A 55,746-nucleotide genomic window follows, 5' to 3' on the forward strand; every position below is an offset into this window, starting at 1 on the left:
CAGAAGTGTGACATCTGGTGGTAGTAAGAAAAGAAATTCGGTGGAGCGGTAGTTCAGTCGGTTAGAATACCTGCCTGTCACGCAGGGGGTCGCGGGTTCGAGTCCCGTCCGTTCCGCCACTTATTAAAAATATTATGCCTGCTAAATTAGCAGGCTTAATAATAAGCGTTATTTAGGGGCGTAGCTCAGTTGGTAGAGCACCGGTCTCCAAAACCGGGTGTCGCGAGTTCGAGTCTCTCCGCCCCTGCCATATATAATCCTTTGCTTCGGCAAAGGATTTTTTTTGTCTAAATTTCTCAAAACCCTTCCAAACCCTTCACTCCCTCCCAAAAAAAGACAAAAGCGCATTACTGCGCCATGAGTGGTGTCTTTAATAACTCTTTGATAATGCTTTGTTTATCGCTATTTTGTAACCAGATGGCATACAGTGGCCGCGAAAGCGTCGCCGTATCTGGTACCTGATAAATTCCTGGGCGATCTTTAGCCCATTCCACAGGTAAAAATGAACATCCATTGAGCTGTGGTAAAAGCTTATAAGCGATTTGAGCTGAGCTGGTCGTCAAAACGGGAATATCATCGTTATTAATGAGCCCCATTTCGTGCTGTTGGAAATCAGGCCCCCATTCCAGACGTAAATAAGTTAGCCCTTCTTTAGAGTTTTGCGCAGAGGCAGAAAATAGCGCCAGGTTGAAATGTCCCAATAACTGGCTAGAAAATTCGTCCATTTTGGGTGATTCAGTGGTGATCAACAGATCAAGTTGCCGCTCATGTAGCTGTTTCACTAACGACTGCCGCTGGGAAATACGCGCTTCAAATTGCATGTCTTTATGCTGTTGATAGAGCGTCACCAGCCACTCTGAGAGCATGCATTCCCAAAGAGAGGCGCTGGCACCGATTGTGAGTTCATTGTGCTGAGACGTGTGGGAAACCTCTTTCTTGGCAGCAAGCCAAATATTCATGAGGTTTTCTGCATAGGGCAGTAAACGTTCACCCGCCGTAGTCAGACGAATATTATTACGATGGCGAGTAAAAAGATTTACCCCAAGCTGATTCTCTAATTGGCGAATTCTGAAGCTAACAGCTGATTGTGTTAGATAAAGAGCCTCTGCAGCTCGTCCAAAATGCCGAGTTCTGCTCACTTCGAGGAATGTTTTTAGTAATTCAGTATCCACAACCCACTCCCAAAAAAAATTTGTCGTTATGATTTAAATGTTTTGTTTGACGCTCTGTCAAGCGTAACTAATACTCCGCGCCATAAATAGCTAGACCAAGAGAATTAGGAGCGTGCAGGATGGCGGAAAGCTTTACGACGACTAATCGGTTTTTCGACAATAAACATTATCCGCGCGGGTTCGCTCGCCATGGTGATTTCACCATCAAAGAAGCCCAGCTGTTAGAGCGTCATGGTTATGCGTTCAATGAGTTGGATCTTGGCAAGCGTGAACCTGGTACCGAAGAAGAAGTTCTGTTTGTAGCTGTGTGCCGTGGCGAACGTGAACCAGTGACAGAAGCTGAACGTGTGTGGAGTAAGTATATGACGCGTATCAAGCGTCCTAAGCGTTTCCATACCCTCTCCGGTGGCAAACCACAGGCGGACACGGTAGAAGACTACACCGAAAGTGATGACTAAAGAATAATGGGGCTTAGGCCCCATTTTTTTATCCCATAAGCTGCTGTAAGTGAATCAGCAATCGGTCGATTGCACGATAGCTTAGCGCTTCTAAAAGATGTTCCCGCTTTATCTTCTCGCACTCCTGAATATCCGCAATCGTTCGTGCAACTTTTAATAATCGATGCCACGCGCGAACTGATAATCCCAGCTTCAGCAGCGTCTCTTCCAGCCAGATAGCATCAGTGTGCTCAATGGAACAATGTTTGCGAATCTCATGATTATCCAATCTCGCGTTGAGCTTTTGCTGGCGAATATATTGCCGCTGCTGCGTGGCGATCACTCGCGCTCTTACAACAGCACTACATTCACTGCTCAGAACGGGATTACTTAGCATGCCGGATGGCGGCAAAGGTATCTCGACCGACAGATCAAAGCGGTCGAGAAAAGGTCCTGACAGCCGGCTGAGATAGCGTAACGTCTGCTCCGGGGTGCAACGATTATGCTTTCCCTGGTAATGTCCTGTCGGGCTGGGATTCATCGCAGCAAGCAACTGGAAATTGGCGGGATAACTGATTTTGGCCCGAGTTCGAGAGATGTGAATCTCCCCAGATTCTATTGGTTCACGTAATGCATCAAGCACTCTGCGCTCAAATTCCGGCAGTTCATCAAGAAATAGAACTCCGTTATGTGCCAACGATATTTCACCGGGCCGGGGAATCGCACCTCCACCAACCATTGCAGTCAATGAGGCGCTGTGATGAGGAGCCCTGAAAGGACGCTGACGCCATTGTTGCTGCAGCATGTGTGGATTGACCAGACTGATAATCGCCGCACTCTCCAATGCTTCACTGTCGCTTAACGGCGGTAGCAGCGTTGTCAGGCGACTAACTAACATCGTTTTACCGGTACCGGGCGGACCAATGAGCAATAGGTTATGTCCGCCAGCGGCGGTGATTTCCAGCGCTCGCTTCCCCTGGGATTGGCCAAAGATTTCATTAAGATCTTGTCGATGCTCCATCTGCTGCGGTTCAAGTTTTTGTGGGGCCGACAATTCACCTTTCCCTTCCAGAAATGCGCACACCTCGGTGAGATGATTTGCAGTAAGGCAACCTGTTTGTTCAATTAAGCCAAGTTCTGCAGCGTTTTCATTTGCAACAACAATCTTTTTTCCTGACTTTAAAGCCTCCATAGCAGATGAAATGGCGCCTGGAACGCCACGTAACGCACCGGTAAGCGCCAGTTCACCCACGAACTCATATTGACTCAACTTATCGGCGGAGAGTTGCTCAGAAGCTGCCAGTAACGCTAGCGCGATGGGTAAGTCATATCTCCCTCCATCTTTGGGAAGATCCGCTGGCGCGAGATTGATGGTTATCTTGCGGGCCGGAAAATCGTAGCCACTATTGATGATGGCACTCCGTACCCGGTCCCGAGCTTCACGAACGGTCGTTTCCGGTAAGCCCACCAGAGTTAAGCCTGGCAATCCCTGGCTTATATGAACTTCGACGGTGACCAGTGGCGCGGCGATACCTAAAGCTGCCCTTGTATTAACAACTGCCAGTGACATAGTTGATTCCTCTGGGATGAATTTTCATCCTGACAGCTGGCAGAAGTTGTCAAAAGCGGTGAAATGCGAATCCTCGAAAAGCCTTCCAGACTTTTGGTCGAGACTTCTTTATTTGAAAATTATTCTGCGAACTGTCTCGCAAAAGATTTATTTTGTGTGAGTTTTTCGGGAAAAGTAATAAGAGTTCGCTCTGCGTGAATTATTTTCACTTTCTTCTTATCTGCTGAAAACAAATAAGTTTTCCGTAAGTGGGTTTTTAAAGGCTTTCACTTACCATAAAAAAATCTTGTGCATCAACCGGACCCTGTGATAACTCTGTAGGCATTACTTCGAACAAGTTGTCAGAACATACAAATATGAAAGCCCTTCTACAAGTGATTAGCCTAGTTGTGATTAGCGTGGTGGTGATTATTATCCCACCGTGCGGGGCTGCACTTGGAGAAAGAAAGGCTTAAAAATCAAGCCTGAATCGAAAAGAACCCCCGCACCGAAAGGTCCGGGGGTTTTTTGTTGGGCAAAGAAATTCGGAGAGCAACAGATGATGCGTTACAGAATAAAATTCTGTTTCTCCGATAATGAGACGGGGAACGAACTATGAATGGTGCACAGTGGGTTGTACATGCGTTGCGAGCGCAAGGTGTAGAGACTGTTTTCGGCTATCCGGGTGGCGCAATCATGCCCGTCTACGATGCGTTATATGACGGGGGTGTAGAACATTTACTTTGCCGCCACGAACAAGGCGCAGCCATCGCAGCCATTGGCTATGCTCGTTCTACTGGAAAAACAGGCGTTTGCATCGCCACTTCCGGCCCGGGGGCGACCAACTTAATCACCGGCCTTGCTGATGCACTGTTAGATTCCGTTCCCATCGTTGCTATCACCGGCCAGGTTGCTGCCCCGTTCATCGGCACTGACGCTTTCCAGGAAGTCGACGTTTTAGGATTGTCCCTCGCCTGCACTAAACATAGTTTCCTCGTTGAATCATTTGATGATTTGCCCCGCGTTCTCGCTGAAGCATTTGAAATAGCCAACTCCGGTCGTCCAGGTCCCGTTCTGGTTGATATTCCAAAAGACATTCAACTCGCACAAGGCGACCTGGAACCCTGGTTATCAACGGTTGAAGATGATTTTGAAATACCACGCGCTGAGCTCAGCCAGGCCTTCGAATTGATTGCCCATGCTCGCAAACCGATGCTGTATGTTGGAGGGGGCGTGGGTATGGCTCAGGCTGTGCCTGCATTGCGTGAATTTATTGCCGTCACCAATATGCCTTCCACCGTCACGCTGAAAGGTCTGGGTGCGGTTCCAGCAGAGCATCCATTTTATACCGGCATGTTAGGTATGCACGGCACCATAGCGGCGAACCTTGCAGTACAAGCGTGTGACTTGCTGATTGCAGTTGGCGCGCGTTTTGACGACCGCGTAACCGGCAAGCTGAATACCTTTGCCCCGCACGCTAAAGTTATTCATATGGATATCGACCCGGCAGAGTTGAGCAAACTGCGCCAGGCGCATGTCGGATTGCAGGGCGATCTGACTCAGTTATTGCAGGCTCTGCAACAGCCTTTAGACATCGCAGAGTGGCAGCAGGAAGTTGCCACTTTACGCGCTGAAAATCTGTGGCGTTACGACCATCCTGGCGAAGCTATTTTTGCTCCGTTGCTGCTTAAGCAAATCTCCGATCGTAAGTCGCAAGAATGCGTGGTAACCACTGATGTGGGCCAGCATCAAATGTGGACGGCTCAACACATGTCCTTCTCGCGACCGGAAAATTTCATCACGTCGAGCGGCTTAGGAACGATGGGCTTTGGGTTGCCCGCCGCAGTAGGCGCGCAAGTGGCCAGGCCGAACGATACCGTTATCTGTATCTCGGGTGACGGCTCTTTCATGATGAACGTGCAGGAGTTGGGCACCGTAAAACGAAAACAATTACCGTTGAAAATCGTTTTACTGGATAACCAGCGTTTAGGAATGGTTCGACAGTGGCAGCAAATGTTTTTCTCCGAACGCTACAGTGAAACCAATCTCTCCGATAACCCCGATTTCCTCACACTGGCCAGTGCCTTCGGTATCCCAGGCCAACACATAACTCGCAAAGACCAGGTTGAAGCCGCTATCGACACCATGCTGAATAGCGAGGGTCCGTACATGCTTCACGTCTCAATTGATGAGTACGAAAACGTCTGGCCGTTGGTACCACCCGGTGCCAGTAACTCACAAATGCTGGAGAAATTATCATGATGCAACATCAGCTGGCAGTAACGGCCCGTTTTCGCCCAGAGACTCTGGAGCGTGTGCTACGCGTGGTTCGCCATCGCGGTTTTCAGGTTTGTTCTATGAACATGGTCACGCTGGGGACTTCCGAGGATATTAATATTGAATTGACCGTTGCCAGCCTGCGCCCAGTCGAATTACTGTTTAGTCAATTAAGCAAACTGGTGGACGTTGGTCGCGTCGAAATCCAGCAACAAACAACACAACAAATCCGCGCCTGAGCGCAGAAGGAAGAGAATAATGACAACGAAGAAAGCTGATTACATTTGGTTCAATGGTGAGATGACGCCATGGGGCGAGGCAAAGGTCCATGTCATGTCCCATGCGCTGCATTACGGCACATCGGTCTTCGAAGGCGTCCGTTGCTACGAGTCTCACATTGGTCCAGTGGTGTTCCGTCATCGTGAACACATGCAGCGTTTGCGTGATTCAGCAAAAATCTATCGTTTCCCTGTATCGCAAAGTGTTGATGAGCTGATGGAAGCTTGCCGCGCGGTTATTCGCAAAAACAATCTGACCAGCGCGTACATTCGCCCATTAGTGTTTGTTGGTGATGTAGGGATGGGCGTAAACCCACCAGACGGATACACCACTGATGTGATCATCGCAGCCTTCCCATGGGGTGCATATCTCGGCGCAGAAGCGCTGGATCAAGGGATCGACGCGATGGTTTCCTCATGGAACCGTGTGGCGCCAAACACCATTCCTACTGCGGCAAAAGCAGGCGGTAACTATCTTTCTTCGTTGCTGGTTGGCAGTGAAGCACGCCGCCATGGTTATCAGGAAGGGATCGCGCTTGACGTGAATGGCTATCTTTCTGAAGGTGCGGGTGAAAACCTCTTTGAAGTCAAAGACGGCATCCTGTTTACCCCTCCGTTCACCTCTTCTGCTCTACCAGGCATTACCCGCGACGCCATCATCACGCTGGCAAAAGATATGGGTATCGAAGTGCGCGAGCAGGTACTTTCTCGTGAATCACTCTACCTGGCAGACGAAGTGTTTATGTCAGGAACCGCAGCAGAAATCACACCAGTTCGTAGCGTTGACCGTATTCAGGTGGGCGAAGGCCGTTGTGGCCCGGTCACCAAACGCATTCAGCATGCATTCTTTGGCCTGTTTACCGGTGAAACTGAAGACAAATGGGGCTGGTTAGATCCAGTAAACCCGCAGTAAAAAAAAATGATAATCAAGCGGATGGCGATAGACCGTCCGCTCTCAGACAGACGGGAGTAAATAGCATGCCTAAGTACCGTTCAGCCACCACGACCCACGGCCGTAATATGGCGGGTGCCCGCGCTCTGTGGCGCGCAACTGGGATGACCGATGACGATTTCGGCAAGCCAATTATTGCGGTAGTGAACTCCTTTACCCAATTCGTACCAGGCCACGTTCACCTGCGCGATTTGGGCAAACTGGTTGCCGAACAAATTGAAGCCTCCGGCGGCGTGGCTAAAGAATTCAACACCATTGCCGTGGATGACGGTATCGCCATGGGCCACGGTGGCATGCTTTATTCTCTGCCATCGCGCGAACTGATTGCCGATTCCGTGGAGTACATGGTGAATGCGCACTGTGCCGATGCCATGGTGTGTATCTCCAACTGCGACAAAATCACCCCAGGGATGTTAATGGCTTCTTTGCGCCTGAACATTCCGGTCATTTTTGTTTCTGGCGGCCCGATGGAAGCCGGGAAAACCAAACTGTCCGACCAAATCATTAAACTGGATTTGGTTGATGCGATGATTCAGGGAGCCGATCCGAAGGTTAGCGACGAGCAAAGCGAGCAGGTTGAACGTTCCGCCTGTCCAACTTGCGGCTCTTGTTCCGGCATGTTCACTGCCAACTCAATGAACTGCCTGACCGAAGCACTGGGCCTATCTCAGCCGGGCAACGGCTCTCTGCTGGCAACCCACTCTGACCGTAAAGAGCTGTTCCTCAATGCCGGTAAGCGCATTGTTGCTCTGACCAAACGTTATTACGAGCAGGATGACGAAAGTGCATTGCCACGTAGCATCGCCAGCAAAGAAGCCTTTGAGAACGCTATGACGCTGGATGTCGCGATGGGCGGCTCAACCAATACCGTTCTGCACTTACTGGCAGCAGCTCAGGAAGCAGAACTCGATTTCACCATGACCGATATCGACCAGCTTTCACGCAAAGTACCGCAGTTGTGTAAAGTCGCGCCAAGCACCCAGAAATACCATATGGAAGACGTGCACCGTGCGGGTGGCGTTATCGGTATCCTCGGTGAACTTGATCGCGGTGGCTTGTTGCATCGCAATGTGAAAAACGTGCTGGGTCTGAACCTGACCCAAACTCTGGAACAGTACGACGTCATGCTGACCAAAGACGAAAGCGTGAAAAGCATGTTCTCCGCAGGCCCGGCGGGTATCCGCACCACGAAAGCATTCTCGCAATCCTGCCGCTGGGATTCTCTGGACGTTGACCGCCAAAACGGTTGTATCCGTTCGAAAGAAAATGCTTACAGCCAGGAAGGTGGTTTGGCTGTTCTGTACGGTAACTTCGCAGAAAACGGCTGTATCGTAAAAACGGCGGGTGTCGATGACGAAAGCCTGGTGTTCCGTGGTCCTGCGAAAGTCTACGAAAGCCAGGATGACGCGGTTGAAGCTATTCTGGGTGGAAAAGTTGTCGCAGGCGACGTGGTCGTTATTCGTTACGAAGGGCCAAAAGGCGGGCCGGGCATGCAAGAAATGCTCTATCCAACCACCTTCCTGAAATCGATGGGACTGGGCAAAGCATGTGCTTTGGTGACGGACGGACGTTTCTCCGGCGGTACTTCCGGTCTCTCAATCGGCCACGTTTCTCCAGAAGCGGCAAGCGGTGGCAACATCGCGTTGATTGAAGACGGCGACATGATTGCCATCGATATCCCGAACCGCGGAATCCAGTTGCAATTGAGCGATCAGGAAATGGCGGCGCGTCGTGAAGCGCAGGAAGCTCGCGGTGATAAAGCCTGGACTCCTCGTAACCGTGAACGCCAGGTTTCCTTCGCTCTGCGCGCTTACGCAATGCTTGCCACCAGTGCCGATAAAGGTGCAGTGCGCGATAAAAGTAAGCTTGGAGGCTAATGATGGCCGAGTCACAACCGCTACCTGACGCCCCTTGCGGGGCGGAATATCTCCGCGCCGTGCTACGTGCGCCGGTGTACGAAGTCGCGCAAGTTACTCCATTGCAAAAGATGGAGAAGCTGTCATCACGTCTGGATAACGTCATTCTGGTGAAGCGTGAAGACCGTCAGCCAGTACACAGCTTTAAGCTGCGTGGCGCGTACTCCATGATTGCCGGGCTGAACAGCGAGCAGAAAGCCAGTGGCGTGATTACGGCTTCGGCTGGCAATCACGCTCAGGGCGTGGCGCTTTCCTCAACGCGTTTGGGCATCAAGTCTTTGATCGTCATGCCGGTTTCTACCGCTGACATCAAAGTGGATGCAGTCAGAGCGTTTGGTGGCGAAGTGCTGCTGCACGGCGCGAACTTCGATGAAGCGAAAGCGCGGGCAATCGAACTTTCGCAGCAACAGGGTTTCACTTACGTTCCTCCGTTCGACCATCCGGCAGTGATCGCCGGGCAAGGCACACTGGCGCTGGAACTGCTGCAACAAGATGCGCATATTGACCGCGTGTTCGTACCGGTTGGCGGTGGTGGCCTGGCAGCAGGCGTTGCGGTGTTGATCAAGCAATTGATGCCACAAATCAAAGTGATTGCCGTTGAAGCGGAAGACTCTGCGTGTCTGAAAGCGGCGTTGGATGCTGGTAAGCCGGTTGACCTGGCGCGCGTCGGTTTGTTTGCTGAAGGCGTGGCGGTGAAGCGCATTGGCGATGAAACCTTCCGTCTGTGCCAGGAATATCTCGATGACATCATTACCGTCGATAGCGATGCGATTTGCGCGGCGATGAAAGATTTGTTCGAAGATGTTCGTGCCGTTGCTGAACCGTCCGGTGCTCTGGCGCTGGCGGGGATGAAGAAATACATCCAGCAACATCAGATTCGTGGCGAACGCCTGGCGCATGTACTTTCAGGTGCGAACGTCAATTTCCACGGCCTGCGTTACGTTTCTGAACGTTGCGAGCTGGGCGAACAGCGTGAAGCACTGCTGGCGGTCACGATTCCTGAGCAGAAAGGCAGCTTTCTGAAATTCTGTCAGGTGCTGGGTGGTCGCTCGGTTACCGAATTTAACTATCGCTTTTCCAGTTCATCGGAAGCGTGCATTTTCGTGGGTGTCCGGCTGACGCGTGGCGTGGAAGAGCGGCGCGAAATTATCGAACTGCTTAATGAAGGCGGTTACGGCGTTGTCGATTTATCTGATGACGAAATGGCGAAACTGCACGTGCGTTACATGGTGGGCGGGCGTCCGTCTAAGCCATTGCGCGAGCGGTTGTACAGTTTCGAATTCCCGGAGTCACCAGGTGCTTTGCTTAAATTTCTGCAAACACTGGGCACGCACTGGAATATCTCGCTGTTCCACTACCGTAGCCACGGTACGGATTATGGCCGGGTACTTGCCGCATTCGAACTGGGCGATAACGAACCGGACTTTGAAACCCGACTCAATGAACTCGGTTACGACTGCCACGACGAGACAAACAATCCGGCATTCCGTTTCTTCCTGGCGGGTTAATGGCTACCGGGCAGTAACTTCCAGAACGCATTCACAAGCGGCTCATTGAGCCGCTTTTTTTGTACGCAAACGCCAAGTTCGAACGGGGTGGTTTCATCGTTGCGTTCCAGTATCTGCACGCGGTTACGCACAGGCTCTGGGCTATTATCCAGCACAATTTCAGGGATCAGTGCCACCCCACAGCCCAGAGCAACCATCGAGACCATCGCTTCATGCCCCGCAACCGTTGCATAAATAAAGGGATTGCTGATTTTTTGCCGACGGAACCATAACTCAATGCGCCGGCGAACGGGGCCCTGGTCAGGCAGTATAAACGGCACTTTTGCCCAATCCGGATCAGGCTGATTGACCTGTGCGCGAACCGGGCAAGGCAGCGCTGGTGCGATAAGGGCGACGGATAAATTATCCAGAATCGAAAAGGCCACACCTGGCGGTAATGACTCTGGTTTACCTGCAATGGCGATATCAGCCTCGTCAGAATCTACTTTCTCTACGGCATCGGCGGCATCACCCGTGGTCAGCTTTATCTCCACATTTGGATGCTCAGCACGGAATCTATCGAGAATGGGTGGTAAGTGACTGTACGCGGCGGTGACGGAGCAAAAAAGATGTAACTCGCCGGTGAGCGACGGCCCTTCCTGCCCGATGGTGTGGCGCATTTGCTGATACTGCAAAAGCGTATGTTGGGCGAACTGTTTGAGCTGCTCTCCGGCTTCGGTCAACGTAACGTTGCGGTTATCACGTAAAAACAGTGGCTGGCCAAGATCGTCTTCAAGACGCTGGATCTGGCGCGAAAGCGTCGAGGGGCTAACGTGCATTGCACGTGCACTCCTGCCGAAATGGCGGCTTTCAGCAAGGTGGAGAAACGTTTTTAGATCGCGTAAATCCATGGTCATCAGCTCTCGTTTTCACGTTGCAAAAATTGCAACGTCACGTTGTTAATATATCAATTTCAGCAACGCATTTCCTGTCATATAGTGAGTTCATTATCGCAAGCACGACACGGCTGGCGAACCTTACAAAAGCACAACACGACAATTACGGAGTACCACCACGATGGCTAATTATTTCAACACTTTGAACCTGCGTCAGCAGTTGGCGCAACTGGGTAAATGTCGTTTCATGGCGCGTGCAGAATTCGCCGATGAAGCAAGCTACCTCAAAGGCAAAAAAGTCGTCATCGTCGGCTGTGGCGCGCAGGGCCTGAACCAGGGTCTGAACATGCGTGACTCCGGTCTGGACGTGGCTTATGCGCTGCGTGCAGAAGCTATCGCTGAGAAACGCGCATCCTGGCGTAAAGCGACAGAAAACGGTTTTAAAGTTGGCACTTACGAAGAACTGATCCCGCAGGCAGACCTGGTTGTTAACCTGACGCCAGACAAGCAGCACTCCGCAGTGGTTCAGGCTGTTCAGCCAATGATGAAAGATGGCGCAGCACTGGGTTACTCCCACGGTTTCAACGTGGTTGAAGTCGGCGAGCAAATCCGTAAAGACATCACTGTAGTGATGGTTGCTCCAAAATGCCCGGGTACTGAAGTTCGCGAAGAATACAAACGTGGTTTCGGTGTACCAACGCTGATTGCGGTTCACCCGGAAAACGATCCGAAAGGCGAAGGCATGGCCATTGCTAAAGCATGGGCTGCGGCAACGGGTGGTCACCGTGCAGGTGTTCTGGAATCTTCCTTCGTTGCTGAAGTGAAATCAGACCTGATGGGCGAGCAAACGATCCTGTGCGGTATGCTGCAAGCGGGGTCTCTGCTGTGCTTCGATAAGCTGGTGGAAGAAGGTACTGACCCTGCATACGCAGAAAAACTGATTCAGTTCGGCTGGGAAACCATCACCGAAGCCCTGAAGCAAGGTGGTATTACGCTGATGATGGACCGCCTGTCCAATCCAGCGAAAGTCCGTGCTTATGCGCTGTCCGAGCAACTGAAAACCATCATGGCTCCACTGTTCCAGAAACACATGGACGACATCATCTCCGGTGAATTCTCTTCCGGCATGATGGCTGACTGGGCTAATGACGATAAGAACCTGCTGACCTGGCGTGAAGAGACCGGCAAAACCGCGTTCGAAACGGCTGCACAGTTTGATGGCAAAATCTCTGAGCAGGAATACTTCGATAAAGGCGTGCTGATGATTGCGATGGTGAAAGCGGGCGTTGAGCTGGCATTCGAAACCATGGTGGATGCAGGCATCATCGAAGAGTCTGCTTACTACGAATCTTTGCACGAGCTGCCGCTGATTGCGAACACCATCGCCCGTAAGCGTCTGTATGAAATGAACGTCGTTATTTCCGATACTGCTGAGTACGGTAACTACCTGTTCTCTTATGCTGCTGTTCCATTGCTGAAAGAGTTCATGACGACGCTGCAGGCAGGTGATTTGGGCAAAGAAATCTCAGCGGGTGCGGTTGATAACGCGCAACTGCGTGATGTAAACGAAGCGATTCGCAATCATGAAATCGAAACGGTTGGCAAGAAACTGCGTGGTTACATGAAAGATATGAAGCGTATCGCAGTAGCAGGGTAACAAAGTCGTCTGATACCCTCACCCCGACCCTCTCCCTCGGGGAGAGGGTGCAAACACCAATCCCCTTCTCGTTCTGAGAAGGGGATGCTTTTATTTCCGGTATAACACTTTGATGATGTGGTAACCAAACTGCGTGTGCAGCGGGCCGGTTGGCTCGAGCAGCGGGCAGGAGAACACCACTTTATCGAACGCCGGAACCATCTGGCCCTGACGGAATTCACCTAAGTGACCACCTTTTTTGCCTGACGGGCAGGTGGAATGTTTTTTAGCCAGTTTTTCAAAGTCGCCGCCATTTTGAAGCTGCGCCAGAATTTCCTGGGCGAGTTTTTCTTCCTTAACAAGGATATGCAATGCTGCCGCGGTTTTTGCCATGATAGTGCCTTGAGTCAAATGGATTACGCTCGCTATACTACCACGCTGTTTTTCCCCTTCGTACCTATCTGAGCGACCATATGCGTTTAAACCCTGGCCAACAACAAGCCGTCGAATTTGTAACCGGACCCTGCCTGGTCCTGGCGGGCGCGGGCTCGGGTAAAACGCGTGTTATCACCAATAAAATGGCGTACTTGATCCGTGAATGTGGCTATCAGGCGAGGCATATCGCCGCTGTAACCTTTACCAATAAAGCCGCGCGTGAAATGAAAGAGCGTGTGGCTCAAACCCTGGGGCGTAAAGAAGCGCGCGGTTTACTGATCTCAACCTTCCATACTCTGGGGCTAGAAATCATTAAGCGCGAATACGCGGCGCTCGGGATGAAGTCCAACTTCTCGTTGTTTGATGACACCGACCAGACTGCATTACTAAAAGAGCTGACCGAAGGTTTGCTCGAGGAAGATAAGACCTTATTGCAGCAACTGATCTCAACGATCTCAAACTGGAAAAACGATCTGATGTCGCCTTCGCAGGCTGCGGCGCAGGCAAAAGGAGAGCGAGACCGAATTTTCGCTCATTGCTACGGCCTGTATGATGCGCATCTGAAATCCTGCAACGTGCTGGATTTTGACGATCTGATTCTGCTGCCGACGCTGCTTTTGCAGCGTAACGAAGAAGTGCGCGAACGCTGGCAAAACCGCATCCGCTATTTGCTGGTGGATGAATATCAGGATACCAACACTAGCCAGTATGAATTAGTGAAGTTGCTGGTTGGGGCGCGTGCGCGATTCACCGTGGTAGGGGATGATGATCAGTCGATCTATTCCTGGCGCGGCGCAAGGCCACAAAACCTCGTCCTGCTCAGCCAGGATTTCCCTGCACTTCAGGTCATTAAGCTTGAACAGAACTACCGTTCTTCAGGGCGTATCCTGAAAGCGGCAAACATTCTGATTGCTAATAATCCCCATGTTTTTGAAAAGCGGCTGTTTTCTGAGTTGGGTTACGGTACAGAACTGAAAGTCGTGACGGCAAACAGCGAAGATCATGAAGCTGAGCGCGTGACTGGCGAGCTGATTGCTCATCATTTTATCAATAAAACCAATTACAAAGATTATGCCATTCTCTATCGCGGGAACTTCCAGTCGCGCGTGTTTGAGAAGATGCTGATGCAAAACCGAATTCCTTATCGCATCTCAGGCGGAACATCATTTTTCTCACGCCCAGAAATCAAAGACCTTCTGGCCTATTTGCGCGTCCTGACCAACCCCGATGATGACAGTGCATTCATGCGTATTGTGAATACACCGAAGCGAGAAATCGGGCCAGCTACACTGCAAAAACTGGGTGCATGGGCGATGCAGCGTAACAAAGGCTTGTTTGGTGCGAGCTTCGACATGGGACTTAGCCAGACGCTTAGCGGGCGTGGTCTGGAGTCGCTACAGCGCTTTACCCATTGGCTGCGCGACGTGGCAACACTTGCCGAGCGAGAGCCAATTGCAGCGGTACGCGATTTGATTCACGGCATCGATTATGAAAGCTGGTTGTATGAAACCTCACCCAGCCAGAAAGCGGCTGAAATGCGCATGAAGAACGTCAACACGCTGTTTAGCTGGATGACGGAAATGCTGGAAGGATCGGACATTGATGATCCGATGACATTAACTCAGGTCGTCACGCGGTTTACGCTGCGCGACATGATGGAACGCGGAGAAAACGACGAAGAAACCGACCAGGTTCAGTTGATGACCCTTCATGCCTCAAAAGGGCTGGAGTTCCCATATGTATTTTTAGTGGGCATGGAAGAAGGGCTGTTACCGCATCAAAGTAGTATTGATGAAGATAATATCGAAGAAGAGCGTCGCCTGGCTTACGTCGGGATCACTCGTGCACAGAAAGAACTGACCTTTACGCTATGCAAAGAACGCCGTCAGTATGGCGAACTGGTGCGCCCGGAGCCGAGTCGTTTCTTACTGGAATTGCCACAAGATGACTTGCAGTGGGAAACCGAACGCAAGGTGGTATCGGCAGAAGAGCGGATGCATAAAGGCCAGAATAATGTTGCCAACATCCGTGAGATGCTGGCAAAAGCACGTAAAAACTGAGTTATTTGATGGCCAGAGGCCAGTGGACATAGCTTTGCCACAAGCTTTCCTGAGCCAGAAGTTCTGCACCGAGTGGATGACATTCCAGCCACTTTTCTGGCAGTTCAAGGATTAAGGTTTCACTTTCTACTTTCAGCGTGATTTCCGGCAGAATGTCATCCCGGCGGCGGCTGGCAAAAATAATCGCCAGACGTAACAGGCGACAAAGGTGTTCTGCAATTCGCGGCGGAACAGCATTTTGCTGGTGGAGAGAAGAGAGATCGACGGGGTTTGTCTGGTTTAACATTAGCGTCGAAAGCAGTTTTTTCTGCGCAGGGGTATAACCCGGAAGATCGAGATTCTTCACCAGATAGGCGGCATGTTGTGGCGCTTGTTTGAAATCGACACTCAGGCCAATTTCATGCAGTAATGCCGCGCTGTCGAGCATCTCGATACTCAGCGGTGTTAAATTCCAGGAGTCTGTTACCTGGGTTGCCAGCGAATGCGCAAGCTGCTGCACGCGCTCTGCTTGCCCGGTATCAACCATAAAACGACGCTGAACATTGCGTATGGTTCGGCTTCGAATTTCCTGGTTAACGGACAGATGAAGCATTCCGTAAACCAAACCTTCACGCAGTGCACCGCCCGCCAGAGTCATGCAATTAATTGAAAGCTCTTCAAAAATTGCAATCAAGATGGCAAGGCCGCTTGGAAACACCAGTGCTCTTTCGAGCGTCAGACCTTCAATTTCCAGCTCTTCGAGCCGCCCACATTGAATCGCTCTTTGCTTCAATTGCTGAAGTTTTACAAGCGTAATGCGTTCGTCCATGCCCTGCGCCATCATGATTTCTTGCAATGCTTGCACGGTGCCAGAAGCCCCGACACAGACCTTCCAGCCATGATGCTTTAAGCGATCGCAAATCGGCCTGAGAACTTCTTTTGCAGCAGATTCTGCGGCATCAAAGTTTTCTTTTGCCAGATTTCGGTCACTGAAAAAGCGCTCGAGCCAGGTCACACAACCCATGGACAAGCTAAACAGAGCCGTGGTTTGTGCACCGCTGCCGGTCACGAGTTCTGTACTGGCACCGCCGATATCAACCACTAAGCGTTGATCTGCGCCACCGGTCGTGTGAGCCACACCTTGATAAATAAGGCGAGCTTCTTCTTCACCATGAATAATTTGCACCGGACAGCCGAGGATTTTTTCAGCCTGCTCGATGAATTCATTGGCATTGGTTGCCAGGCGTAGTGTCGCGGTGGCGACAACACGAATTTGCGTCTGAGGAATATCTTGTAGACGTTCAGCAAATAAGCGCAGGCATTGCCACCCGCGCTCCATCGCTTCGCGTGAAAGCATATTATCGCTGCTTAAACCCGCAGCCAGGCGTACTTTCCGTTTAATCCGTGCAAGGGTTTGTATGCTCCCTGCCACCTCACGTACAACCAACATATGAAAGCTATTTGAGCCTAAATCAATTGCAGCATACAGCGAGGTGGAGCTGAGCATAAAATTTTAACCTGTGCGACGACGATTACCACGGGAGGCGCCACCATTACGGCGAGGACCGTTACCCGGACGGGCACGAGTCAGACGCTTCGGTGGAGGAAGTTCGCTTAACAGTGCTTCAGTTTTGTACTTACTGACTGGGATTGAGTGGCCGATATAGGTCTCAATGGCAGACAGGTTTAATGCGTAATCTTCACAGGCAAGGCTGATGGAATGCCCGCTTTCACCTGCACGACCGGTACGGCCAATGCGGTGAACGTAGTCTTCGCAATCATCCGGTAAATCGTAGTTGAAAACGTGAGTCACTAACGGGATGTGTAAACCGCGAGCGGCAACATCGGTTGCAACCAGAATATCAAGATCGCCACGGGTGAACTCTTCAAGAATGCGCAGACGTTTTTTCTGTGCAACATCACCGGTCAACAGGCCAACACGATGTCCATCTGCGGCAAGGTGACCCCAGATATCTTCACAACGGTGTTTGGTGTTAGCAAAGATGATTGCGCGATCTGGCCACTCTTCTTCGATAAGCGTCTGCAGCAGGCGCATTTTTTCTTCGTTAGAAGGGTAGAACAGCTCTTCTTTGATGCGATGACCAGTTTTTTGTTCCGGTTCAACTTCCACATATTCCGCGTTGTTCATCTGCTCGAACGCCAGTTCACGCACACGGTAAGATAATGTGGCGGAAAACAGCATATTCAGACGTTGGGTAACAGGCGGCATGCGACGGAACAACCAGCGGATATCTTTAATAAAGCCCAGATCGTACATACGATCGGCTTCATCCAACACCACAACCTGAATTGCACCTAAGTTAATGTGGTTTTGTTTGGCGTAATCAATCAAACGGCCAGTTGTGCCGATAAGAATATCAACACCGCTTTCCAGTACTTTAAGCTGTTTGTCGTAGCCATCGCCACCGTATGCCAGGCCGAGTTTCAGGCCGGTCGATTGGGCAAGTGGCTCTGCGTCAGAGTGAATTTGCACTGCCAGTTCACGAGTCGGCGCCATGATTAAGGCACGCGGCTGGTTCACCTGGCGATTCTCTGGAACCGGGTGAGAGAGTAAATAATGGAACGTTGACGTTAAAAACGCCATCGTTTTGCCAGTACCGGTTTGCGCCTGCCCTGCAACGTCACGATTCGCTAGTGTCAGCGGTAGTGCCAGTGCCTGAATTGGGGTGCAGTTATGAAAGCCTTTGTTTTCAAGGGCTTCAATCACCTTAGGGTGTAGGGCGAAGTCGGAAAACTTCTGTTCGGTCAAATGTGTTTTGCTCATAGTGTGGTAGAATATCAGTTTACTATTGCTTTACGAAAGCACATCCGTTGAAATAAACGGGGTGAAATAAAGTCACCCTGAGTTGGTTAATGCTACACCAACAAGGTAGACATAATCCTGCGGAGTAGAACATGAGCGATAAAATTATTCACCTGACTGACGACAGTTTCGACACGGACGTGCTAAAAGCTGATGGGTTGATTCTGGTTGATTTCTGGGCGGAGTGGTGTGGTCCATGCAAGATGATCGCCCCGATTCTTGATGAAATCGCTGATGAATATCAGGGCAATCTGACCGTTGCTAAACTGAACATCGATCAGAACCCGGGCACGGCGCCGAAATACGGTATCCGTGGTATCCCAACTCTGTTGCTGTTCAAGAACGGTGAAGTGGCTGCGACCAAAGTTGGTGCGCTGTCTAAAGGCCAGTTAAAAGAGTTCCTCGACGCTAATCTGGCATAATGGAATCTCAGCCGGTGCGTGCGGGTTCGCAATTTTTTGTGAGCTGCTGGACGCCCGGCGTCAGTCATGCTAAGTTACTTTTACTGCATTTTGAACTTGTCTTGTAGTTTGAATCTTTGTAATACCCAATGCTTCCAGTTAACTTTCACTAAGACGCTGTTTTACAGTGAACATACGGTCGCAAAATCGATTTCGGGCGTATCACCCATTCCGTCGTGTCGTTTCAGTTCTGCGTTTTTCCTATGACCAGACAGCGATAAGACATGTGGTGGTGGCCATTAAACAGGCATGGATGATCCTGCCATACCATTCACGATACATGTTCGAGATTTACCCCGAGTTTAAGAACCCACCATTATGAATCTTACCGAATTAAAGAATACGCCGGTTTCTGAGCTGATTACTCTCGGCGAAAATATGGGGCTGGAAAACCAAGCCCGTATGCGCAAGCAGGACATTATTTTCTCCATCCTGAAGCAACATGCGAAGAGTGGCGAAGATATCTTTGGTGACGGTGTACTGGAGATATTGCAGGACGGATTTGGTTTCCTCCGCTCTGCAGACAGCTCCTACCTCGCCGGTCCCGATGACATCTACGTTTCTCCCAGCCAAATCCGCCGTTTCAACCTCCGCACAGGGGATACCATCTCCGGTAAGATTCGTCCGCCGAAAGAAGGTGAGCGTTACTTTGCACTGTTGAAAGTTAACGAAGTTAACTACGACAAGCCGGAAAACGCGCGTAGCAAAATCCTGTTCGAAAACTTAACCCCGCTGCATGCGAACTCTCGTTTACGCATGGAACGTGGTAACGGTTCTACCGAAGACTTAACCGCTCGTGTACTGGATCTGGCATCGCCAATCGGTCGCGGCCAGCGTGGCCTGATTGTGGCACCGCCGAAAGCCGGTAAAACCATGCTGCTGCAAAACATCGCGCAAAGCATCGCCTACAATCACCCTGATTGTGTGTTGATGGTTCTGCTGATTGACGAACGTCCTGAAGAAGTGACCGAGATGCAGCGTCTGGTTAAAGGTGAAGTTGTTGCTTCTACCTTTGATGAGCCAGCTTCTCGCCACGTTCAGGTCGCTGAAATGGTTATCGAGAAAGCGAAGCGTTTGGTTGAGCATAAGAAAGACGTCATCATTCTGCTCGATTCCATTACCCGTTTGGCTCGTGCTTACAACACCGTCGTACCGGCTTCCGGTAAAGTGTTGACCGGTGGTGTGGACGCTAACGCCCTGCATCGTCCAAAACGCTTCTTCGGTGCAGCACGTAACGTGGAAGAGGGTGGTAGCTTGACTATCATCGCTACGGCTCTGGTTGATACCGGTTCTAAAATGGATGAAGTTATCTATGAAGAATTTAAAGGTACCGGCAACATGGAACTGCATCTGGCGCGTAAAATCGCTGAGAAACGTGTGTTCCCTGCTATCGACTATAATCGTTCTGGTACGCGTAAAGAAGAATTGCTGACGACTCAGGAAGAACTGCAGAAAATGTGGATCCTGCGTAAAATCATCCACCCAATGGGTGAGATTGATGCGATGGAATTCCTCATCAATAAGCTTGCGATGACGAAAACCAACGAAGACTTCTTCGATATGATGAAGCGCTCGTAAGCAACAAAAAACTCGGGGAACGCCACGCTTAGTCGTGGCGTTTTTCTTTAGTGGTATATACGATATAGAATCGACTATCACGGTTAAGCATCAACCGTGGCAAAGGATGCCATGAAGTTATTAGCAACAACGTGTGGACAGCGTTGTTTAAATAATAAACGGGTTGTTCAAGGATTCGATGTATATAACCATTGGACTGGGTAAACTTTGATTGAGTACACCTTGACCTTTTATTTTGCAGAGAGCTTGCACTGTGAATTTAATCACCGCTGGAACTGACCTGGTAAGTATTTTTTTATTCACCACCGTGTTTCTTTTCTTCGCTCGTAAAGCGGCGAAAAGAATCGGCCTGGTCGATAAACCTAACTTCCGCAAACGCCACCAGGGACTCATTCCTTTGGTTGGAGGCATTTCTGTTTATGCCGGGATCTGCTTTACCTTCCTGATTGCCAATTATTATATTCCGCATGCATGGCTCTATTTGACCTGTGCCGGGGTACTGGTGTTAATCGGTGCTCTGGATGACCGTTTTGATATCAGTGTAAAAATTAGAGCCTCGATTCAGGCATTAATTGGTATTGTTATGATGGTTGTCGGAAAATTATATCTGGTCAGCCTTGGGTATATTTTTGGTTCCTGGGAAATGGTACTTGGCCCATTCGGTTATTTTTTAACCTTGTTCGCGGTTTGGGCTGCAATAAACGCTTTCAACATGGTTGATGGTATTGATGGTCTGCTAGGTGGGCTGTCTTGCGTATCCTTTGCCGCAATGGGAATCATCCTTTATTTCGACGGACAATTGAGTCTGGCAATGTGGTGCTTTGCAATGATTGCCGCCATTCTGCCGTATATTCTTTTAAACCTCGGGATACTGGGTCGCCGCTATAAAGTCTTTATGGGTGATGCGGGCAGCACGCTCATTGGCTTTACCGTGATCTGGATCTTGCTGGAAACCACGCAGGGTCAAACCCACCCAATTAGCCCAGTCACTGCCTTGTGGATTATTGCCATTCCTTTAATGGACATGATTGCCATCATGTACCGCCGGTTACGCAAAGGTATGAGCCCGTTCTCCCCAGACCGTCAGCACATTCATCATTTGATCATGCGCGCAGGGTTTACTTCTCGTCAGGCTTTTGTGCTTATCACAGCAGCTGCAGCGTTACTTGCGAGTATTGGTGTCGCGGCAGAATATATTCATTCTATTCCTGAGTGGGTAATGTTGGCATTATTCTTGCTTGCATTTGTTCTATATGATTATTGCATCAAACGTGCCTGGAAAGTGGCTCGTTTTATAAGACGTCATAAGCGTCGGCAACGTAGAAACAGCGGTAGCATTTCTTAATTCTGAATGTAATTGGGGAAGTGATGAAACAAAACGTGCCAGGAAGTAACCCGGGAATGGTAGACAACGAGTTGGACATTCGTGGTTTATTCCGGACACTTTGGCAAGGCAAGTTGTGGATTGTAGGTGTGGCAGCGTTGTTTGCGGCTGTCGCGCTAATCTATACCTTCTTTGCTAAGCAGGAGTGGAGTGCTAACGCGATAACTGATCGCCCGACAGTGAATATGCTGGGCGGTTATTATTCTCAGCAGCAATTCCTGCGCAATCTTGACCTCAGAGCCAATATGCTGCCGGTCGATCAACCGTCGGTGATGGATGAAGCTTACAAAGAATTCATCATGCAGCTGTCTGCCTACGATACCCGTCGTGATTTTTGGCTGCAAACTGACTATTACAAACAACGTCAGGTCGGCAACAGTAAAGTTGATGCCGCGCTGTTAGATGAAATGGTTGATAATATTCAATTTACAGCTGGCGACATCACCCGTAATACCAGTGATAGCGTGAAGTTAATTGCTGAAACTGCTGCGGATGCTAACAACCTGCTGCGTCAATATGTCGCTTTTGCCAGCCAGCGTGCGGCAAGTCATCTTAATGAAGAACTGACGGGGGCCTGGGCTGCTCGTACTGTTCAGATGAAAGCGCAAGTTAAGCGCCAGGAAGCTGTCGCGAAGGCAATTTTTGACCGCAAAGTTCACAGTATTGAGCAAGCGCTGAAAATCGCTCAACAGCAAAATATCTCTAAAAGTGAAACAGAAGTTCCTGCCGACGAGTTACCCGATTCCGAAATGTTCATGTTAGGACGTCCTATGTTGCAAGCACGCCTTGAAAGCCTGCAAGCAGTAGGTCCAAACTATGACATCGACTACGACCAGAATCGAGCCATGCTGTCGACGCTGAATGTTGGGCCGACGCTTGACGCTCGCTTCCAAACCTACCGCTATTTACGTACCCCTGAAGAGCCTGTGAAACGTGATAGTCCGCGCCGGGTATTCTTGCTTGTCATGTGGGGTATGGTTGGGGCCCTGATTGGTGCTGGTGTGGCATTAGCCCGCCGTCCAAAATTGTTATAACGCCCTTACCCGGTGAAAGCTCGATGGACGGCTTTCACCTTTTTTAATTAAAGAGAATTGCTGTGAAAGTGTTAACTGTTTTTGGCACGCGCCCGGAAGCTATTAAAATGGCTCCTCTGGTAGATGCGCTGGCAAAAGATCCGTTTTTTGACGCAAAAGTCTGCGTGACAGCCCAACATCGCGAGATGCTGGATCAAGTGCTGAATCTATTTTCCATCGAGCCGGATTATGATTTAAACATCATGAAGCCAGGACAAGGTTTATCGGAAATTACCTGCCGAATTCTCGAAGGATTGAAGCCGATTCTTGAGTCATTTAAGCCTGATGTTGTGCTGGTGCATGGCGATACGACGACTACGCTTGCCACGAGCCTGGCTGCATTTTATCAGCGTATTCCAGTTGGACATGTTGAAGCGGGTCTGCGTACTGGCGACCTGTATTCTCCGTGGCCAGAAGAAGCGAACAGAACAATTACCGGGCATCTTGCGATGTATCATTTTGCCCCGACAGAAAATTCCCGACAAAACCTATTACGTGAAAACATCAGCGACAATAAAATTTTCGTCACCGGTAACACGGTGATTGATGCGCTGATTTCGGTCCGTGATCGCGTCTTTGCCGATGATAATTTGCGTAGCTCTTTGGCGCAGTGTCACCCGTTCCTCGATAGCAGCAAAAAACTGATTCTGGTTACCGGCCACCGTCGCGAGAGCTTTGGCGATGGCTTTGAGCGTATTTGCCGCGCACTGGCTGAAATTGCTAAAGAAAACAGCGATGTTCAGATTGTTTATCCTGTGCACCTGAATCCGAATGTGAGCGAGCCTGTGACGCGTATTCTTGGGGACGTCAAAAACGTCGTGTTGATTGACCCGCAGGAATATTTGCCATTTGTCTATTTAATGAACCATGCCTATCTGATTCTGACGGACTCAGGTGGCATCCAGGAAGAAGCGCCGTCGCTGGGTAAACCGGTGTTGGTGATGCGTGATACCACGGAGCGCCCGGAAGCCGTTGATGCGGGTACTGTTCGTTTGGTGGGGACTGATACTCAAGAGATTGTCCGCCAGGTCACGCGTTTGTTGAAAGACGAAAACGAATATGAAGTGATGAGTCGGGCACATAATCCTTACGGTAACGGTAAGGCCTGTGAACATATTTTGGCTGCATTGAAGAAAAATCAGGTGACACAACAATGAGTTTTGCAACCATCTCTGTGATTGGTCTTGGCTATATCGGATTACCTACTGCGGCAGCATTTGCTTCTAAACAGCAACACGTCGTCGGTATTGATATCAACCAACATGCGGTAGACACCATAAATCGTGGCGCTATTCATATTGTTGAGCCTGACCTGGATAAGGTGGTTAAAACTGCTGTTGAAGGCGGTTTCTTACGCGCCAGTACGCAGCCAGTTGAAGCTGATGCTTTCTTGATTGCGGTGCCTACACCGTTCAAAGGCGATCACGAACCGGATATGGTTTTTGTCAAAGCCGCTGCAGATTCCATTGCACCCGTTCTGAAGAAAGGGGATTTGGTTATCCTGGAGTCAACGTCGCCGGTGGGTTCCACCGAGCAGATGGCACAATGGCTGGCCGAACTTCGCTCTGACCTGACTTTCCCTCATCAGACGGGTGAAGCAGCAGATGTTAATGTTGCTTACTGCCCGGAACGCGTCTTGCCAGGCCAGGTAATGGTTGAACTCATCAAAAATGATCGGGTTATTGGTGGTATGACGCCGGTTTGTTCCGCGCGAGCCAGCGAACTGTACAAGATTTTCCTCGAGGGTGAGTGCGTGGTGACCAACTCCCGCACCGCTGAAATGTGTAAGCTGACAGAAAACAGTTTTCGCGATGTGAATATCGCCTTTGCTAACGAACTTTCATTAATTTGTGCGGATCAGGGCATCAATGTCTGGGAGTTAATCCGCCTCGCTAATCGTCACCCGCGCGTCAATATTTTGCAGCCGGGTCCGGGCGTAGGCGGGCACTGTATCGCGGTTGACCCATGGTTTATCGTCGCGCAGAACCCTGAACAGGCGCAGCTCATCCGCACTGCGCGTGAAGTTAACGACAACAAGCCACATTGGGTAATCAATCAGGTGAAAGCGGCTGTTGCAGACTGTTTAGCTGAAACCGGCAAGCGCGCCAGCGAAATCACTATCGCCTGCTTTGGACTGGCCTTTAAGCCTAATATTGATGATCTGCGTGAAAGCCCGGCCATGGAAATCGCTGAGCTTCTCAGTTCCTGGCATAGCGGTAAAACAATGGCCGTTGAGCCAAATGTCCATCAACTGCCAAAAGCACTCGTAGGCCACTGCGAATTAGCCACGACTGATGAAGCTCTGGCTCAAGCCGATGTGCTGGTGATGTTGGTTGATCACCAGGTCTTCAAAGCAATCCCAGGTACGCAAGTCCAGCAGCGCTGGATTGTTGATACCAAAGGAGTCTGGCGCTAGTTCTCGCCAGGCGCAGATGAAGCCGATGACGCCTTGCTCTGTACCCGTTCAAGCAAGAATTGAATCTCTCGACTGGGAGAATCAATTCTTTGCGTTGAATAGCGGAATTCTTCGTTTTGAAGATGACGCGCCTTTGCTGACCCCACAGCACCTTGATGCCTATGCCCGCGTGCAGGCAAAAATCCCTACCCAGCAGACCCTCCTGCTTGATGGTTTGCAGCAACTGGGTTTTAAACTGGTTGAAGGGGAAGTCGATCTTGCGCTGAAAGTTGGCACGCAACATGCTCCATCTTCTGTAGAGCCTGCCACCCATGCTGATATTCCTGAGTTGCGCAGTTTAGCCGCCAACATCTTTACGCAAAGCCGTTTTCGTACACCATGGTATCAGCCAGGTGACAGTGGTCGTTTCTACGCGCAATGGGTTGAGAATGCCGTGCGAGGTACTTTTGACCATGAGTGCCTGTTACTGAAAAACGGCGATGCGATACAAGGCTTTGTGAGCATGCGTCAGCTAAATGATGATGAAGCTCGTATCGGCTTGCTGGCTGGTCGTGGTGTTGGTGCTCAGCTGATGAATGCCGCCTGTGTCTGGTCTCAGCAACGGGGTATCCAAACGCTTCGCGTGGCTACGCAAGTCAGTAATACCGCAGCTCTGCGACGCTATATTCAAAGCGGTGCCACAATTGAAAGCACCGCCTTCTGGTTATACAGGTGAAAAAATGATCCCATTTAATGCTCCTCCAGTAGTAGGTACGGAAATCGAATACATGCAGGCTGCGATGGGTAGCGGCAAGCTTTGCGGCGATGGTGGTTTCACGCGTCGTTGCCAGCAATGGATGGAGAACCGCTTTGGCTGCAAAAAAGTGCTGCTCACTCCTTCCTGTACGGCATCACTGGAAATGGCTGCGCTGTTGTTAAATATTCAGCCCGGTGATGAAGTGATTATGCCGAGCTATACCTTTGTCTCTACTGCTAACGCGTTCGTCCTGCGCGGTGCAAAAGTGGTGTTTGTTGATATTCGTCCGGACACCATGAACATTGACGAAAAGCTGATTGAAGCGGCAATCACTGAGAAAACTCGGGCAATTGTTCCGGTTCATTACGCCGGTGTGGCCTGTGAAATGGACACCATCATGGCGATTGCCAATAAACATAATCTGTTTGTGGTGGAAGATGCGGCGCAGGGCGTCATGTCGACCTACAAAGGCCGTGCGTTAGGGACAATTGGTCATATCGGTTGTTTCAGTTTCCATGAAACCAAAAACTATACGGCTGGTGGCGAAGGTGGTGCGACGTTGATTAATGACCCGTCGCTTATCGAGCGTGCGGAAATTATTCGCGAGAAAGGCACTAACCGCAGTCAGTTCTTCCGCGGACAGGTTGATAAATACACCTGGCGTGATATTGGTTCCAGCTATTTGATGGCTGACTTGCAGGCAGCCTACCTGTGGGCACAACTGGAAGCGGCTGAAAAGATTAACCAACAGCGACTGAAGCTGTGGCATACCTACTATGATGCGTTGACGCCACTGGCTAAAGCAGGGCGTATTGAACTGCCTTCAATTCCAAAAGACTGTGTACAGAATGCGCACATGTTTTACATCAAACTGCGTGATATTGACGATCGCAGTGCGCTGATTTCCTGGCTGAAAGAGGCAGAAATTCTGGCGGTGTTCCATTACATCCCATTACATGATTGCCCGGCGGGTGAGAAGTTTGGTTACTTCCACGGCGAAGACCGCTTTACGTCTCAAGAAAGCGAACGCCTGTTACGCCTGCCACTGTTCTATAACCTGTCTCCTGCGAATCAACGTACTGTTATCAATACGTTGTTAAGCTTCTTCTCCTGATATGTCACTTGCTAAAGCTTCAGTGTGGACCGCAGGGTCCACACTGGTAAAAATTGCTGCCGGTTTACTGGTAGTGAAGCTGCTTGCTGTGGCTTTTGGCCCGAGTGGGGTCGGCCAGGCGGGAAACTTCCGTCAAATGGTCACCGTATTGGGTGTGCTTGCAGGGGCGGGTATCTTCAATGGCGTGACAAAATACGTCGCGCAATATCATGATCAGCCCGAGCAATTACGTAAGGTCATTGGCACGTCGTCAGCGATGGTATTGGGCTTCTCGACGCTTTTAGCCATTATTTTTGTTGTGGCGGCAAAGCCGATCAGCTTTGGCTTATTTGGACATGAAGATTATCAGGGGCTGGTGCGCCTGGTGGCGTTAGTCCAGATGGGTATTGCCTGGGCTAACTTATCTTTAGCCATCATGAAAGGGTTTCGTGATGCTGCAGGTAACGCGCTGGCGCTGATTGGCGGCAGTATTATCGGTGTGGTGGCGTACTACTTTTGTTACCGTCTGGGCGGTTATCAGGGGGCGTTGCTAGGGCTTGCATTGGTGCCTGCACTGGTACTGATCCCTGCTGGCTTCATGTTGGTTCGCCGTGAGCACGTCCCGTTCAGTTACCTGAAACCGCAGTGGGACAAAGTATACGCCAGCAGTCTGGGCAAATTTACCCTTATGGCGCTGATAACGTCAGTCACGTTGCCGGTAGCTTACGTCATGATGCGTAACCTGCTTGCCGCTCACTACAGTTGGGATGACGTCGGTATTTGGCAGGGGGTGAGCAGTATTTCAGATGCCTATCTGCAATTTATCACCGCTTCGTTTAGCGTCTATTTGCTGCCAACACTTTCCCGCTTAACCAACAAAACCGATATCAGTCGAGAAATTGTTCGTACGCTGAAATTCGTACTCCCCGCAGTGGCTCTGGCAAGTTTCACCGTCTGGCTGTTGCGTGATTTTGCTATCTGGCTACTTTTTTCGCATAAATTCATTGCGATGCGCGATCTCTTTGCCTGGCAACTGGTGGGAGATGTGCTGAAAGTGGGCTCGTACGTATTTGGTTATCTGGTGATAGCGAAAGCCTCGCTTCGCTTCTACATTTTGACTGAAATCAGCCAGTTCGCATTATTGACCGGTTTTTCACATTGGCTTATACCTGCGCATGGTGCTCTGGGGGCCGCGCAGGCTTATATGGCAACGTACATCATTTACTTCACGCTCTGTTGCAGCGTTTTTCTCATTTATCGTAGACGAGCATGACGACACTGATTCACGTTTTGGGATCGGATATCCCGCATCATAATCAGACAGTACTGCGTTTCTTCAATGACGCTCTGGCTGTCTCACATCCGCATGCACGCCAGTTTATGGTGGTGTCGAAGGACGACGCTTTGCGTTCTGCTTTTCCTGCGCTCGCCGTAACGCTTTATCCCAACAAAAAAGCGCTGGCGCAGGCTGTAGTGGAAAAAGCGCGAGCTAATCGCCAACAACGCTTTTTCTTCCACGGCCAGTTTAACAGTGCACTGTGGATTGCTTTGTTGACCGGGGGTTTGAAAGCCGCGCAGACGTACTGGCATATTTGGGGCGCCGATCTTTACGAGGCCTCGAAGAGCCTCAAGTTCCGGGCCTTTTACCTGCTGCGTCGCATCGCGCAGGGCCGTGTCGGACGAGTGTTTGCTACGCGCGGCGATCTGAACTATTTCCATGAACGTCACCCTCAAGTACCGGGCGAGCTTATCTATTTCCCCACTCGAATGGACATCTTGCCTGAGAGTAACGCTTGCGAAGAGACTCAATCAGGGAAGATGACGTTGTTAGTCGGAAACTCCGGCGATCTCAGCAATGAACATATTGCCGCGCTGAAAGCGATTCACGCCCAGTTTGGCGACACGGTGCGCGTCGTGGTTCCGATGGGATATCCCGCTAACAACGACGCCTATATACATGAAGTCCAGCAAGCGGGACGCGCGCTTTTTAGCGAAGAGAACCTGCAAATCCTGACGCAAAAAATGGACTTCAAGGAGTATGTGGCTTTGTTGCGTCAGTGCTCTCTGGGGTATTTCATTTTTGAACGTCAGCAAGGAATCGGTACGCTTTGTTTGCTGATTCAGGCGGGGATCCCTTGCGTGCTGAGTCGCAAAAATCCTTTCTGGCAGGACATGGCAGAGCAGCATATTCCCGTGTTGTTTACCGGCGATCCGCTCGATGAGTCGATAGTGCGCGAAGCGCAGCGTCAACTACGCTTACTGGATAAGCAACAAATCGCCTTCTTTAATCCCAATTACATTGATGGCTGGAAACGGGCACTGGAAATGGCATCAGGAGAAACCGCATGAGTTTGCTGCAATTTGGCGGTTTGTTTGTGGTCTGGTTTATCTCGGTGATGTTCATTGGCATTTTAACGTACCAGGAATTCCGCCGGGTGCGTTTCAATTTTAATGTGTTCTTCTCACTGCTGTATTTGCTGACGTTTTTCTTTGGCTTCCCGTTTACCTGTACGCTGGTGTTTCGCTTTGGTGTGGCGGTGGTGCCGGCAGATGTGTTGCTTCAAGCACAGCTCGCCGCCGTGTGTTTCTACGGCATCTACTATGTTGCCTACAAAACGCGACTACGCGAGAAGCAAGCCTCAGCGGTGCGTCGCCCTGTCTTTACCATGAACCGTGTCGAGACTCATCTCACCTGGGTAATGCTGATGGTGGTGGCGCTGGTCAGCGTCGGCATCTTCTTTATGCATAACGGGTTCTTGCTATTTAAGTTGCACTCATATAGCCAGATATTCTCAAGTGAAGTGTCGGGTGTTGCGTTAAAGCGCTTCTTCTACTTTTTTATTCCCGCCATGCTGGTGGTCTATTTCCTTAAACAAGATGGACGAGCCTGGCTGTTTTTCCTCGTCAGTACCGTGGCGTTTGGTCTGCTGACCTACATGATTGTCGGAGGGACACGCGCCAACATCATCATCGCCTTCGCCATCTTCTTGTTTATCGGCATTATTCGCGGTTGGATATCGCTCTGGATGCTGGCAGCAGCAGGGGTCTTTGGCATTGTCGGTATGTTCTGGCTGGCGTTGAAGCGCTACGGCCTGAATGTCAGCGGCGATGAAGCGTTTTATACCTTCTTGTATCTGACCCGCGATACCTTCTCTCCATGGGAAAATCTCGGGTTACTGCTACAAAATTACGACAAAATAGAGTTCCAGGGGCTGGCACCGATCTTGCGTGATTTTTATGTCTTTATCCCAACCTGGTTATGGCCTGGCAGGCCGAGCATCGTTCTGAACAGTGCGAACTACTTTACCTGGGAAATTCTCAACAACCATTCAGGTCTGGCGATTTCACCAACCTTAATTGGCTCGCTGGTGGTGATGGGTGGTGTGTGGTTTATCCCGCTGGGCGCCGTAGTGGTGGGGCTCATCATTAAATGGTTCGACTGGTTATATGAATTGGGCAATCGGGAAACCAACAAATATAAAGCTGCCATTTTGCATAGTTTCTGTTTTGGGGCGATCTTTAACATGATTGTTCTGGCGCGAGAGGGGCTGGACTCCTTCGTTTCACGTGTGGTGTTTTTCCTGATGGTATTTGGCGTCTGTCTGATGCTGGCGAAACTGCTCTACTGGTTATTTGAAAGTGCAGGGCTGATACGTCAACGGTTTCGGCGTTCACCGCAACTTGTCTCCAGCACCCAAAATGCATCACAAGGAATATCATGAGTCCACTGACTTCAGCACCTTCATACGCTATTCGTGGCCTGAATCTTCTGGGCTGGCGTGATATGCAGCATGCTCTGGATTACCTCTACGCAGGAGGTTCGTTGCGTAGTGGAACGCTGGTGGCGATTAATGCCGAGAAAATTCTTGCCGCAGAACGTGAGCCAGAAGTGCGTGCGTTAATCGAAGAGGCGGAATACAAATATGCTGACGGTATTAGCGTGGTGCGTTCTATTCGTAAAAAATTCCCTGGTGCGGTTGTATCGCGAGTGCCTGGCGCTGATCTCTGGGAAGCGCTGATGGAGCGAGCGGGCAAAGAAGGCACGCCGGTTTTCCTCATCGGCGGCAAACCAGAAATCCTGGCGCAAACAGAAGCGAAACTGCGTAAGCAGTGGCAGGTGAATATTGTCGGCAGTCAGGATGGTTACTTCCAGGCGCAACAGCAGGCGGCGTTGTTTGAACGTATCCGTGACAGTGGGGCGGCGATTGTGACGGTCGCGATGGGATCGCCACGTCAGGAAATCTTTATGCGTGATTGCCGTGAGGTGCATCCTGATGCGTTGTATATGGGTGTCGGCGGTACCTATGACGTGTTTACGGGCCACGTGAAGCGTGCACCAAAGGTATGGCAGAACCTGGGTCTGGAATGGCTTTATCGCTTGTTGTCGCAACCGAGCCGTATCACGCGCCAAATAAAACTGCTGCGTTATCTGGCCTGGCATTACACCGGCCGCCTTTAATAACTCTCTTTACCGGCAGATAAAGTGAGTTTGATGGGTTAAATTGGCTGGATAATCATCAGAATGTGCAAAGCATGAGCAAATGCGCATTTTATTGAAATAAGCACTAGACAGGTGAGCATGAAGCCCGTAATATCCGACCCCGCAACGGCGCTACGCGCCCGTAGCTCAGCTGGATAGAGCGCTGCCCTCCGGAGGCAGAGGTCTCAGGTTCGAATCCTGTCGGGCGCGCCATCTTGAAGTTAAGAAGGGCGCTGGAGCTGCGGCGATACTTATTTTTAAGAAGTAGACCGCGCAAAAAGATTTTCAGTGGTGGCTATAGCTCAGTTGGTAGAGCCCTGGATTGTGATTCCAGTTGTCGTGGGTTCGAGTCCCATTAGCCACCCCATTAATTTAGTGATATTGCGAAGGTGGCGGAATTGGTAGACGCGCTAGCTTCAGGTGTTAGTGTTCTTACGGACGTGAGGGTTCAAGTCCCTCTCTTCGCACCATCTCTAAGTTAAGCAATACGAAGTAGTAGTAAAAGCAGTATTTCGGCGAGTAGCGCAGCTTGGTAGCGCAACTGGTTTGGGACCAGTGGGTCGGAGGTTCGAATCCTCTCTCGCCGACCAAATTCAAGAAAACCCAATCGAAAGATTGGGTTTTTTTACGTCTGTAGTTTGTAGAGGATGAGAATCTCCGAATGAGGTTTGAGCCGAGCGCAGCGAGACAACGTTGCTTTAGCAACGGCCCGAAGGGGAATAATCCTCTCTCGCCGACCAAATTCAAGAAAACCCAATCGAAAGATTGGGTTTTTTTACGTCTGTAATTTGTAGAGGATGAGAATCCGTAGGTCGGATAAGCGCAGCGTCATCCGACACCCTCGCGAAAACAGTCCATCTCAATCCCAGTCTCTTATTCGCGACATTCCTGCTTTTATTGTCGCCGTTTGGTGACTCATAACTCATTGATATAAATGATTAGTTTTTATTTGTCTGTTTATATGTCTCTAAATGGAGACACTCATGCTAACCATCCAGAGTCTATAAACAGTCAGCGCTACGGTAGTAATGATTCACATAACATTCTGATAAAAAAGAAATTATATCGTCATATTAATTATGAATACAAAGCTGGCACGCATCGTGCAATAATATATGTGTAGATGCTCATTCCACTTCTTATGTTTGCTTAGGCTTCATAAACCCAGGAATGACGCAGAGCCGATTTACGGTGCTTATCGTCCACCGACAGATGTCGTCTTTAAGACCTCATCCAACACCATGGACATAACGTTGAGTGAAGCACCACTTAGTTGTCATACAGACCTGTTTTAACACCTGCCCTATGGCAGGTGTTTTTTTTTGCACCAAGGAAGTGAAAGCGAGAAAGGGAAAGGGCGAAAGATTTCGCCCTTAGGGACTACGGATTAGGATTATTTTGCAGAGTTAATAGCAGGCCGTCACGACGCATGGTTGCGGCTTCTTCAGGTTGATGAAGACGATCCAGACAATCTGCCAGCCAGGCATAATCAAAGGCATCAGGACGCTGTTTAATGGCTTCGCGGAAAGCCTCGCATGCAGGTTGCCATTCACCGTGCTTCATCAGCAACTGACCCAACGTGCTGTACAACAACGGACGATCACCCTGAGTTTTGATTTGCTGGCGAAGGGCTTTCTCCAGTTGCTCCGGATTGCCAGATTTCAAACGTGGCATCAGCAACACCAGGCGCTCATCAAACTGACGTTTCAGGCCATCGAGGATGATTTCCTGCGCGGCATCATGATCGTCGCATTCAATCAAATGCTCCGCCATCGCCACCTGCAGCACCGTTTCGTGGCGCGTTTTACGGCTTTGGTTTTTCCACCATGCTTTCAGGCCATCATTACCTTGATCAGCCATCGCCTGATCCATCAAACCAATCCATGCCTGGCGTTGAAGCGCCGCCCGATGGGTTTCATCACCCACCTGAACTTTGTCCATTGCTGGCAAAATATCAAGCAGTGATCCCCACGCTCCGGTACGCACATAGGCCATTTCAGCCAGACGCAGAACTTCCGGATGACGTGGAGCCGTTTCGAGTAATTTATCCACCCCATGGCGAGCAGCGTGATTCTCATTACGAGCCAGTTGCAGGCGCACGCGAGTAATTTCAACTGGGAGCTGATTGTTGTCAGCCAGTTCTGCCGCACGTTCGAGATGTTGATTCGCCCGGATTTCATCTCCGCGTTGTTGTGCCGCTTCTGCTGCCAGCAAATAGTTCACCACAGGCTGTTCAGCGTGGTCGGCATTTTTCAGCATCAGTTTCTCAACTTGCTGATAATCACCTTCTGCCAGTTTCAGCAATGCCGCTTTGGTTTGCTTGCGTGCACGACTGCTTTTACGCCCGACAAACCAACCGCGAGTACGAGCACCGGTGCGGAAAACACGGCGCAGTATCCATTCGATGGCAAACAGCACCACCATGCTCAAGATCAGAATGATCACCAGACCTGTGACACTGGTTTCCACGTTGTAATTGTCAGTCTGGATCAGCACATAACCCTGATGACCCGCTAACATCGGCCCGAGGACGATCCCGGCGATCAACAACAGAAAGAGTAATAAGACTTTGATCATGCTTATTCCCCTTGTGTCGGTGCAGGAACCGGAGCGGGCGCAGGTTCAGTTGTTGCTGGAGCCGGTGCTGCTGAACCCGCAGCAGGCTGAGCCAGTAAGTTGCGCACCCGAGTCTGCATCAGTTTTTCCAGCAGCGGCTGGCTTTCCAGCGTTTGTGGCACGTCCATATTGATGCTTTGCTGGCTCAGCGAATCCAGTTCATCGAGGAACGCTTTGGTCACGCTGTCGTTGGTATCGTAATAAGCACGAACCCAGGTGGAGACGTTCTCCAGCGACTGTTTATACGTTTCATCCTGATGACGTGGTACGGCTTGCGCGGCTACCAGCAGACGCGAGCGGATATTCTCACGCAGATAAACATCCTGGTTTGGTGCCAAAAGCGGAACTGCCGTTTCATCACGGCGGCGGATAGTAATGAAACTATCCATAAAGTTGTGCCAGCTTTTGGTCAAGTTTTGACGCCATTCCGTGACGGTACTTGATAGTTCGTTACCATCAGAGTCCATCGGCGTGTCATCGGTATTATTATCCGCCAGACGCAGGTTATCGACTTGATTAGACAGCTGATTGAGCTTAAGGATAATCCCGTCGTAATCGACCTGAGTAATAGAGGAAAGTGCCGCAATGTCATCCGTCAGCGCACGGCGAGCTGCAAGCAGACTCGGGTCATTCATGTCAGCAAGGCTGGCATCCGCACTTTTCAACAGTGCGGCTGCGGTAGTGACATCCTGATCGCTCCACAGTTTCCGCCCGGCTAGTTTTACCAGGAAATCAGACTGCGCTAACAACCAGGTTTTCGCATCACTGCCGGAAATCGTCGCCACTTTTTGCTGAACTTCATCGAGCTCACGCGCCAGGTTAGCTTGTTGGCGATTCGACTCATCCAGAGCAGCCGCTTGCTGCTTGATTGTCGTTTCCAGCGATGATTGCTGCTGTTCTTGCTGCTTTTGTAGGGCAGTTAACTGTGTTGCGAGTGCATCGGTATTAGCATTTTGCGCTGCCGCCTGATGTTTACCATAACTGTAAAGACCGCCACCCAGCGCCAGGGCAATAGCGATGGCGATAGCACCCAGAGCAATTCCGGCCATACCAATACGATTTTTTTGTGGTGGCTGTTCTGGAAGTGGAGTGCTTTCCACCGCAGGTGTGGTCTCTTCAACCATGGCGGAGGTGTTTTGTTGTTCCGTCATTGTGGCGTCCCATATTATTTCCCCTTCATACTTCAAGTTGCATGTGCGTTGGCTTTACTCGTTCACCCCAGTCACTTATTTGAGTAAGCTCCTGGAGATTCGCTGCGCCGCCGCCTTACTGCAACTCGAATTATTTTGGGGAGTTGATTTATTGTAACGCGCGAAGTAGCGCGTCATTGTCTGCGTTATCGGCGACCCGAATATCTTTCCAGCCCAAATCCCGGGCAAGGTCTGCCAGACGCTCACTGACAACTAAGAGCTGGCAGTGGAGTAACCAGTTTTTTCGATACCATTCGGGAATGAGCGCATAAAGTTGCTGTAGCATTTCACCGCTCGTCACGACCAGCGTTGAAATCCCACGCTCGCGCCAGCGAAAGGCTTCTTCTGTTCCGTCATAAATTCTGGCACTTCTTTGGTAACATTCGCAGAACGTCACTTCTGCACCGCGTTCTGTCAGCGTTTCGCCCAACAGTTCACGTCCACCGTTGCCGCGCAAAATGAGTGCTCGTTTCCCGGCAACATTCTGTAATTCAGGTAATTGTAGCAACACTTCCGTCGTTTCCCTGTCTTGCGGATAACGAACTGGCAAATGGCTAACGGTATGAAAGGCTAATGCAGTGGTACGCCCAATTGCAAACCAGGCAAGATTTGCAGGCCATGACATCGCATTTTGGCTTAATTGTGGCTGGGCATACTGTATGACGTGCTGCGACAGGACGAACACCAGATCGCCCGGGCTAAGACCGGCGAGCAGAGTCGGCAGTTTGTCCAACTGCCGGCCTGGGGAAAACTCGATGAGAGGGAAGCTGTAAGCCACCTGCCCCAGTGCGCGCAGTCTGCTCACTAACTCGTCCCCAGCGGGAGAAGGGCGGGTGACAAGGATCGTCATGCAGGAGCATCTCCGTCATAAACGGCCGCCAGGATTTCACGGGCGCCTTTATCAAGCAGTTCTTCCGCAAGAGAAATACCCATGGCTTCGGCATCTTCTGGTTTACCACGGCGTTCACCGCGAACCAGGATTGAACCATCGGGCGCACCCACTAATGCCCGCAGCCACAGCTCGCCATTATTTAACTCAGCATAGCTGCCGATTGGCACCTGACATCCTCCTTCAAGACGCATGTTCATGGCACGCTCAGCGCTGACGCGAATCGCAGTTTCTTCATGATTAAGCGACTCGAGCAACTCCTGAGTCCGGATATCGTCAAGGCGACACTCGATGCCGACAGCGCCCTGGCCCACCGCGGGTAAAGAAACTTCCGCAGGCAAGGCGTAGCGGATGCGCGATTGCAATTCGAGGCGGTTAAGACCGGCGACGGCAAGAATAATCGCATCGTAGTCACCGTTATCAAGCTTACTCAAACGGGTGCCGACGTTGCCGCGTAACGAACGAATCACTAAATCCGGGCGACGCTCGGCAATCTGACACTGGCGGCGGAGGCTTGATGTGCCTACAACGCTGCCTGCTGGCAGTTCATCGAGATTGGCGAAATTATTGGAAACAAAGGCGTCACGCGGATCATCGCGCTCGCAGATGGTGACCAGGCCAAGCCCTTCAGGAAATTCGACAGGTACATCTTTCATTGAATGCACTGCGATATCTGCACGCCCTTCAAGAAGAGCGAGCTCTAATTCTTTGACAAACAATCCCTTGCCACCGACTTTCGCCAGCGGTGTATCAAGAATGATGTCGCCACGCGTAACCATTGGCACCAGTTCAACCATGAGCTGGGGGTGGCTCGCCATCAGGCGTTGTTTGACATAATGTGCTTGCCAAAGTGCTAATGGACTTTGGCGAGTGGCAATTCTTAATACATTGTCTAACATTGCTAGTTACCGTAATTATCGTCCCTGACCATCCTACCACTCTTCACGGAAGGCTGTCAGTTTCAACGGTTTTTCGGAAAAGAGGGACGTCTTTCGTATTATGGAATATAAAGCGGGGTGTCGGAGAGGAACTTGGCGGGTAGCGCATCTTTCTTTACGGTCAACCAGCAAGGTGTTAAATTGATCACGTTTCCAGCAATTCTTTGCCTTGTCGTTTATAATAGAGGCAACAACCGGGAAACGGGTTTTTTCGAAATACTGAAACCATCAGGCGATATGTCTTGTACCTCTATATTGAGACTCTTAAACAGAGACTGGATGCCATTAACCAACTGCGTGTAGATCGCGCACTTGCTGCCATGGGACCTGCTTTCCAACAGGTTTACAGTCTTCTGCCAACATTGCTACATTATCATCACCCGCTGATGCCAGGTTACCTTGAGGGTAACGTTCCACATGGCATTTGCATCTACACGCCTGATGAAACCCAACGTCACTACCTCAACGAACTCGAATTAATGCGCGGCATGCCGCCGCAGAAAACCGATCCGGGTGAATTACCGATAACCGGTCTCTATTCAATGGGCAGCACCTCGTCCGTTGGGCAGAGTTGTTCTTCCGATTTGGATATCTGGGTTTGTCACCAGTCGTGGCTTGATAACGACGAGCGCCAGTTGCTGCAACGTAAATGTAGCGTGCTGGAGAGCTGGGCTGCGTCATTGGGTGTTGAAGTCAGCTTCTTCCTGATTGACGAAAACCGTTTCCGTCACAACGAAAGTGGCAGCCTGGGCGGTGAAGACTGTGGTTCTACACAGCACATTTTGTTGTTGGATGAATTTTATCGTAGCGCTGTGCGCCTGGCCGGGAAACGTATTCTCTGGAGTATGGTTCCGGGCGATGAAGAAGATCATTATGACGATTACGTCATGAGCCTCTACTCGCAGGGCGTGCTTACGCCAAACGAGTGGCTGGATCTCGGTGGTCTGAGTTCCCTGTCGGCGGAAGAGTACTTTGGTGCCAGCCTTTGGCAGCTGTATAAAAGTATCGATTCCCCCTATAAAGCCGTGCTGAAAACGCTGTTGCTGGAAGCTTATTCCTGGGAATATCCGTACACCCGTTTGCTGGCAAAAGACATTAAACAGCGTTTGCATGATGGCGAGATAGTCTCATTTGGGCTTGATCCTTACTGCATGATGCTGGAGCGCGTGACCCACTATCTCACGCAAATCGAAGACACCGCGCGTCTGGATTTAGTGCGCCGCTGCTTCTATCTGAAAGTGTGTGAAAAACTTTCCCGTGAACGTGCCTGCGTGGGCTGGCGTCGTGAAGTCTTAAGCCAACTGGTCAAAGATTGGGGCTGGGATGAACCACGTCTGGCGATGCTGGATAACCGCGCCAACTGGAAAATTGACCAGGTTCGCGATGCACATAACGAGCTGCTGGATGCGATGATGCAAAGCTATCGCAACCTGATTCGTTTCGCGCGCCGCAATAACCTGAGCGTCAGTGCAAGCCCACAAGATATCGGGGTGTTGACCCGTAAATTGTATGCGGCGTTTGAAGCGCTGCCGGGCAAAGTGACATTGGTTAACCCGCAGATCTCTCCTGATCTGTCCGAGCCAAATCTGACCTTCATCCATGTGCCGCCGGGCCGTGCCAACCGTTCTGGCTGGTATCTGTACAACCGCGCACCGAACATGGATTCCATCATCAGCCATCAACCGCTGGAATATAACCGTTATCTTAATAAGCTGGTGGCCTGGGCCTACTTTAATGGCCTGCTGACTTCTCGCACCCGTCTGTTTATTAAGGGCAACGGCATTTGTGATTTGCCTAAACTGCAGGAAATGGTTGCCGACGTTTCGCACCACTTCCCGCTGCGTTTGCCTGCGCCAAGCGCCAAAGCGTTGTATAGCCCCTGTGAAATTCGTCATCTGGCGATCATCGTGAATCTTGAATACGACCCGACGGCGGCATTCCGCAATCAGGTTGTTCATTTCGATTTCCGTAAGCTGGATGTGTTCAGTTTCGGGCAGCAACAGCAGTGCCTGGTGGGAAGCGTCGATTTGCTTTACCGCAACTCATGGAATGAAGTGCGTACGCTGCACTTCAACGGTGAACAGTCCATGATTGAAGCGCTGAAAACCATTCTGGGCAAAATGCACCAGGATGCCGCGCCGCCTGATAGCGTTGAAGTTTTCTGCTATAGCCAACATCTACGTGGGCTGATCCGCACCCGTGTCCAGCAACTGGTTTCTGAATGTATCGACTTCCGTTTGTCGAGCACTCGCCAGGAACCAGGTCGCTTTAAAGCGCTGCGTATTTCTGGTCAAACGTGGGGGCTGTTCTTCGAACGCCTGAGCGTATCGGTGCAAAAACTTGAAAATGCGGTCGATTTCTACGGCGCGATTTCGCATAACAAACTGCATGGTTTGTCGGTACAAGTTGAAACCAACCAGGTTCAACTGCCGCCGGTAGTAGATGGCTTTGCCAGCGAAGGGATCATTCAGTTCTTCTTTGAAGAAGCGAATGAGGATCAGGGATTCAATATCTACATTCTTGATGAGAGCAACCGGGCAGAGGTGTATCACCATTGCGAAGGGAGCAAAGAAGATTTAGTGCGTGACGTTAGCCGTTTCTACTCTTCGTCCCACGACCGCTTTACCTACGGCTCAAGCTTTATCAACTTCAACTTGCCGCAGTTCTATCAGATCGTGAAAGTGGAAGGTCGCTCTCAGGTCATTCCGTTCCGTAACCAGGCGATTACAGCAGCGACGCCAGCTAATCATGACGATAGCTCAACACCGCTGCTTCAGCAGTACAGCAATAGCTAGCTAAAGCTCACCGGCTCTCCAGCTTGCTGGGTGCAAGCTTCTTCCAGCAATGCCCAAAACTCAGCACCGCTGCGGTCACAAATCCATTGATCCCCTTTCAGGTTAAAATGGTAGCCGCCGCTTTTGGTTGCCAGCCAGACCTGATGTAGAGGTTCCTGGCGATTGATAATAATCTTGCTGCGGTTCTCAAAACTCAGGCTCAACACGCCGCCATTGATTTCGCAATCAATGTCGCTGTCACCATCCCAGTCATCCAGGCGTTCTTCAATTGTTGACCACAGGCCGTCGCACATGCGATGAAATTCACTGTCGTTCATATCTGTTTCTCAGTTGTTCGTCTTCACGGCAGTATAGCAACAGTCGCGAATAGAAAAGAGTATTGCTTTTCAGGGATCACCTGCGATGATAGAAGGCAGAATATTGAATTACAGGCATCTCAATAATGAAGAAAATTTTCTGCCCACTAGCATTTATGCTGGCACTTTTCAGCCTTTCTGGTTGCGGTCTTAAAGGGCCTCTGTACTTTCCACCGGCCGATGGTAAAACCAAACCCGCGACTCAGGTCACTTCTGAGAAACAGACCCAACCGGCGACGCCAGACCGTAATAACCGTGGTACGGATAACGCACCGACTCAGGTTGTCTACTAGTTAACTATCGATAAGTAGCCGCGTATATGGAGCAGAAGATGCAGTTTTCGAAGATGCATGGCCTTGGCAATGACTTTATGGTCGTCGACGCGGTGACTCAAAACGTCTATTTCTCCCCTGAACTGATTCGCCGTCTGGCTGACAGGCATTTGGGAGTGGGTTTCGATCAGTTGCTGGTGGTTGAACCGCCGTACGATCCTGACCTGGATTTCCATTACCGTATTTTCAATGCCGATGGCAGCGAAGTTTCCCAATGTGGCAATGGTGCGCGTTGTTTTGCGCGTTTTGTGCGCCTGAAAGGGCTGACTAACAAACGCGATATTCGCGTCAGTACCGCCAATGGCCGCATGGTGCTCAGCGTAACTGAAGATGAGCTGGTGCGCGTGAATATGGGTGAGCCGAATTTCGAGCCATCCGAAGTGCCGTTCCGCGCAAACAAAGCGGAAAAGACCTATATTATGCGTGCCGCCGAACAAACCATTATGTGTGGCGTCGTATCGATGGGTAACCCGCACTGCGTTATTCAGGTCGATGATGTGACGACCGCCGCGGTGGAAACATTGGGGCCGGTAATGGAAAACCATGAGCGTTTCCCGGAGCGTGCGAACATTGGCTTTATGCAGGTCGTGACGAAAGAACATATCCGCCTGCGTGTCTATGAGCGCGGTGCTGGGGAAACTCAAGCTTGTGGTAGTGGAGCTTGCGGCGCAGTTGCCGTGGGCATCTTGCAAGGAATACTTGCGGAACAGGTTCGCGTAGAGCTGCCTGGTGGCCGTCTTGATATCGCCTGGAAAGGGCCGGGAACTCCGCTATTTATGACCGGTCCGGCGGCCCACGTCTATGATGGATTTATACATCTATGAAGAACGCCGAGGAACAGCAGGAAGCCGTACTGGAACTGGATGATCGCGTTGTGGCGGAGTATCTGCTACGTCATCCCGATTTCTTTATTCGTAACGCCCAGCATGTAGAACAGATGCAAGTGCCGCACCCGGTACGCGGTACTGTGTCGTTGGTTGAGTGGCATATGGCGCGTAGCCGTAATCACATCAATTTTCTTGAAGAAAACATGAGCTTGTTGATGGAACAGGCGAGTGCCAACGAAGGGCTTTTCTATCGCTTACTGAAATTGCAGGGCCGCCTGGCTTCTGCCACCAGTTTGCAGGACATGCTCAACCGTCTGCACCGTTGGGCGCGTGAAATGGGTCTGGCTGGCGCGAATGTGCGTCTGTTTGCTGACCGTTGGCGGATTGGTGCTCCTTCTGATTTTACTCATCTGGCGCTGAATCGGCAGGCTTTCGAGCCGCTTCGCATTCAACGCCTTGGCGACCGACAGCATTACCTCGGGTCGCTGAATGGCCCTGAATTACTGGTTGTTTTGCCGCAGGCGAAAGCCATTGGTTCCGTGGCTGTGTCTCTGATGGGAAGTGATGCGGATTTAGGTGTGCTGGTGTTCAGTAGCCGCGATCCTCAGCATTACCAGGAAGGGCAAGGCACGCAATTACTGCATGAACTGGCGCTGATGCTCCCTGACCTTCTGGAGCGTTGGATCGAGCGAGTATGACCGCTTCCCCGCTGCAATCCTCGGTCGATGCCTTTTTGCGCTACCTGAAAGTAGAGCGCCAGCTAAGCCCGCTGACGTTAGTCAATTATGGCCGTCAGCTGGCGGCGATTATCGCTCTTGCTGCTGAAATGAAGTTGAACTCCTGGCAACAGTGCGACGCCGCAGCGGTTCGTTCAATCACTGTTCGCAGCCGCAAGGCCGGTCTTGGGCCATCAAGCCTGGCATTACGTCTTTCTGCGCTCCGTAGTTTCTTTGACTGGAGTGTCAGCCAGGGCGTACTCAAAGCCAATCCTGCAAAAGGGATTTCCACGCCGAAAGCGGGTCGCCACCTGCCAAAAAATATCGACGTCGATGACGTGAACCGTCTGCTGGATATCGATATTAACGATCCCCTGGCCGTGCGCGACAGAGCAATGCTGGAAGTCATGTACGGCGCGGGGCTGCGTCTTTCTGAGCTGGTAAATATGGATTGCCGTCATATCGACCTGACGACTGGCGAAGTCTGGGTGATGGGGAAAGGCAGCAAAGAGCGTCGCGTTCCGGTGGGGAAATCAGCGGTCCTTTGGGTGGAGCATTGGCTGGATTTACGTGAGCTTTTTGGCCCGGATGACGATGCGTTGTTTCTCTCAAAACAAGGGAAGCGTATTTCGACACGCAACGTCCAGAAACGCTTTAGTGAGTGGGGGATAAAACAGGGGCTGAACAGCCATGTCCATCCACACAAACTGCGTCACTCATTCGCCACGCATATGCTGGAGTCCAGCGGTGATTTGCGCGGCGTGCAAGAGTTATTGGGCCACGCGAATCTTTCCACGACGCAAATCTATACCCATCTCGACTTCCAACACTTAGCCTCAGTGTATGATGCTGCGCATCCACGCGCTAAACGAGGGAAATCGTAATGCATTTTTACCGTCCATTAGGGACTATTGCCGCGCTCACTTTTGATCTCGACGATACGCTTTATGACAACCGTGACGTGATTTTGCGTACTGAGCGGGAATCCATGAGCTTCGTGCAGAATTACCATCCGAAGCTTAGCCATCTGCAACGTCCCGATTTTTTGCGGATTCGACATGCGCTACGCCTGGCCGAACCGGAAATTTACCACGATGTCACTGAGTGGCGTCGCCGTGCGGTTGAACAAGCGATGTTAGACGTTGGCCTCTCAGCCGAAGAGGCCTCTGCGGGTGCACAGGCGTCGATGGAGAACTTCGCCCGCTGGCGTAGTCAAATCGACGTGCCGCAAGAGACACACGACACATTAGCCGCACTCGCTGAAAAATGGCCGCTGGTGGCGATCACCAACGGTAACGCCGAACCCCATCTTTTTGGACTTGATCACTACTTCAAATTTGTCCTGCGAGCCGGTCCTCATGGGCGTTCCAAACCCTTCAACGATATGTATCATTTGGCCGCTGAAAAGCTGAATGTTCCGCTCGGCCATATCCTGCATGTAGGCGATGACCTGACGACTGATGTCGCAGGGGCGATTCGCAGCGGATTACAGGCATGCTGGATAAACCTGTGTGATGGCGACCTGATGCAGATTGATGACAGCCGTTTATTGCCACATCTGGAAATTTCGCAGTTGGCATCCCTCACCGCGCTGATATAATCTGATTAATTCTGTATAAAATCACAGTATATTTTTATCTCCTCAACGGCGGTGCCAATGGACGTTTCTTACCTGCTAGATAGCCTTAACGATAAACAGCGCGAAGCCGTCGCAGCCACGCGCAGCAACATGCTGGTGCTGGCTGGAGCGGGCAGTGGTAAGACACGCGTATTGGTTCACCGTATTGCCTGGCTCATTAGCGTCGAAAATTGCTCGCCGTATTCCATTATGGCAGTGACGTTTACCAACAAAGCGGCAGCAGAAATGCGCCACCGTATTGGCCAGTTGATGGGAACCAGCCAGGGAGGGATGTGGGTCGGTACTTTCCACGGCCTTGCACATCGCTTGCTGCGCGCGCATCACATGGATGCGAATCTGCCGCAGGATTTCCAAATCCTCGACAGCGAAGATCAGCTGCGCCTGTTAAAACGCCTGATCAAAGCCATGAATCTTGATGACAAACAGTGGCCTGCACGCCAGGCTATGTGGTTTATCAATGGCAAGAAAGACGAAGGGTTACGTCCACATCACATTGAAAGTTATGGCAATCCAGTAGAACAAACCTGGCAGAAAGTTTATCAGGCCTATCAGGAAGCCTGTGACCGCGCGGGTTTGCTGGATTTCGCCGAGCTGCTGCTGCGTGCTCATGAGCTGTGGCTGAACAAACCGCACATTCTTAATCACTATCGCGAACGCTTCACCAACATTCTGGTGGACGAATTCCAGGATACCAACAGCATTCAGTACGCGTGGATCCGGATGCTGGCGGGCGATACCGGCAAAGTGATGATCGTGGGTGATGATGACCAGTCCATTTATGGCTGGCGTGGCGCGCAGGTTGAGAACATCCAACGCTTCCTGACGGATTTCCCTGGCGCACAAACGATTCGCCTTGAGCAAAACTACCGTTCCACCAACAACATCCTGAATGCCGCCAACGCCCTGATTGCCAACAACTCAGGTCGTCTGGGTAAAGAGCTATGGACAGATGGCAGCGACGGCGAACCTATCTCACTTTACTGTGCTTTTAACGAGCTCGACGAAGCCCGTTTCGTGGTTAATCGTATCAAGACATGGCAGGAAAATGGCGGGGCGCTTGAGCAATGCGCCATTCTTTACCGTAGCAACGCCCAGTCGCGTGTTCTGGAAGAAGCGTTATTGCAGGTCAGCATGCCGTACCGTATTTACGGCGGGATGCGATTCTTCGAACGCCAGGAAATCAAAGATGCGCTCTCGTATCTGCGTTTGATTGCCAACCGTAATGACGACGCCGCATTCGAGCGCGTGGTTAACACCCCAACGCGTGGCATTGGCGATCGCACGTTAGATGTCGTGCGCCAGACTTCGCGCGATAAACAACTGACTTTGTGGCAATCCTGTCGTTTGCTCCTGCAAGAAAAAGCGCTGGCGGGGCGTGCGGCTTCAGCGCTGCAACGCTTTATGGAGCTTATCGACGCGCTGGCCCATGAAACCATTGATATGCCGCTGCACGTCCAGACCGACCGGGTGATTAAAGACTCGGGCCTGATGGTGATGTACGAGCAAGAGAAGGGCGAGAAAGGCCAGACGCGTATCGAAAACTTAGAAGAACTTGTTACGGCAACGCGCCAGTTCAGTTACCAGGATGAAGACGAAGACCTGATGCCATTGCAGGCATTCCTGTCTCATGCGGCGCTTGAAGCGGGCGAAGGGCAAGCCGATACCTGGCAAGACGCGGTGCAATTAATGACGTTGCACTCGGCGAAAGGTCTGGAGTTCCCACAGGTGTTTATCGTCGGCATGGAAGAAGGCATGTTCCCAAGCCAGATGTCGCTGGATGAAGGCGGGCGCCTGGAAGAAGAACGTCGCCTGGCGTATGTCGGCGTGACGCGTGCGATGCAAAAACTCACTATCACTTACGCCGAAACGCGTCGTCTGTATGGCAAAGAGGTGTATCACCGTCCATCACGCTTCATTGGTGAACTACCTGAAAACTGTGTAGAAGAAGTTCGCTTGCGAGCCAGCATCAGCCGTCCGGTTAGCCATCAACGTATGGGAACACCTATCTCCGAGAATGATTCTGGGTTTAGCCTGGGTCAGCGTGTGCGCCATGCGAAGTTTGGTGAAGGCACTATTGTTAATCTGGAAGGCAGTGGTGAACATAGCCGGGTTCAGGTGGCATTCCCGGGGCAGGGAATTAAGTGGTTAGTGGCCGCTTATGCGCGCCTGGAAACGGTCTAAGTTATCGAAAAATCTCATGGTTTTTTACACATTTGCTACCCTATAAACACCACGGGAATTAATTAGTCCATGGTGTCCCGTTGCGTGTTGACGCCATATTTGTGGTGGCGTAACATGCGCGCACGATTACGCTAAGAGGACACTCGCCTTGGACACACCCAGTAAATACTGGCTCAATTACCTGTCATCCAGGTACAACTTCTAAGGCTATCCTCTTATGCTGATAGCCTTAGTGGTTGTCGGCGACCCCATATCTCGCATATCCCGTCGCAGTGAGTCAGACTTTTTAATGGTCTGAAACCTATTTCGTTTCTGTCTGTGTGCCAACCGAACTGTCCCTGATATTTTTTTGCATTGGGAGTACCGGTCATGCTGAGCGCATTTCAACTGGAAAACAATCGTCTGTCCCGTCTCGAATTAGATGAGGCCGATAACCTGAGCAATTCCGTGTGGGTTGATCTGGTTGAGCCTGAAGAGTCTGAGCGGCAGCGCGTGCAAACGGAACTTGGACAAAGCCTGGCGACTCGCCCGGAACTGGAAGACATCGAAGCATCCGCGCGTTTCTTTGAAGACGAAGACGGTTTACACATTCACTCATTCTTCTTTTATGAAGATGCAGACGATCACGCAGGTAACAGCACCGTGGCATTCACCATCCGTGAAGGCCGCCTGTTTACGCTGCGCGAACGTGAATTACCTGCATTCCGCCTTTATCGTATGCGTGCCCGTAGCCAGAACATGGTTGATGGCAACGCTTACGAATTACTGCTCGATCTGTTTGAAACCAAAATCGAACAGCTGGCAGATGAAATCGAAAATATTTATAGCGACCTCGAAAAACTCAGCCGCGTGATTATGGAAGGGCATCAGGGCGATGAATATGACGCCGCGCTTTCCACGCTTGCAGAACTGGAAGATATCGGCTGGAAAGTGCGTTTGTGTCTGATGGATACCCAACGCGCCCTTAACTTCCTGGTGCGTAAAGCGCGTTTACCGAGTGGGCAGCTTGAGCAGGCGCGTGAAATCCTGCGCGATATCGAATCCCTGTTGCCACACAACGAATCGTTGTTCCAGAAGGTTAACTTCCTGATGCAGGCGGCGATGGGCTTTATCAACATCGAGCAGAACCGCATCATCAAGATCTTCTCGGTGGTATCCGTCGTGTTCCTGCCGCCTACGCTTGTGGCGTCCAGCTACGGGATGAACTTCGAGTTTATGCCTGAGCTAAAACTGAGCTTCGGTTATCCTGCGGCGATTATCGTAATGATCCTGGCCGGGCTTGCGCCGTACCTGTACTTCAAACGTAAGAACTGGTTGTAATGTTTTCCCCCTCGCCCCTTTGGGGAGAGGGCCGGGGTGAGGGGAACAATCCAGGATGGTGCTAGCGTCATCCACCGTCAGGCTATTTTGCGCAGCTTACGCTGCGTATAAACCGCATCAAGAATAAACAATGCCAGCGCCGCCCAGATAAAGCCAAATGTCAGCAACTTATCTTTGCCCACCACTTCACCGTAGAAGGTCACCGCCAGCAGGAACATCAACGTCGGGCCAATGTACTGGAAGAAACCCAGTGTCGAGAGGCGCAAGCGTGTTGCCGCTGCAGTGAAACACAGTAATGGAATGGTGGTGACAACGCCCGCCGCGATCAGCAGTAAATTCAGCGACATTGGATTTTGCCCCATATGGCTGGTCGAACTATCGGCAAAGCCGAACAGATAAATAGCAGCAATCGGCAGCAGCCAGAGCGTTTCAACCAACATACCGGTTTGTGCATCAACGGCGATTTTCTTACGCACCAGCCCGTAAAACGCGAAGCTGAATGCCAGACCGAGGGCGATAACGGGCAAAGAGCCAAATGTCCATAACTGCACCAGAACACCACAACCTGCCAGCGCTACAGCAACCCACTGCATTCTGCGGAACCGTTCACCCAGGAAGATCATCCCCAGTAGCACGTTAACTAACGGGTTAATGAAATAGCCAAGGCTCGCTTCAAGCATGTGGTTGTTATTCACCGCCCAGATAAATAGCAGCCAGTTCCCGCCGATAAGCACCGCAGACAGTGCCATGGCAAAAACCTTCTTGCGGTTTTGACAGGATTTTTTCACCTGCGACCATTGGCGGCTCAGGCTAATCAACACCACCATAAAGAAGAATGACCAAATCACACGGTGTGTGAGAATTTCATCAGCTGGAACGTAGTGGATTAATTTGAAATAAGCAGGCGCGATGCCCCAAATAAAATACGCCGCCAGCGCAAGTAACACGCCCTGGCGGGTCTGTTTCGCATCCATGAAAAGAACTCGTTGATCAATAGTGTCCTAATTGTATCAGCTATAACGACTTCACCCCACCATGTAGGTAGCGGTGGCACTGGCGATATGCAGTTGATCTTCGTTATGTAATTCCACACGAGCAACCGCCACTTTATTCCCGGCCCGCAGCAGGCTGCTGCTGGCGGTAAAGCGTTGTCCACGCCCCGGACGCAGGTAATCGACACGTAAGTCGATAGTGCCCATTTTCGACAGCCGCTGACGCAGTTCTTCTTCGCTAATACTGTCGTGGCGAGTCAGCGTACTACCGACGCAAACCAGGCCGGCCGCGACGTCCAGAGAAGAAGCAATGACTCCCCCATGCAAAATACTTTGCGCCCAATTCCCGACCATCATCGGCTGATTATTAAAGCTGAGTTCAGCGTAGTCTTTTTCGTATCGTATGAGTTCCAGACCCAGCGCGCGGTTAAACGGCATGTGATAAACAAAAATCTCACCGACCAATTGCAGGGCGGCTTCCGGGGTCAGAAATGGGGTAGACATGGATCATCCTCGATCAAAACAAAGTCAGTATGTTAATGGCTTGTTTATATTATGCTTCGAAATCGTTGATTTCCACTTTAAGAAATGTAGACAGAGCTTGCACATCCATATCTATGTAGAATGTGTCTGAGAAAATAATTTGAAACCTTTTAGTTCAGGAGAATATTGCTAATGCGCAAGTTTCTGGGATGGTTGGTGTCCGCAAGCCTGTTGCCTCTGACTGCTTACGCACAAGAAGCAACGATTAAAAAAGTGCATGATAAGCCTGCTGTTCGCGGCAGCATTATCGCCAATATGCTTCTGGAGCACGATAATCCATTTACACTTTATCCGTATGAAACCAACTATTTACTTTATACGGTGACAGACGACCTCAATAAAGAAGCGATTGAAACGTACAACTGGTCTGATAACGCCAGAAAAGACGAAGTGAAATTCCAGCTTAGCCTCGCGTTCCCCATCTGGCGTGGCATTCTGGGGTCAAACTCGGTGTTGGGCGCGTCCTACACTCAGAAATCCTGGTGGCAGTTATCCAACAGTGCTGAGTCTGCACCTTTCCGTGAAACCAACTACGAGCCGCAAGTTTTCCTCGGTTTCGCGACAGATGAATCCTTCGCTGGTTGGACATTACGTGATGTCGAATTTGGTTATAATCACGATTCCAATGGCCGTTCAGACCCGACTTCCCGTAGCTGGAACCGTTTATATGCGCGTCTGATGGCGGAAAACGGCAACTGGATGGTGGAAGCGAAGCCGTGGTATGTGATTGGCAACACCGAAGATAACCCTGATATCACCAAATATATGGGCTACTACCAGCTGCGAGTGGGCTACCAATTTGGCGATGCGATTCTGAGCATGAAGGGCCAGTACAACTGGAATACCGGTTATGGCGGCGCGGAATTAGGCTTTAGTTATCCGGTCACTAAACACGTTCGTCTGTATAGCCAATTGTACAGTGGCTATGGCGAATCATTAATTGATTACAACTTTAACCAGACACGCTTTGGTGTCGGCGTTATGCTTAACGATCTGTTCTAAAAATTCGGCGGTTTTTGTGGTGGGGAAAGCGTGACTCAGGCGGAAGTAATTAATCAGGCAGTGCTGGCCAGACAGGTTTTGCAGGATACTTTTGGCTATCAACAGTTCCGCCCGGGTCAGGAAACCATCATCGAAACGGTGCTGGATGGTCGTGATTGCCTGGTTGTCATGCCGACTGGCGGTGGCAAATCGCTGTGCTATCAAATCCCGGCATTGGTATTTGGCGGGTTGACTGTCGTCGTTTCCCCGCTGATTTCGCTGATGAAAGACCAGGTCGATCAACTGCTGGCAAACGGTGTGGCGGCGGCCTGTCTTAACTCCACGCAAAGCCGCGAACAGCAACAAGAGGTGCTCGCGGGGTGCCGCACTGGGCAAATTCGTCTGCTCTACATCGCCCCCGAACGATTGATGATGGATAACTTCATCGATCAAATCAGCCATTGGCATCTCTCGATGGTGGCGGTCGATGAAGCGCACTGTATTTCGCAATGGGGTCACGATTTCCGACCTGAATATGCCGCACTGGGGCAGTTGCGTGAGCGCCTGCCCACGGTACCGTTTATCGCCCTCACGGCTACCGCTGACGACACGACTCGTGCTGACATTGTTCGTCTGTTAGGTCTGCACGACCCGTTCATCGAGATCAGCAGTTTTGACCGCCCCAACATTCGCTACATGCTGATGGAGAAGTTTAAACCTCTCGATCAGCTGATGCGCTACGTGCAAGAACAGCGTGGCAAATCCGGCATTATCTACTGCAACAGCCGCGCCAAAGTCGAAGATACCGCTGCACGTTTGCAAAGCAAAGGGATCAGCGCTGGTGCTTATCACGCCGGGCTTGAGCATCAGGTGCGTGCTGAAGTTCAGGAAAAATTCCAGCGTGACGACCTGCAAATCGTGGTCGCGACCGTGGCGTTTGGCATGGGCATCAATAAGCCTAACGTGCGTTTTGTCGCCCACTTCGACATCCCGCGCAATATCGAATCCTACTATCAGGAAACAGGGCGCGCCGGGCGTGACGGCCTGCCGGCGGAAGCCATGTTGTTTTACGACCCGGCTGATATGGCCTGGCTTCGCAAATGCTTAGAAGAAAAACCCCTAGGGCAATTACAGGATATTGAGCGCCACAAACTCAATGCGATGGGAGCATTTGCCGAAGCGCAAACTTGCCGTCGCCTGGTGTTGCTCAATTACTTTGGCGAAGGTCGCCAGCAATCTTGCGGCAACTGTGATATTTGCCTCGATCCCCCGCGCCGTTACGACGGGCTGGTGGACGCACAAAAAGCGCTGTCGTGTATTTATCGCGTCAATCAGCGCTTTGGTATGGGTTATGTGGTTGAAGTCCTGCGTGGCGCTAACAACCAGCGTATCCGCGATTTACAACACGACAAATTGCCGGTCTACGGTATTGGCCGTGACCAGACGCACGAACATTGGGTCAGCGTTATCCGCCAGTTGATTCACCTCGGCGTGGTGATGCAAAACATCGCTCAGCACTCCGCTTTGCAACTCACCGCCGCGGCTCGCCCATATTTACGTGGCGAAGAACCGTTAATGCTGGCGGTGCCGCGCATTGTGGCCATCAAATCGAAATCCAGCCCGAAAGTCTTCAGCGGGAACTACGACCGCAAGCTGTTCGCCAAACTGCGCAAGCTGCGTAAAGCCATTGCCGATGAAGAAAACATCCCACCTTATGTGGTGTTCAACGACGCCACCTTGATCGAAATGGCCGAGCAAATGCCACTGTCGCCAGGTGAAATGCTGGGAGTGAACGGTGTGGGTACGCGTAAGCTCGAACGCTTTGGTCGTGAGTTCATGGCACTTATTCGCAGCCATGTGGATGGCGAAGATGAGTAGTAGCCAGTACCCGTCATTCTTCAAGCTGCAGGGGTGTTGGCTGCAACTCGAGTTATTTAGGGTATAGTTATTCTCCAGATAATAATCCAGCGAGTTATTTCCTATGTTGACGCTTTTTCTGACCGTGGCGGTATTGCATATCGTTGCGTTGGTCACTCCCGGCCCTGACTTCTTTTTTGTTTCACAGACCGCGGTTAGCCGTTCCCGTAAAGAAGCCATGATGGGCGTGTTGGGCATTACCGGCGGCGTAATGGTTTGGTCAGGAGTGGCGCTGCTCGGCCTTAATCTGATCCTCGAAAAAATGGCGTGGCTACACAGTATTATTATGGTCGGCGGCGGTTTATATCTGTGCTGGATGGGTTATCAGATGCTGCGCAGTGCCTTCAAAAAAGAAACGGGTAAGCCGACGGAAGAGGTCAGTGTTGAGTTGGCTCGCAGCGGACGTAGCTTCCTGAAGGGCTTGCTGACTAATCTCTCGAATCCTAAAGCCATCATTTATTTCGGCAGCGTGTTTTCACTGTTTGTCAGCAATGATGTTGGCAGCGCAGAGCGTTGGGGGTTATTCGTTATGATTGCTCTGGAAACCTTTGTCTGGTTTACCGTTGTTGCCAGCTTGTTCGCATTGCCGCAAATGCGCCGGGGTTACCAGCGCCTTGCGAAATGGATTGACGGTGTGGCCGGTGCTCTGTTCGCCGGATTCGGTATCCACCTGATTATTTCCCGCTAAAGTTCCGCTCAAAAGTTAGGCCTGGCGTGCTCCCGCGAGGAGTGCGCCAACCAGCATGAACAGTGAACCAAACACGCGGTTCAGCGCTTTCATCTGACGTGGTCCTTTGATCCAGCCCGCAATTCGCGTCGCAAGCGTCGCATAGCCAATCATCACAATAATATCGACCACCACCGTGGTGACGCCGAGTATCAAATACTGCGCCGCTTGTGGCTGATGGGGGGCGATAAATTGCGGGAAAAGTGCCGCGAGAAACACAATGCTCTTCGGATTGGTCAGATTGACAAAAATCGCACGCTTAAACAGGCGGCTACGTGGCTGGCTGGCGGCTATGGTATTTAAATCAATCGCCCCTGCGGCGCGCCATTGCTGAATGCCCAACCAAACAAGATAAGCAGCACCGGCCCATTTCAGTATTTCAAACGCCAGCAATGAATGCGAAAAGATTGCCCCCAGGCCAATACCTACCAGCACGATATGAATTGCCAGACCGGTTTGCAGACCTGCAATAGACGCAGCTGCGCCACGATAGCCATGGCTGATGGCGGTGGTCATGGTATTAATCGCCCCGGAACCGGGTGAAAGACTCAGAATTATCGTGGTCAGAAGATAGGTTAACCACCACTCAACGCTCATGTGAAATTCCCTGATCGAACACTTTTATGCCACAATACGCTATTGTTGATGAGCGTGCTACGAATCACAAAAAAGCGAAATGACTCAGCATAAAAATGGATGGTTAACCAGGGAAAATGCCTTTGCGGCTTTCACCACGGGTTCTTTAATGGACTTCTGGCGTCAGCGCGAAGAGTGTGAATTTTCAGGCGTCGACGAAGTGCCAGTACGCTATGTACGGTTTCGCTCGGAGAATCACGATCGGGTGATTGTTGTTTGTCCTGGGCGTATCGAAAGCTACGTCAAATATGCTGAATTGGCTTATGACTTGTTCCATTGTGGATTCGATATTTTAATCATCGACCATCGTGGGCAAGGGCGTTCCGGGCGCATGCTATCGGATTCACATCGCGGCCATGTAGCGAAGTTTAGCGACTATGTCGACGATTTTGATCGTTTTTATCAGCATGAAGTCGCCGCAGGACCATGGAGAAAACGCTACGCGTTAGCGCATTCCATGGGCGGAGCGATTATCACGCTGTGGCTGGAAAAACACTCACAATGCTTTGATGCCGTTGCGCTGTGTGCACCTATGTTTGGCATCGCCTTGCGCTGGCCTGACTGGATGGTTCGCCACATTCTTGACTGGGCGGAAGGTCATCAACGTTTTCGTGAGGGATATGCAATCGGAACAGGCCGCTGGCGCGCATTACCATTTAGCGTTAATGTCCTGACCCATAGCCGTGAACGTTACCGCCGTAACCTACGTTTTTATGCTGACGAGCCAGCATTGCGGGTGGGGGGGCCAACGAATCACTGGGTACGAGAAGGGATACTCGCAGGAGAACAGGTTTTAGCAGGGGCCACTGCCATTACCACGCCGATTTTTATCCTGCAGGCAGAAGAGGAACGCGTCGTTGATAATCGTGCGCATGACCAATTCTGTGAACTTCGAGCCGCGGCGGGCAACCCTTGTGAGGGGGAAAAACCTTACGTCATAAACGGTGCGTATCATGAGATCCTGTTCGAAAAGGACGATATGCGGACTGAAGCGCTGAATGCCATTATCGCGTTTTTCGATAGGCATAATTAATCTGAATTCAACACCAGAGGTTCCAAATCCTATGTACCATGTCGTTGCGTCTGACTTAGATGGCACGTTGTTGTCCCCCGATCACCTGCTTACCCCGTACGCCAAAGAAACGCTGAAATTGCTCACCGCGGAAGGTGTCCATTTCGTCTTTGCCACGGGCCGTCACCATATCGATGTGGGGCAAATCCGCGATAACCTCGAAATCAAAGCCTACATGATCACCTCCAACGGTGCGCGTGTGCATGATACTGACGGCAACCTGGTGTTCAGCCACGATCTTGACCAGGATATCGCCCATGATCTGTTTGGTGTTGTGCATAATAGTCCCGATATCGTGACCAACGTCTATCGCGGCGACGAATGGTTTATGAACCGTCATCGCCCTGAAGAGATGAAATATTTTAAAGAGGCCGTATTTAATTACACCCTGTTTGAGCCAGGTTTGTTAGATGCCGACGGCGTCAGCAAAGTGTTCTTCACCTGCGATTCGCACGAAAAATTGCTGCCGCTTGAACAAGCGTTGATCGCCCGTTGGGGTGACCGCGTGAATGTAAGCTTCTCAACACTCACCTGCCTGGAAGTAATGGCGGGCGGGGTTTCCAAAGGCCACGCGCTGGAAGCAGTCTCTAAAGCAATGGGTTACAGCCTGAAAGAGTGCATCGCTTTTGGCGATGGCATGAACGACCAGGAAATGCTCTCTATGGCAGGTAAAGGCTGCATCATGGCGAACGCCCATCAGCGCCTGAAAGATTTGCTGCCAGAATTGGAAGTGATTGGCACCAACGCCGATAACGCGGTTCCGCATTACCTGCGTAAGATGTTTTTAGGTAAGGATTAAAAAATCACGTGAAAGCCCATAATATAATTTATGGGCTTTCTACATTCTAATTATCGTTGGCAATTAGTAGAAGCATTTCTATCCAACACAAAAAATATATTAAGATAAAATTTAATGCAGCAATAAGGAAAGTGCATAAATTTTTACTTTTTGATTTCATACTTAAATATAAGTAATGAAAAAATATTACAAACGGGAAGGTTAAAAAAAGAATGTTTTTATCATCCATTACAAAGATAAAATAAACAATCACATTAAATATGTTTACGTCAGAGTGTTGGAAGTATAATAATGTTAGCAATGCTACAGCTTGCCCTAACAGTATGGCTATGTCTGCAATAATTATTCTTTTAAGGAAGTCTTTCATTTCTTTCCGTCTTTTTGATTTTCGTATTCATTCAAAACGTCACTCACAAAATCCTGGCAATTATTTAATATAAATCCATAGTTATTGTCGCTATATTGTTTTCCTTTATTTGGGAAGAGCTCGTTGTCTGGTTTATTTTCAATCATCTCAACTGCTTTTTTCATTCTTTCATCATCATATTTATTTTTCTTACATATATACTCATTTGTTTTGGGTTCGCTAAATAGGCCGTGATCTGCGCCGTAACCAATATCAGTCCCATCATCGAAAAATATATGCTCATGAAAAAGACCTAAGTCGATACCTGTACTACCTGATGTCCTTAAACCGCCTGAACCTTTGAGAGGTCTTGAACAGATTTCAGCTAAACCTAAGGGATCCACAAATAGCAAAGGTTCTAATGGGTAAGCGTAAATATTCCACCCTCCCGCCAACCCGATTGGATCCTGACTGATATACCGTCCCTGAGCCGGGTCATAATAACGGTGCCGGTTATAATGCAGCCCCGATTCTTCATCGTATTGCTGGCCCTGCATTCTCAGTGGTTGATACAGTTGCTGCGGATTGTTTTCGCTGAGGACGTTGCCCCACGGGTCGAGGGTGATATGCCAGTCGATATTCCCCTCGCGATCCACCAGTGCCAGCGGCGTGCCCAGATGGTCGCAGTGGTAGAGGTGGATTTTGCGGTCGTTTTCCGCTTCCGGCTCCAGCCACAGGGCGAGGTTTTCGGCCTTCAGACCGGTGGCGCTGAGGAACTGTCTCGTGTCTTCGCTGAGCTGGTTTCTCCTCAGTTC

At 50.7% G+C, this 55,746-nt stretch carries 50 protein-coding genes, 6 tRNA genes and 1 other RNA gene; 42 read left to right on the forward strand and 15 right to left on the reverse strand.

The window, feature by feature from the left end; all coding sequences use genetic code 11:
• Positions 1–42 precede the first annotated feature (42 nt).
• Both WBL83_RS12095 and WBL83_RS12100 read left to right on the forward strand, forming a co-directional pair.
• Positions 43–119, forward strand: a tRNA-Asp gene (locus WBL83_RS12095).
• A gap of 55 nt (positions 120–174) precedes the next feature.
• A tRNA-Trp gene (locus tag WBL83_RS12100) sits at positions 175–250 on the forward strand.
• A gap of 97 nt (positions 251–347) precedes the next feature.
• Here the strand turns inward: WBL83_RS12100 and hdfR are convergent.
• Positions 348–1,172, reverse strand: coding sequence for an HTH-type transcriptional regulator HdfR (gene hdfR, locus WBL83_RS12105; protein WP_424589386.1), 825 nt, complete (start codon positions 1,170–1,172; stop codon positions 348–350).
• 119 nt (positions 1,173–1,291) lie between these two features.
• Between hdfR and WBL83_RS12110 the strand changes: the two genes are divergently transcribed.
• A complete protein-coding gene (locus WBL83_RS12110; RefSeq protein WP_424589387.1) occupies positions 1,292–1,630 on the forward strand; it encodes a DUF413 domain-containing protein in 339 nt (112 codons plus the stop codon).
• 28 nt (positions 1,631–1,658) lie between these two features.
• Here WBL83_RS12110 and WBL83_RS12115 read toward each other — a convergent pair whose 3' ends face one another.
• Entirely contained in the window at positions 1,659–3,179 is a 1,521-nt protein-coding gene (locus WBL83_RS12115; RefSeq protein ID WP_424589388.1) for a YifB family Mg chelatase-like AAA ATPase, read from the reverse strand.
• A gap of 356 nt (positions 3,180–3,535) precedes the next feature.
• Between WBL83_RS12115 and ilvL the strand changes: the two genes are divergently transcribed.
• The 6 genes from ilvL to ilvA all read left to right on the forward strand — a co-directional run bounded on the left by ilvL (position 3,536) and on the right by ilvA (position 10,089).
• Positions 3,536–3,634 carry an ilv operon leader peptide gene (gene ilvL / locus WBL83_RS12120; RefSeq protein WP_072009493.1) on the forward strand — a complete coding sequence of 33 codons (99 nt, stop codon included), beginning with the start codon at positions 3,536–3,538 and terminating at the stop codon, positions 3,632–3,634.
• A 139-nt stretch (positions 3,635–3,773) separates the two neighbouring features.
• Positions 3,774–5,420, forward strand: coding sequence for an acetolactate synthase 2 catalytic subunit (ilvG, locus tag WBL83_RS12125; protein WP_424589389.1), 1,647 nt, complete (start codon positions 3,774–3,776; stop codon positions 5,418–5,420).
• On the forward strand, positions 5,417–5,674 hold the full coding sequence (ilvM, locus tag WBL83_RS12130; protein WP_424589390.1) for an acetolactate synthase 2 small subunit: 258 nt from the start codon (positions 5,417–5,419) through the stop codon (positions 5,672–5,674). Before ilvG ends, ilvM begins: the two co-directional genes overlap by 4 nt.
• Before the next feature lie 19 nt (positions 5,675–5,693).
• The gene (locus WBL83_RS12135) at positions 5,694–6,626 is read left to right on the forward strand and encodes a branched-chain amino acid transaminase (protein WP_424589391.1); all 933 of its coding nucleotides are present in this window, start codon (positions 5,694–5,696) and stop codon (positions 6,624–6,626) included.
• 65 nt (positions 6,627–6,691) lie between these two features.
• Complete coding sequence (gene ilvD, locus WBL83_RS12140) at positions 6,692–8,542, forward strand: dihydroxy-acid dehydratase (protein WP_424589392.1); 1,851 nt, start codon at positions 6,692–6,694, stop codon at positions 8,540–8,542.
• A gap of 2 nt (positions 8,543–8,544) precedes the next feature.
• Positions 8,545–10,089: a threonine ammonia-lyase, biosynthetic gene (ilvA, locus tag WBL83_RS12145; protein ID WP_424589427.1), complete on the forward strand. Its 1,545-nt coding sequence runs from the start codon at positions 8,545–8,547 to the stop codon at positions 10,087–10,089.
• Here ilvA and ilvY read toward each other — a convergent pair.
• Entirely contained in the window at positions 10,086–10,979 is an 894-nt protein-coding gene (gene ilvY, locus WBL83_RS12150) for an HTH-type transcriptional activator IlvY (protein WP_424589428.1), read from the reverse strand. The genes ilvA and ilvY overlap by 4 nt on opposite strands.
• Positions 10,980–11,145: 166 nt before the next feature.
• Between ilvY and ilvC the strand changes: the two genes are divergently transcribed.
• Positions 11,146–12,621, forward strand: coding sequence for a ketol-acid reductoisomerase (gene ilvC, locus WBL83_RS12155; protein ID WP_424589393.1), 1,476 nt, complete (start codon positions 11,146–11,148; stop codon positions 12,619–12,621).
• A 90-nt stretch (positions 12,622–12,711) separates the two neighbouring features.
• On the opposite strand, the gene ppiC is transcribed toward ilvC, so the two are convergent.
• A complete protein-coding gene (ppiC, locus tag WBL83_RS12160; RefSeq protein ID WP_424589394.1) occupies positions 12,712–12,993 on the reverse strand; it encodes a peptidylprolyl isomerase PpiC in 282 nt (93 codons plus the stop codon).
• An 80-nt stretch (positions 12,994–13,073) separates the two neighbouring features.
• Here ppiC and rep point away from each other — a divergent pair, with 80 nt between their 5' ends.
• Positions 13,074–15,095 carry a DNA helicase Rep gene (gene rep, locus WBL83_RS12165; RefSeq protein ID WP_424589395.1) on the forward strand — a complete coding sequence of 674 codons (2,022 nt, stop codon included), beginning with the start codon at positions 13,074–13,076 and terminating at the stop codon, positions 15,093–15,095.
• Between the two features lies 1 nt (position 15,096).
• Here rep and gppA read toward each other — a convergent pair whose 3' ends face one another.
• Together gppA and rhlB are read right to left on the reverse strand one after the other, a co-directional pair.
• Positions 15,097–16,581, reverse strand: coding sequence for a guanosine-5'-triphosphate,3'-diphosphate diphosphatase (gene gppA / locus WBL83_RS12170; RefSeq protein ID WP_424589396.1), 1,485 nt, complete (start codon positions 16,579–16,581; stop codon positions 15,097–15,099).
• Positions 16,582–16,587: 6 nt separating this feature from the next.
• Positions 16,588–17,859 carry an ATP-dependent RNA helicase RhlB gene (gene rhlB, locus WBL83_RS12175; RefSeq protein ID WP_139883121.1) on the reverse strand — a complete coding sequence of 424 codons (1,272 nt, stop codon included), beginning with the start codon at positions 17,857–17,859 and terminating at the stop codon, positions 16,588–16,590.
• A 131-nt stretch (positions 17,860–17,990) separates the two neighbouring features.
• Here rhlB and trxA point away from each other — a divergent pair, with 131 nt between their 5' ends.
• The 17 genes from trxA (at position 17,991) to WBL83_RS12260 (ending at position 31,859) form a co-directional block, all read left to right on the forward strand.
• On the forward strand, positions 17,991–18,320 hold the full coding sequence (gene trxA, locus WBL83_RS12180; protein WP_034461718.1) for a thioredoxin TrxA: 330 nt from the start codon (positions 17,991–17,993) through the stop codon (positions 18,318–18,320).
• Positions 18,321–18,677: 357 nt separating this feature from the next.
• Positions 18,678–19,937 (forward strand): transcription termination factor Rho, encoded by a 1,260-nt coding sequence (gene rho / locus WBL83_RS12185; RefSeq protein WP_034461716.1) that lies wholly within the window; start codon positions 18,678–18,680, stop codon positions 19,935–19,937.
• A gap of 253 nt (positions 19,938–20,190) precedes the next feature.
• Positions 20,191–21,282, forward strand: coding sequence for a UDP-N-acetylglucosamine--undecaprenyl-phosphate N-acetylglucosaminephosphotransferase (gene wecA / locus WBL83_RS12190; RefSeq protein ID WP_424589397.1), 1,092 nt, complete (start codon positions 20,191–20,193; stop codon positions 21,280–21,282).
• A 23-nt stretch (positions 21,283–21,305) separates the two neighbouring features.
• Positions 21,306–22,355 (forward strand): ECA polysaccharide chain length modulation protein, encoded by a 1,050-nt coding sequence (gene wzzE / locus WBL83_RS12195; protein ID WP_424589398.1) that lies wholly within the window; start codon positions 21,306–21,308, stop codon positions 22,353–22,355.
• Between the two features lie 62 nt (positions 22,356–22,417).
• On the forward strand, positions 22,418–23,551 hold the full coding sequence (gene wecB, locus WBL83_RS12200) for a non-hydrolyzing UDP-N-acetylglucosamine 2-epimerase (RefSeq protein ID WP_424589399.1): 1,134 nt from the start codon (positions 22,418–22,420) through the stop codon (positions 23,549–23,551).
• Positions 23,548–24,810 (forward strand): UDP-N-acetyl-D-mannosamine dehydrogenase, encoded by a 1,263-nt coding sequence (wecC, locus tag WBL83_RS12205; RefSeq protein WP_424589400.1) that lies wholly within the window; start codon positions 23,548–23,550, stop codon positions 24,808–24,810. Before wecB ends, wecC begins: the two co-directional genes overlap by 4 nt.
• 25 nt (positions 24,811–24,835) lie before the next feature.
• The gene (gene rffC / locus WBL83_RS12210) at positions 24,836–25,525 is read left to right on the forward strand and encodes a dTDP-4-amino-4,6-dideoxy-D-galactose acyltransferase (RefSeq protein WP_424589429.1); all 690 of its coding nucleotides are present in this window, start codon (positions 24,836–24,838) and stop codon (positions 25,523–25,525) included.
• Between the two features lie 4 nt (positions 25,526–25,529).
• Positions 25,530–26,660, forward strand: a complete 1,131-nt coding sequence (rffA, locus tag WBL83_RS12215; protein ID WP_424589401.1) for a dTDP-4-amino-4,6-dideoxygalactose transaminase — start codon at positions 25,530–25,532, stop codon at positions 26,658–26,660.
• Position 26,661: 1 nt separating this feature from the next.
• Entirely contained in the window at positions 26,662–27,912 is a 1,251-nt protein-coding gene (gene wzxE / locus WBL83_RS12220; RefSeq protein WP_424589402.1) for a lipid III flippase WzxE, read from the forward strand.
• Positions 27,909–28,988 (forward strand): TDP-N-acetylfucosamine:lipid II N-acetylfucosaminyltransferase, encoded by a 1,080-nt coding sequence (locus tag WBL83_RS12225; RefSeq protein ID WP_424589403.1) that lies wholly within the window; start codon positions 27,909–27,911, stop codon positions 28,986–28,988. The genes wzxE and WBL83_RS12225 overlap by 4 nt, the downstream gene beginning before the upstream one ends.
• Entirely contained in the window at positions 28,985–30,361 is a 1,377-nt protein-coding gene (gene wzyE, locus WBL83_RS12230; protein ID WP_424589404.1) for an ECA oligosaccharide polymerase, read from the forward strand. The genes WBL83_RS12225 and wzyE overlap by 4 nt, the downstream gene beginning before the upstream one ends.
• Complete coding sequence (gene wecG / locus WBL83_RS12235) at positions 30,358–31,098, forward strand: lipopolysaccharide N-acetylmannosaminouronosyltransferase (protein ID WP_424589405.1); 741 nt, start codon at positions 30,358–30,360, stop codon at positions 31,096–31,098. Before wzyE ends, wecG begins: the two co-directional genes overlap by 4 nt.
• 157 nt (positions 31,099–31,255) lie before the next feature.
• A tRNA-Arg gene (locus tag WBL83_RS12240) sits at positions 31,256–31,332 on the forward strand.
• A gap of 78 nt (positions 31,333–31,410) precedes the next feature.
• Positions 31,411–31,486: transfer RNA gene (locus tag WBL83_RS12245), tRNA-His, on the forward strand.
• A gap of 16 nt (positions 31,487–31,502) precedes the next feature.
• Positions 31,503–31,589 (forward strand) — tRNA-Leu (locus tag WBL83_RS12250).
• 43 nt (positions 31,590–31,632) lie between these two features.
• Positions 31,633–31,709 (forward strand) — tRNA-Pro (locus WBL83_RS12255).
• 36 nt (positions 31,710–31,745) lie between these two features.
• Positions 31,746–31,859: non-coding RNA, RtT sRNA (locus WBL83_RS12260), on the forward strand.
• Between the two features lie 640 nt (positions 31,860–32,499).
• Here the strand turns inward: WBL83_RS12260 and hemY are convergent.
• The 4 genes from hemY to hemC all read right to left on the reverse strand — a co-directional run bounded on the left by hemY (position 32,500) and on the right by hemC (position 36,713).
• A complete protein-coding gene (gene hemY / locus WBL83_RS12265; RefSeq protein ID WP_424589406.1) occupies positions 32,500–33,696 on the reverse strand; it encodes a protoheme IX biogenesis protein HemY in 1,197 nt (398 codons plus the stop codon).
• Between the two features lie 2 nt (positions 33,697–33,698).
• A complete protein-coding gene (gene hemX / locus WBL83_RS12270) occupies positions 33,699–34,886 on the reverse strand; it encodes a uroporphyrinogen-III C-methyltransferase (RefSeq protein WP_424589407.1) in 1,188 nt (395 codons plus the stop codon).
• Positions 34,887–35,034: 148 nt separating this feature from the next.
• Entirely contained in the window at positions 35,035–35,775 is a 741-nt protein-coding gene (gene hemD, locus WBL83_RS12275) for a uroporphyrinogen-III synthase (protein WP_424589408.1), read from the reverse strand.
• A complete protein-coding gene (gene hemC / locus WBL83_RS12280) occupies positions 35,772–36,713 on the reverse strand; it encodes a hydroxymethylbilane synthase (protein WP_424589409.1) in 942 nt (313 codons plus the stop codon). Before hemC ends, hemD begins: the two co-directional genes overlap by 4 nt.
• A 281-nt stretch (positions 36,714–36,994) precedes the next feature.
• On the opposite strand from hemC, the gene cyaA reads away from it, so the two are divergent.
• Positions 36,995–39,547: a class I adenylate cyclase gene (cyaA, locus tag WBL83_RS12285; RefSeq protein WP_424589410.1), complete on the forward strand. Its 2,553-nt coding sequence runs from the start codon at positions 36,995–36,997 to the stop codon at positions 39,545–39,547.
• Here cyaA and cyaY read toward each other — a convergent pair.
• Positions 39,544–39,864: an iron donor protein CyaY gene (cyaY, locus tag WBL83_RS12290; RefSeq protein ID WP_424589411.1), complete on the reverse strand. Its 321-nt coding sequence runs from the start codon at positions 39,862–39,864 to the stop codon at positions 39,544–39,546. The two genes, cyaA and cyaY, sit on opposite strands and share 4 nt — an antisense overlap.
• Positions 39,865–39,989: 125 nt before the next feature.
• On the opposite strand from cyaY, the gene lptM reads away from it, so the two are divergent.
• From lptM to corA, 8 genes are all read left to right on the forward strand, one after another.
• Positions 39,990–40,196, forward strand: a complete 207-nt coding sequence (lptM, locus tag WBL83_RS12295; protein ID WP_424589412.1) for an LPS translocon maturation chaperone LptM — start codon at positions 39,990–39,992, stop codon at positions 40,194–40,196.
• Positions 40,197–40,234: 38 nt separating this feature from the next.
• Positions 40,235–41,059, forward strand: coding sequence for a diaminopimelate epimerase (dapF, locus tag WBL83_RS12300; RefSeq protein ID WP_424589413.1), 825 nt, complete (start codon positions 40,235–40,237; stop codon positions 41,057–41,059).
• On the forward strand, positions 41,056–41,760 hold the full coding sequence (locus tag WBL83_RS12305) for a DUF484 domain-containing protein (RefSeq protein ID WP_424589414.1): 705 nt from the start codon (positions 41,056–41,058) through the stop codon (positions 41,758–41,760). Before dapF ends, WBL83_RS12305 begins: the two co-directional genes overlap by 4 nt.
• A complete protein-coding gene (xerC, locus tag WBL83_RS12310; RefSeq protein WP_424589415.1) occupies positions 41,757–42,662 on the forward strand; it encodes a tyrosine recombinase XerC in 906 nt (301 codons plus the stop codon). The genes WBL83_RS12305 and xerC overlap by 4 nt, the downstream gene beginning before the upstream one ends.
• Entirely contained in the window at positions 42,662–43,378 is a 717-nt protein-coding gene (yigB, locus tag WBL83_RS12315; protein WP_424589416.1) for a 5-amino-6-(5-phospho-D-ribitylamino)uracil phosphatase YigB, read from the forward strand. Before xerC ends, yigB begins: the two co-directional genes overlap by 1 nt.
• Positions 43,379–43,435: 57 nt before the next feature.
• A complete protein-coding gene (gene uvrD, locus WBL83_RS12320) occupies positions 43,436–45,598 on the forward strand; it encodes a DNA helicase II (RefSeq protein ID WP_424589417.1) in 2,163 nt (720 codons plus the stop codon).
• A 148-nt stretch (positions 45,599–45,746) separates the two neighbouring features.
• Positions 45,747–45,803: a YsgD/CorL family protein gene (gene ysgD, locus WBL83_RS12325; RefSeq protein ID WP_370451543.1), complete on the forward strand. Its 57-nt coding sequence runs from the start codon at positions 45,747–45,749 to the stop codon at positions 45,801–45,803.
• A 164-nt stretch (positions 45,804–45,967) separates the two neighbouring features.
• Positions 45,968–46,918, forward strand: a complete 951-nt coding sequence (gene corA / locus WBL83_RS12330) for a magnesium/cobalt transporter CorA (RefSeq protein ID WP_034492179.1) — start codon at positions 45,968–45,970, stop codon at positions 46,916–46,918.
• 77 nt (positions 46,919–46,995) lie between these two features.
• On the opposite strand, the gene rarD is transcribed toward corA, so the two are convergent.
• Together rarD and yigI are read right to left on the reverse strand one after the other, a co-directional pair.
• Positions 46,996–47,892 (reverse strand): EamA family transporter RarD, encoded by an 897-nt coding sequence (gene rarD / locus WBL83_RS12335; protein WP_424589418.1) that lies wholly within the window; start codon positions 47,890–47,892, stop codon positions 46,996–46,998.
• Positions 47,893–47,943: 51 nt separating this feature from the next.
• The gene (gene yigI, locus WBL83_RS12340) at positions 47,944–48,414 is read right to left on the reverse strand and encodes an acyl-CoA thioesterase YigI (RefSeq protein ID WP_424589419.1); all 471 of its coding nucleotides are present in this window, start codon (positions 48,412–48,414) and stop codon (positions 47,944–47,946) included.
• A 171-nt stretch (positions 48,415–48,585) separates the two neighbouring features.
• On the opposite strand from yigI, the gene pldA reads away from it, so the two are divergent.
• From pldA to rhtC, 3 genes are all read left to right on the forward strand, one after another.
• Entirely contained in the window at positions 48,586–49,455 is an 870-nt protein-coding gene (pldA, locus tag WBL83_RS12345) for a phospholipase A (protein WP_424589420.1), read from the forward strand.
• 30 nt (positions 49,456–49,485) lie between these two features.
• Complete coding sequence (gene recQ, locus WBL83_RS12350; RefSeq protein ID WP_424589421.1) at positions 49,486–51,312, forward strand: ATP-dependent DNA helicase RecQ; 1,827 nt, start codon at positions 49,486–49,488, stop codon at positions 51,310–51,312.
• Between the two features lie 103 nt (positions 51,313–51,415).
• Positions 51,416–52,039 carry a threonine export protein RhtC gene (gene rhtC, locus WBL83_RS12355; RefSeq protein ID WP_424589422.1) on the forward strand — a complete coding sequence of 208 codons (624 nt, stop codon included), beginning with the start codon at positions 51,416–51,418 and terminating at the stop codon, positions 52,037–52,039.
• A 15-nt stretch (positions 52,040–52,054) separates the two neighbouring features.
• On the opposite strand, the gene rhtB is transcribed toward rhtC, so the two are convergent.
• Entirely contained in the window at positions 52,055–52,675 is a 621-nt protein-coding gene (gene rhtB, locus WBL83_RS12360; RefSeq protein ID WP_424589423.1) for a homoserine/homoserine lactone efflux protein, read from the reverse strand.
• 79 nt (positions 52,676–52,754) lie between these two features.
• Between rhtB and pldB the strand changes: the two genes are divergently transcribed.
• Both pldB and yigL read left to right on the forward strand, forming a co-directional pair.
• Positions 52,755–53,747 carry a lysophospholipase L2 gene (gene pldB / locus WBL83_RS12365; protein WP_424589424.1) on the forward strand — a complete coding sequence of 331 codons (993 nt, stop codon included), beginning with the start codon at positions 52,755–52,757 and terminating at the stop codon, positions 53,745–53,747.
• 31 nt (positions 53,748–53,778) lie between these two features.
• Positions 53,779–54,585, forward strand: coding sequence for a sugar/pyridoxal phosphate phosphatase YigL (gene yigL, locus WBL83_RS12370; protein ID WP_424589425.1), 807 nt, complete (start codon positions 53,779–53,781; stop codon positions 54,583–54,585).
• A 363-nt stretch (positions 54,586–54,948) separates the two neighbouring features.
• Here yigL and WBL83_RS12375 read toward each other — a convergent pair.
• On the reverse strand, positions 54,949–55,746 hold a 798-nt coding region (locus tag WBL83_RS12375), incomplete at its 5' end, for an RHS repeat-associated core domain-containing protein (RefSeq protein WP_424589426.1).

The organism is Buttiauxella sp., from assembly GCF_049686335.1.
In the GTDB taxonomy this organism is placed as follows: domain Bacteria; phylum Pseudomonadota; class Gammaproteobacteria; order Enterobacterales; family Enterobacteriaceae; genus Buttiauxella.

Excerpts from the sequence above, each read along its gene's own strand:
- ilvL (WP_072009493.1), top strand. The coding sequence starts at position 3,536 with ATGAAAGCCCTTCTACAAGTGATTAGCCTAGTTGTGATTAGCGTGGTG.
- WBL83_RS12135 (WP_424589391.1), top strand. The coding sequence starts at position 5,694 with ATGACAACGAAGAAAGCTGATTACATTTGGTTCAATGGTGAGATGACG.
- ilvD (WP_424589392.1), top strand. The coding sequence starts at position 6,692 with ATGCCTAAGTACCGTTCAGCCACCACGACCCACGGCCGTAATATGGCG.
- gppA (WP_424589396.1), bottom strand. The coding sequence starts at position 16,581 with ATGCTCAGCTCCACCTCGCTGTATGCTGCAATTGATTTAGGCTCAAAT.
- cyaY (WP_424589411.1), bottom strand. The coding sequence starts at position 39,864 with ATGAACGACAGTGAATTTCATCGCATGTGCGACGGCCTGTGGTCAACA.
- WBL83_RS12305 (WP_424589414.1), top strand. The coding sequence starts at position 41,056 with ATGAAGAACGCCGAGGAACAGCAGGAAGCCGTACTGGAACTGGATGAT.
- rhtB (WP_424589423.1), bottom strand. The coding sequence starts at position 52,675 with ATGAGCGTTGAGTGGTGGTTAACCTATCTTCTGACCACGATAATTCTG.
- rffC (WP_424589429.1), top strand. The coding sequence starts at position 24,836 with ATGACGCCTTGCTCTGTACCCGTTCAAGCAAGAATTGAATCTCTCGAC.
- wzzE (WP_424589398.1), top strand. The coding sequence starts at position 21,306 with ATGAAACAAAACGTGCCAGGAAGTAACCCGGGAATGGTAGACAACGAG.
- hemD (WP_424589408.1), bottom strand. The coding sequence starts at position 35,775 with ATGACGATCCTTGTCACCCGCCCTTCTCCCGCTGGGGACGAGTTAGTG.
- hemC (WP_424589409.1), bottom strand. The coding sequence starts at position 36,713 with ATGTTAGACAATGTATTAAGAATTGCCACTCGCCAAAGTCCATTAGCA.
- rffA (WP_424589401.1), top strand. The coding sequence starts at position 25,530 with ATGATCCCATTTAATGCTCCTCCAGTAGTAGGTACGGAAATCGAATAC.
- trxA (WP_034461718.1), top strand. The coding sequence starts at position 17,991 with ATGAGCGATAAAATTATTCACCTGACTGACGACAGTTTCGACACGGAC.
- WBL83_RS12115 (WP_424589388.1), bottom strand. The coding sequence starts at position 3,179 with ATGTCACTGGCAGTTGTTAATACAAGGGCAGCTTTAGGTATCGCCGCG.
- uvrD (WP_424589417.1), top strand. The coding sequence starts at position 43,436 with ATGGACGTTTCTTACCTGCTAGATAGCCTTAACGATAAACAGCGCGAA.
- wecG (WP_424589405.1), top strand. The coding sequence starts at position 30,358 with ATGAGTCCACTGACTTCAGCACCTTCATACGCTATTCGTGGCCTGAAT.
- lptM (WP_424589412.1), top strand. The coding sequence starts at position 39,990 with ATGAAGAAAATTTTCTGCCCACTAGCATTTATGCTGGCACTTTTCAGC.
- rhtC (WP_424589422.1), top strand. The coding sequence starts at position 51,416 with ATGTTGACGCTTTTTCTGACCGTGGCGGTATTGCATATCGTTGCGTTG.
- WBL83_RS12225 (WP_424589403.1), top strand. The coding sequence starts at position 27,909 with ATGACGACACTGATTCACGTTTTGGGATCGGATATCCCGCATCATAAT.
- yigI (WP_424589419.1), bottom strand. The coding sequence starts at position 48,414 with ATGTCTACCCCATTTCTGACCCCGGAAGCCGCCCTGCAATTGGTCGGT.
- ilvA (WP_424589427.1), top strand. The coding sequence starts at position 8,545 with ATGGCCGAGTCACAACCGCTACCTGACGCCCCTTGCGGGGCGGAATAT.
- ilvC (WP_424589393.1), top strand. The coding sequence starts at position 11,146 with ATGGCTAATTATTTCAACACTTTGAACCTGCGTCAGCAGTTGGCGCAA.
- WBL83_RS12110 (WP_424589387.1), top strand. The coding sequence starts at position 1,292 with ATGGCGGAAAGCTTTACGACGACTAATCGGTTTTTCGACAATAAACAT.
- xerC (WP_424589415.1), top strand. The coding sequence starts at position 41,757 with ATGACCGCTTCCCCGCTGCAATCCTCGGTCGATGCCTTTTTGCGCTAC.
- yigL (WP_424589425.1), top strand. The coding sequence starts at position 53,779 with ATGTACCATGTCGTTGCGTCTGACTTAGATGGCACGTTGTTGTCCCCC.
- wecC (WP_424589400.1), top strand. The coding sequence starts at position 23,548 with ATGAGTTTTGCAACCATCTCTGTGATTGGTCTTGGCTATATCGGATTA.
- ilvM (WP_424589390.1), top strand. The coding sequence starts at position 5,417 with ATGATGCAACATCAGCTGGCAGTAACGGCCCGTTTTCGCCCAGAGACT.
- rep (WP_424589395.1), top strand. The coding sequence starts at position 13,074 with ATGCGTTTAAACCCTGGCCAACAACAAGCCGTCGAATTTGTAACCGGA.
- hemX (WP_424589407.1), bottom strand. The coding sequence starts at position 34,886 with ATGACGGAACAACAAAACACCTCCGCCATGGTTGAAGAGACCACACCT.
- dapF (WP_424589413.1), top strand. The coding sequence starts at position 40,235 with ATGCAGTTTTCGAAGATGCATGGCCTTGGCAATGACTTTATGGTCGTC.
- rho (WP_034461716.1), top strand. The coding sequence starts at position 18,678 with ATGAATCTTACCGAATTAAAGAATACGCCGGTTTCTGAGCTGATTACT.
- ppiC (WP_424589394.1), bottom strand. The coding sequence starts at position 12,993 with ATGGCAAAAACCGCGGCAGCATTGCATATCCTTGTTAAGGAAGAAAAA.
- ilvG (WP_424589389.1), top strand. The coding sequence starts at position 3,774 with ATGAATGGTGCACAGTGGGTTGTACATGCGTTGCGAGCGCAAGGTGTA.
- corA (WP_034492179.1), top strand. The coding sequence starts at position 45,968 with ATGCTGAGCGCATTTCAACTGGAAAACAATCGTCTGTCCCGTCTCGAA.
- pldB (WP_424589424.1), top strand. The coding sequence starts at position 52,755 with ATGACTCAGCATAAAAATGGATGGTTAACCAGGGAAAATGCCTTTGCG.
- ilvY (WP_424589428.1), bottom strand. The coding sequence starts at position 10,979 with ATGGATTTACGCGATCTAAAAACGTTTCTCCACCTTGCTGAAAGCCGC.
- wzxE (WP_424589402.1), top strand. The coding sequence starts at position 26,662 with ATGTCACTTGCTAAAGCTTCAGTGTGGACCGCAGGGTCCACACTGGTA.
- wzyE (WP_424589404.1), top strand. The coding sequence starts at position 28,985 with ATGAGTTTGCTGCAATTTGGCGGTTTGTTTGTGGTCTGGTTTATCTCG.
- rhlB (WP_139883121.1), bottom strand. The coding sequence starts at position 17,859 with ATGAGCAAAACACATTTGACCGAACAGAAGTTTTCCGACTTCGCCCTA.
- pldA (WP_424589420.1), top strand. The coding sequence starts at position 48,586 with ATGCGCAAGTTTCTGGGATGGTTGGTGTCCGCAAGCCTGTTGCCTCTG.
- hemY (WP_424589406.1), bottom strand. The coding sequence starts at position 33,696 with ATGATCAAAGTCTTATTACTCTTTCTGTTGTTGATCGCCGGGATCGTC.
- yigB (WP_424589416.1), top strand. The coding sequence starts at position 42,662 with ATGCATTTTTACCGTCCATTAGGGACTATTGCCGCGCTCACTTTTGAT.
- rarD (WP_424589418.1), bottom strand. The coding sequence starts at position 47,892 with ATGGATGCGAAACAGACCCGCCAGGGCGTGTTACTTGCGCTGGCGGCG.